We start from the raw sequence: 51,531 nt of genomic DNA on the forward strand, positions 1-51,531 counted from the left end.
GACATCTACGCAGCGTGGGATGCAAAACAAGCAGGCGCAAGCAAAGAAGCCGCTTGGAATGAGAAATTCGCCGCTTACGCGAAAGCTTACCCAGCCGAAGCTGCTGAATACAAACGCCGCGTAGCGGGCGAGCTGCCAGCGAATTGGGAAGCCGCAACCAGCGAGATTATCGCTAACCTGCAAGCTAACCCTGCCAACATCGCATCGCGTAAAGCATCACAAAATGCGCTGGAAGCGTTCGGCAAACTGCTGCCAGAATTTATGGGTGGTTCTGCTGACTTGGCGCCTTCTAACCTCACCATGTGGTCTGGCTCTAAGTCACTGACAGCAGAAGATGCGTCAGGCAACTACATCCACTACGGTGTGCGTGAGTTTGGTATGACGGCCATCATCAACGGTATCGCGCTGCACGGCGGTTTTGTCCCTTACGGTGCAACCTTCCTGATGTTTATGGAATACGCGCGTAACGCGATGCGTATGGCAGCACTGATGAAAGTGCAAAATATCCAAGTGTACACGCATGACTCTATCGGTCTGGGTGAAGATGGCCCAACTCACCAACCAGTTGAGCAAATCGCTTCTCTGCGTATGACACCAAACATGAGCACATGGCGCCCATGTGACCAAGTGGAATCGGCAGTGGCTTGGAAACTGGCCATCGAGCGTAAAGATGCGCCATCTGCGCTGATTTTCTCGCGTCAAAACCTTGCGCAGCAACCACGCAGCGCAGAGCAAGTCGCGAACATCGCTAAAGGCGGTTACATCCTGAAAGATTGTGCAGGCCAACCTGAGCTAATTCTGATTGCAACAGGCTCTGAAGTGGAACTGGCGGTTGCCGCTTACGAGCAACTGAGCGCCGAAGGTAAAGCGGTTCGCGTGGTCTCTATGCCATCGACCGACGCATTTGATAAGCAAGATGCAGCCTACCGTGAAGCCGTTCTGCCATCTGCAGTCACCAAGCGTATCGCGATTGAAGCGGGCATTGCCGACTTCTGGTACAAGTATGTTGGCTTTGGTGGTCGCATCATCGGTATGACTAGCTTCGGCGAATCTGCGCCAGCCGGTGAGCTGTTCAAACTGTTTGGTTTCACCACTGAAAATGTGGTGAAGCAAGCCAAAGAACTGCTGGCGTAATTAAAAGCGATTTATTTCTTTGTTACGCAAAGAAAAATCGATGATAAAAAATCCCGCTGCGGCGGGATTTTTTATTGCCACTCATCGGGCCTTGCTTGGCGGAGCGCATCAATAAATAGGCGCAGCCGAAGTGGGTGACGACCGAGCGGATAGAAGCAGTTGATTTCTGTTGGCTGTGATTGCCATCCGTTGACGCAAGGAATGAGGCTGCCCGGATGCGCCGTTTCAAAACCATTGGCAAACCAAGTGGGAAGCAAACCAATACCACGACCTTTAGCAATCGCATCGGCTTGCATGGCAAGATTATCGCTTTGTAAACGACTCTCTAGTGCTGGCAGTGAATAACTGCCGAACTCTGGATGGTGCAGTTCAAGCTCCGCGCGCCGACAAGCAATAAAATCAATCCATGGGTGATGAATCAGCTCACGAGGATGGGTCGGTTTATCTCGATGGGCCAAATATTTGGGAGAGGCGTAAGTGGCATAGCGCCAATAGCCTAAGCGTTCTTTGCGATAACCCATGGGGGCGGCGTGTTCAATCCAAATGATCAAATCGGGCTCAAACACCTCATCACTGTGTTGAAACTGGCTGAGTAGACGGATCTTCAATGTCGAATGCTGCTGCATAAACTCATCCAATACTTGGCTGAGCCAGCCGCGGATCAAATTGGGGTGTACCACCAGCGTGAGTTCGCCAGTCACTTGATTGTTCAATTCTTGCAACGCTTCCTGACTTTTATTGGCCAGTTCAAGTAGTTGCTCCGAGTAAACCGCAAACACTTCTCCTGCTTTGGTGAGCGTTAAGCGGTTGCCTTGACGCATCAACAAGCTTTGTCCCAAGTCCTCTTCAAGTTGCGCCAAACGGCGACTCAGGGTGGATTTAGGCTGTTCAAGCGCTTTGGCAGCGGCAGTCAGGCTCTTATGTTGGCAAAGCGCATGGAAAGCTTTTACGGCGCTGAGATCTTGCATAGGTATTTGACCCTTAAAGAATAATTACCACAGACGTTCCATATTTGGACCGAACTATTCCATGTGTCGATCTATCTCCAGTACAGAATATATGAATAATCCGCTTCTGAAATTAAGAATAATTATCATTTAAAGGAGTGGTAAATGTCCAGATTCAATCCATCCCCCGTCAGTTTATCTGTGACACTAGGCTTAATGTTTTCGGCTAGCGCTTTTGCTCAAGACGCGACGAAAACGGATGAAACCATGGTGGTCACTGCGGCGGGATACGCGCAAGTGATTCAAAATGCACCAGCCAGTATCAGTGTGATTTCAAGAGAAGATCTGGAATCTCGCTATTACCGTGATGTGACCGATGCGCTAAAAAGCGTACCGGGTGTGACAGTCACCGGAGGGGGCGATACTACCGATATCAGCATTCGTGGTATGGGATCAAACTATACTCTTATCTTGGTGGATGGTAAGCGCCAAACCTCACGCCAGACCCGTCCAAACAGCGATGGCCCGGGCATTGAGCAAGGTTGGTTACCGCCACTGCAAGCGATTGAACGTATCGAGGTGATCCGTGGCCCGATGTCTACGCTGTACGGCTCGGATGCGATTGGCGGCGTGATCAACATCATCACTCGTAAAGATCAGCAGCAGTGGTCAGGCAATGTGCAGCTATCGACCGTGGTACAAGAAAATCGCGCCTCAGGCGATGAACAAAGCGCTAATTTCTTCGTAACAGGACCTTTAAGTGATGCTCTATCGCTGCAAGTCTACGGACAAACCACGCAACGCGATGAAGACGAAATTGAGCATGGTTACGGCGATAAATCACTGCGCAGCTTAACCTCAAAGCTCAACTACCAGCTTAATCCAGATCATCAACTGCAACTGGAAGCCGGTGTATCAGCCCAAGATCGCGAAAATAACGTGGGCAAGTCGGCGCAATCCAGCGGATGTCGCGGTACATGCAGCAATACCGATAACCAGTACCGTCGCAACCATGTTGCCGTCTCTCACCAAGGGGATTGGCAGGGTGTTGGGCAGTCTGATACTTATCTGCAATATGAAGAGAACACCAATAAATCTCGTGAGATGAGCATTGATAATACGGTGTTCAAATCCACGTTAGTGGCTCCTATTGGTGAGCATATGTTGAGCTTTGGTGTGGAAGGTAAACACGAAAGTTTAGAGGATAAAACCTCCAACAAAATTTCGTCTCGCACGCATATCTCGAACACTCAATGGGCGGGATTCATTGAAGATGAATGGGCGCTCGCAGAGCAATTCCGCCTGACCTTTGGTGGCCGTCTGGATCATGATAAAAACTACGGCAGCCACTTCAGCCCACGTGTGTATGGCGTATGGAATCTCGATCCTCTATGGACAGTAAAAGGTGGTGTTTCTACTGGCTTCCGTGCACCGCAATTACGTGAAGTGACGCCGGATTGGGGGCAAGTTAGTGGCGGCGGTAATATTTACGGCAACCCGGATTTACAGCCTGAAACTTCGATTAACAAAGAACTGAGTTTGATGTACAGCACTGGCTCAGGTCTGGCGGCATCGTTAACCGCTTTCCATAATGATTTTAAAGATAAAATCACCCGCGTCGCTTGCCCTGCAAATATTTGTACTGCCGGCCCCAACCAATGGGGTGCAACTCCTACTTATCGTGTGAATATTGATGAAGCGGAAACCTATGGTGCAGAAGCTACGTTAAGTCTGCCGATTACCGAAAGCGTTGAGTTATCGTCTAGCTACACGTACACCCATTCGGAGCAAAAATCAGGGAATTTTGCTGGCCGTCCGCTACTGCAGTTACCTAAACATCTGTTCAATGCCAACTTGAGCTGGCAAACCACAGATCGCCTCAATAGCTGGGCTAACCTCAACTATCGTGGTAAGGAGATGCAGCCGGAGGGTGGGGCATCGAACGATGATTTCATCGCGCCAAGCTACACCTTTATCGATACTGGCGTGACTTACGCACTCACCGATACCGCAACGATTAAAGCTGCGGTGTACAACCTGTTTGATCAAGAGGTGAATTACGCGGAGTATGGCTATGTAGAAGATGGCCGCCGCTACTGGTTGGGTTTAGACATCGCCTTCTAATTGCTAGAGGTTCAGAGGATTGGCGGCAGCGCCAATCCTCTGTTTGTTTTGCGATCGGCGGTGGAATCATTTATTGCACAGGATCGCCGTGCCAAAGCCTAGAGTATCGGTTACTATTGCCAACCAATCTGAGAGCGATAGGCGAGATACGATGCTGAGGGTAGCAATTAACGGCTTTGGGCGCATTGGGCGTAATGTGTTACGCGCTGTGTATGAAAGTGGTAAACGTGACCGCATTCAAGTGGTTGCGGTGAACGAGCTTGCCAAGCCAGATGCGATGGCACACCTCCTGCAGTACGATACGAGCCACGGTCGCTTTGGCAAAAAAATCAGCCATGATCAGCAGCATATCTATGTTCACCATCAAAATGGTGAGTATGACTCAATCCGCATTCTGCATCTTTCGGAAATTCCTCTCTTACCTTGGCGTGATTTAGGCGTGGATTTAGTCCTCGACTGCACAGGTGTGTATGGTTGCCAAGAGGATGGTCAGCAACATATTGATGCGGGCGCGAAGTTAGTTTTATTTTCCCATCCTGGTGCTAGCGATCTCGACAACACCATCATCTATGGCGTGAATCATGAGACGCTCACTGCTGAGCATAAAATCGTCTCTAACGGTTCTTGTACCACCAACTGCATTGTGCCCATCATCAAGGTATTGGATGACGCATTCGGCATTGATTCTGGCACCATCACCACCATCCATTCCTCGATGAACGATCAACAAGTGATTGATGCGTATCATAATGACTTACGACGCACACGAGCGGCCAGTCAATCTATCATTCCGGTTGATACTAAGTTGCATAAAGGTATTGAAAGAATATTTCCGAAATTTTCTAACAAATTTGAAGCGATTTCGGTGCGTGTACCAACAGTAAATGTGACCGCGATGGATTTAAGTGTCACAATTAAATCAAATGTGAAAGTTAATGACGTAAATCAAACCATTGTGAACGCATCTCAGTGTACATTACGTGGCATTGTTGACTATACTGAAGCGCCTTTGGTTTCCATCGATTTTAACCACGATCCGCACAGCGCGATTGTGGATGGGACGCAAACGAGAGTCAGTAACGGGCAGTTAGTAAAAATGCTCGTTTGGTGTGATAACGAATGGGGCTTTGCCAACCGGATGTTAGATACCGCATTGGCAATGCAGGCCACGCAGTAGCGGCTAAGCATGCACTTCAAATCAGGTTTGAACATTGAAACCCGAAGGACGCATCCCCATATCGGTGAACAGCTAAGATTTTACCGACTCGGCAGGGTCGCCGAGTTGCAGAATTTTCATTTCTTTAAATAGTTTGAGAGGACAAATCATGTCTGTAATCAAGATGATTGACCTGGATCTTGCAGGTAAACGCGTATTTATCCGTGCTGACCTGAACGTACCAGTAAAAGACGGCAAAGTGACTTCTGATGCACGTATCCTTGCATCACTACCTACCATTAAGCACTGCTTGGAAGCGGGCGCGAAAGTAATGGTCACTTCTCACCTAGGTCGTCCAACGGAAGGTGAGTACGCTGAAGAGTTCTCTCTACTGCCTGTGGTTAACTACCTGAACGATGCTCTCGATTGCGAAGTTCGCCTAGTGAAAGATTACCTAGACGGCGTTGAACTGAACGCAGGTGAACTGGTTGTTCTGGAAAACGTTCGCTTCAACAAAGGCGAAAAGAAAAACGAAGAAGCGCTGTCTAAGAAATACGCGGCACTGTGTGACGTATTCGTGATGGATGCGTTTGGTACTGCGCACCGTGCTCAAGCTTCTACTCACGGTGTTGGTATGTTTGCTCCTATCGCGTGTGCAGGCCCTCTACTGGCTGACGAACTTGAAGCGCTAGGCAAAGCGATGGACAAACCAGCTCGCCCAATGGTAGCTATCGTTGGTGGTTCAAAAGTATCAACTAAGCTGACTGTACTTGAGTCACTGTCAAAAATTGCTGACCAACTGGTGGTTGGCGGTGGTATCGCGAACACTTTCATCGCTGCAGCGGGTCACAACGTAGGTAAGTCTCTGTATGAAGCTGACCTTGTTGAAACAGCGAAAAAACTGATGGAAGAGTGCGCGATTCCTGTGGCGACTGACGTAGCTTGTGCCAAAGCTTTCGATGAGAACGCAGAAGCCGAAATCAAACACGTTTCTGAAGTTCAAGATGACGACATGATTTTCGACTTGGGTCCAAACTCGACGGCTGAACTGGCTGAGATCCTGAAAAACGCGAAAACTATCCTGTGGAACGGCCCAGTAGGCGTATTCGAATTCAAGAACTTTGAAGCGGGTACTCGTGGTATCGCAGAAGCGATCGCACAATCAGAAGGCTTCTCTGTTGCAGGTGGCGGTGACACGCTAGCGGCGATCGACAAGTTTGGCATCAAAGCCGATGTTTCTTACATCTCTACTGGTGGCGGCGCGTTCCTTGAGTTCGTTGAAGGCAAAAAACTGCCTGCAGTAGAAATGCTGGAAGCACGCGCTAAAGCGTAATAATCGAATGAGAGCGGGGGGAAGACTCCCGCTTTCTTGTTTGCTGCACGGCGAGCATTTGTTTGGTAGAATGCCGCGATTGGTGAGCAAACGTTTGCAAGAATTGAAACTTACCGTTTTTATTTTTTAAAACGACAGAAAATAGGATTCCATCCATGTCTAAGATCTTTGATTTTGTAAAACCTGGTGTTATCTCTGGTGATGACGTACAGAAAGTTTTTGAAGTAGCAAAACAAAATGGCTTTGCACTTCCAGCAGTAAACTGTGTAGGTACTGACTCTGTAAACGGCGTTCTAGAAGCAGCAGCAAAAGTGAAAGCGCCTGTTATCGTGCAGTTCTCTAACGGCGGCGCAGCATTCTTTGCTGGTAAAGGTCTGAAACTTGAAGGTCAACAAGCACAAATTCTGGGCGCGATCGCGGGTGCGAAATACGTTCACACTGTAGCGGAAGCTTACGGCGTTCCAGTGATTCTGCACACTGACCACGCAGCGAAAAACCTACTACCTTGGATCGACGGTCTGCTAGACGCGGGTGAAAAACACTTCGCAGAAACCGGCAAACCACTGTTCTCTTCACACATGATTGACCTGTCTGAAGAGTCTCTGGAAGAGAACATCGAGATCTCTGCAAAATACCTAGAGCGCATGGCGAAAATGAACATGACTCTGGAGATCGAACTGGGTTGTACTGGCGGTGAAGAAGATGGCGTTGATAACTCAGATATGGATTCTTCTGAGCTGTACACTTCTCCAGAAGACGTGGCATACGCTTACGAGAAACTGAACGCAATCAGCCACCGTTTCACTATCGCGGCTTCTTTCGGTAACGTACACGGCGTTTACAAGCCAGGTAACGTGGTTCTGACTCCAACTATCCTACGTGATTCTCAAAAATACGTTTCTGAGAAGTTTGGTCTGCCAGAAAACTCTCTGAACTTCGTATTCCACGGCGGTTCAGGTTCTTCTCTGGAAGAAATCCGTGAGTCAATCTCTTACGGCGTGATCAAAATGAACATCGATACTGATACTCAGTGGGCAACATGGGATGGTATTCGTCAATACGAAGCGAAAAACCATGACTACCTGCAAGGTCAAATCGGTAACCCAACCGGTGAAGATGCACCGAACAAGAAGTACTACGATCCACGCGTATGGCTACGTGCTGGTCAAGCAGCCATGGTTGCTCGCCTAGAGAAAGCGTTCTCTGATCTGAACGCGATCGACGTACTGTAATTCGTATTTCGAATTCGATTGAATGAAGAAACCCGCCAAGTGCGGGTTTCTTTTTTATGCAGTCTCAGTGGGATGGGTAGCAGAGAGATCGAATATTGTTTAACCTGTAACGGGAGCGTAGCAATTATTACGTAACCTTCTGTTTTGTCATTATTTACCAAACTTTGACTTTGCGAAGCGTTAAGTATGCGCTATTTTGCCAAAATTCTGACTTTTGGTGGTTTATTTGAGTGGGATGTTTATCATTTCTCATTATTTCCGCTAATTTTTTGATTACTTGTAAGAGGAATACACTATGGCTGGTGAATCGATTGGTGTTGAAGTGCCTATCGTCGAAAGTTTTAACCAAGTGAATACTTGGTTAACCAATAATTCGGATCTTTTGATTCAGTACGGCGTGAATGTGATTTCCGCTATTCTGATCCTATTTATCGGTAACCTTGTGGTTAAAGGGGTTGCAGGTAGTGTGGCGAATGTATTGAAAAAGAAAGAGATGGATAAGGCTGTCGTAGACTTTATCCACGGTCTTGTTCGTTACACGCTGTTTATTATTGTGTTGATTGCGGCGTTGAGTCGTATTGGTGTGCAAACTGCGTCGGTTGTCGCTGTGATTGGTGCTGCGGGTCTGGCCGTTGGTTTGGCTCTACAGGGTTCGCTGTCTAATTTTGCAGCCGGTGTACTGATTGTGGCATTCCGCCCATTCAAATCCGGTGATTATGTAGAAATTGGTGGCGTCGCCGGCTCGGTTGATTCTATCCAAATTTTCCAAACTGTCCTGAAAAGCCCAGATAATAAAATGGTTGTGGTACCAAACTCGGCGGTCATTGGCGGCGCTATTACTAACTATTCACGTCACGAAACGCGTCGTGTCGACATGGTGATTGGGGTTTCTTACAAGTCTGATCTGCAGAAAACCAAACGTGTTCTGCGTGAGACGCTGGAAAAAGATCCTCGTATCCTCAAAGATCCAGATATGACAATTGGTGTGCTGACTTTGGCGGATTCATCAATCAACTTTGTGGTACGTCCATGGTGTAAAACTGCGGACTACTGGGCGGTGTACTTTGATTCAATGCAAGCGATCAAAGAAGCGCTGGATGCCAATGGTATCGAAATTCCATTCCCACAAATGGATGTGCATCTGAACAAAATCAATTAATGGTTTTGCTATATACAAAATACCAAAGCGGAGTGTTTACTCCGCTTTTTTGTCGGTAATAGCTTAATTTAACCAGTGATTGAGATATAAGTTCTTAGTCAACGCGAAGGCAATAATGAACATCATCGCGGCGACTGCCATATCAATCACTTGTCTGACTCTAGGTTTAGAGAGTGTGGTGCTCAATTTTGCTGCTCCGAGTGAAAGAGTAAAAAACCACACGAATGAGGCGAGAATGGTACCAATCGCAAATGAGATACGCTCATCACCTTGGAATTGGCCTCCGATTGACCCTAAGATCACCACGGTATCCAAATAGAGATGCGGGTTAAACACAGTGACCGCAAAGGCACCAAAAATGACCGCTTTACGTCCTGCAGCCATCGGATTTGCCGTGGATTCAGATGCTTGGGGCGGTTTGAGCGCAGCACGCAAAGAAAGAAACCCATAACCACACAGAAAAAGAATTCCAGCCAAAGTGACACCAATTAACAAGCTGGTATTTTGCGAGATGAGAGCACCACCGCCAAAAATCCCCAGCGTGATAAAAATCATATCCAGCACCCCACAAGTGGCTGCGGTGGTTAAGTGGTGATGACGTTTAATCCCTTGATTTAATACATAAGCATTTTGAGCACCAATGGGAATAATCATGGTCGCTCCCAAGCTGAATCCTTGTAGCAGAATCCACCAGTTCATTTTTTACCTCATACCGCATGATTGGAGTGTGATTTCGTTCCGATTTGAAGTTGCAACGTCAGATCGAAGGGATAGGCTGAGCAAGATAATAATTTGAGGTGGATAAGTATAATTAATGATTTTAATATCATATTAACAAGGCTAATGAATAGATAAGGAAAGCAATGCGTGGTCTGGATTATCGGTGGATTGAAGCTCTAGATAGTGTGGTGAGTAAAGGCAGTTTTGAACGAGCGGCTGAGCAGCTCTTTATCTCCCAATCTGCTGTATCACAACGGATTAAACAGTTAGAAAAATACTTAGCTCAGCCAGTGTTGATCCGTGAGCAGCCACCAAGGCCAACCTTGGTTGGCAAAAAGTTGCTTGGGCTCTATCGCCGAGTCTGTTTAATCGAACAAGAGTTGGTTCCGGAGTTGACGAACCAAGAGCATGTTCGCCCGGTTTCTATGTCGATTGCGACCAATGCAGATAGTCTAGCCACTTGGTTGTTACCGGCGCTGGATAAGGTAATGAAAAGCCGCCAAGTGGAATTGAATCTGGTGATTTATGGTGAGTCACGTACCCTCGATAAGCTCAAAAATGGTGAAGTGGTCGGTGCAATCAGTTTGGAGCCACAACCGATCACTGGGTGTAGCGCTGAGTATTTAGGCCAGATGGAGTATCTGTGCGTCGCAAGCCCAGAGTTCTATCAAAAATACTTTGCTAAGGGGGTCACCCCGCGTTCATTAATCAAAGCGCCTGCGGTGTCTTACGATCAATATGACGAATTGCACAATAAATTCTTATGGGATTACTTTGCTGTACTACGTGATAAAGTCATCAACCACACGGTTGGCAGCTCAGAAGCTTTTGTCCGTTTAGCGCTTTCTGGCGCGGCTTACTGTTTGATCCCACGTTTGCAGATCATTTCGGAATTGGAAAGCGGTGCTCTCATCAATATGACGCCTGATTTTATGCTGTCATATCCGATTTTTTGGCATCATTGGCAGCTTGAAACGGGCGTCTTACTTGAAATTAGCGACGCGATCACCGCTTATGCGAAAAGCGTACTACCTCAATAATTGACCGAGTCAAAGTTGTGTAATTTTTATGCGTAGAGACTGAATCTATGCACTGCTTCGCTTATGATGTGGGCAGTCGATGACATTAAGGATCGAAACGATGAAATTATTTGCACCGGTGGTTTTACTGCTCTCTGTTCTTTCAAGCCCTACCTTTGCACAGGAATGGGATTTTCCACATATTTCGACTTCAGGTTATGGTGAAGTGACTGCTGTACCTGATATGGCGGAGTTTTCCGTGAAGGTTGTTGAATCGACAATGAATGCGGAACAAGCGAAAGCGGCAGTGGATAAGGCGGTAACGGAATTCACCTCAAAATTGGTGAAATCCGGTGTCGCACAGCAGAATATCTCGAGCTCAAATCTGTACATCAACCCGCAATATCACTATCCAGCAAACGGTAAGCCAGAGTTAGTGGGCTATCAAGCTTCTCGCTCGATTACCGTCAGGGTCGAAGAGGTGAGTAAGCTGAATCAGTATCTGGATATCGCGTTAGAGTCTGGTATCAATCAAGTCAATAGCATTCAATTGAAGGTGCGTGATCAAGAGAAATACCAGCAGCAAGCGCGTATGGCGGCGATTGAAGATGCCAAGCTCAAAGCTCAGTCTCTAGCTAAGGGATTTGAGCGCCGCTTAGAAGGCGTTTGGCGGATAGACTACAACACGCCAAGTGTTGAGCCGATCATGATGCGAGCGGCGAATCTAAGCGAAAAAATGGATGTGGCAGATACCTATCAAGAGTCTTCCTTGGTGATTCGTGATCGAGTGGATGTGGTATATAAGTTGGCACCATAGCCAATGTTAAGTCAGCATAATGATGAAGAGTGGGGGCGACGAAAGTCGCCCCTATTTGCTGATTTTTATTCATATTTTATACAAAGCCGCTTTTTCGAGATGAGCGAACTTTTTCTATCTTATTGTATTTATTTTAAAAATTGCCGTTTGTCATTTTTTCATTACAGCTAGACTAAAGTCTAATATTGCTGATTTATTGAGCTAGACTGAGTAATAAGTAAACTACTGACCTTTTCATCAATAATGCTCATTGATTGAAAGAAAGTGACAGTTACTTTCTGTGGTGCTTAGGCATAGGGAATCAAACACACTGAGCAACTGAGAGGCAGTGTATGTTGAATCATCTTCTGGTCAGACTAACGATTGGCTGTTTGTTGGTATTAGGCATTAAGCTCAGCGCACTTTATTTTCTACCTATGGTGCTTTTGCTCAATACTCATCACAAAGAGTTTTTCGGGTGGTAATAAAAAACGGAGCCCATTGGGCTCCGTTTTTATATCGTATTCAGCGAGGCAAGGCCGTCGCATTCATCCGATTACAGTACGTGTACTGATGCAGTGTTCGTTGTGCCAGAAGCAACCAGTGCGCCTGAAACCATCACTACGATGTCGCCTTTCTTGCCAAGGCCAGATTGCAGCGCAATCTCTTTACCTAGGTGGTAGAAAGCGTCAGTGTTGTCAATCGCGTCAACCACAACTGGCGTTACACCTTTAGAAAGCACTAACTGAGCTGCTGTTTTCTTGTTGGTGGTGACTGCAATAATGTTAGCCGTTGGGAAGTACTTACGAACTGAACGAGCAGATTTACCCGCTTCAGTTGCTACGATGATCAGTGGCGCTGCCAGTTTCTCTGCGGTGTCTACTGCACCTTTACATACGGCTTCAGTGATACGTAGACGTGGGCTGTCTAGGCGTGAACCCAGTTCTGCTTTCAGTACAGGGTCAGTACGCTCAGCAATTTGCGCCATGATCTTCACCGCTTCAACTGGGTACTTACCTTTTGCTGTTTCGCCAGAAAGCATTACAGCATCAGTACCATCCATGATCGCGTTCGCAACGTCGCCCGCTTCTGCGCGAGTTGGACGTGGGTTCTTGATCATTGAATCCAGCATTTGCGTCGCCGTGATAACCACTTTACGTGCACGGTTACATTTCTCGATCATCATCTTTTGAGCGAAGATAACTTCTTCTGCTGGGATTTCTACACCTAGGTCGCCACGTGCAACCATGATGCCGTCAGACAGCTCAAGGATCTCATCGAAGTTGTCCAAGCCTTCTTGGTTTTCGATTTTAGAGATGATTTGAATGTTTTGACCGCCGTGAGAAGCTAATACTTCACGGATTTCTTTCACGTCAGAACCTTTACGGATGAAAGAGGCAGCAACGAAATCAACGCCTTGCTCACAACCAAATTTCAGGTCGTTTTTGTCTTTTTCAGACAGCGCTGGCAGATTGACAGAAACGCCTGGCAGGTTAACACCTTTGTTTTCACCCAGAGCGCCGTTGTTCAGAACTTTACACTTCACTTCAGTGTCAGTGGTCGCCAGTACTTCCATCTCTATAAGACCGTCGTCAACCAGAATACGGTTGCCCACGTTCAGGTCTTTTGCAAAACCAGAGTAAGTGACTGCTACGCGCTCTTTGTTACCAACAACTTTCGTGTCAGTTGTGAAAGTGAACTCTTGGCCAGCGACCAGATCCACATCGTCACCGTTTTCCAGCTTGATAGTACGGATCTCTGGACCTTTAGTATCCAGTAGGATCGCCAGTTGTTTACCGGTCACTTCCATCACTTTACGGAAGTTAGTGATACGAGTGCCGTGTTCAACGTAGTCACCGTGAGAGAAGTTGAGACGCATAACATTCATGCCAGCGTTTACAAGCTCAGTCAGTTTCTCTACAGACTCAGTTTTTGGGCCAATCGTACATACGATTTTGGTCTTTTTCATGGAAGAGTTTCTCCGATAAACAAAATGATTTTGAAGTTGGTGGTGGTTTTGAAGTGTTCTCGGCGGTAGCAACTTTATTTCGTCAATTGCCAAGTCTAGCTCACGAGTTCACAGCACTCCAAAACTGAAAGTCTTTCAACAGATTTAGTCATTTTATGACTGACTGTTTGATCAAAAATTTCAGAAAAATCGCCAGTTAGCGGCAGTATGGCGCGGACTATGGGCGTTATTTTTACTCAATTCTGTAATTTTTTTTCTTTTCGAGGCCGAATTCTACCACTGAATGACAGTAATATCACTGTCTAAGAATTGTCTTAGGACAAGGTTTTAGCGTGAAATATTAATTTTTTGGATCGAAATAAATGGACTTATTTGTTTCGTTTTAACTATACTTCGTTTCGATTCGTAACTTTAATTGTGTTTTATAATGTCGAAACGAAATACACAACTGAGAAGGCACACAATAGTTAAGCTGGTTAATGAACAAGGTGAGGTGAGTGTTGAGGCTCTCTCTTCTCAGTTTGAAACATCAGAAGTGACTATTCGCAAAGACTTAGCTTCTCTTGAAAAAAATGGCCAATTGCTGCGTCGCTATGGTGGTGCTATCGCATTACCGAAAGAAGTGATGCACGATGAATTGAATGAAAAAGTTTCAGTTCGAAAGATTTCTCTGGCTAAAGCTGCAGCGAAACTAATCCGTGATCATAATCGGATTGTGATTGATAGTGGCAGCACCACGGCGGCGTTAATTCAGCAACTGAATGACAAGCGAGGGCTGGTCGTGATGACCAACTCATTGCATGTCGCGAATGCACTCAATGAATTAGAAAATGAACCCACACTGCTGATGACTGGCGGTACTTGGGATACCCATTCTGAATCCTTCCAAGGCAAAGTCGCAGAATCGGTACTGCGCTCTTACGATTTTGACCAGCTGTTTATCGGTGCTGATGGCATCGATCTTGACCGGGGGACGACCACGTTCAATGAGCTGGTTGGGCTTAGCAAAGTGATGGCTGAAGTCTCGCGTGAAGTGATCGTGATGATTGAGTCAGACAAAGTGGGCCGCAAAATTCCGAACTTAGAGCTGAGCTGGGACAACATTGATGTCTTAGTCACAGATCATGAATTGAGTGACGAATTTGCCAAACAAATTGAATCTCACCAAGTGCGCGTGATCCGTGCAACCGTGAAATAAAAATCCCTTAGCGCGACTTATTAAGTCAGGGCGCGACAGTATAAAAAATATGGAGTTTAACTATGTGTGGAATTGTTGGTGCGGTTGCACAACGCGATGTTGCTGAAATTTTAGTACAAGGCCTACGCCGTCTTGAATACCGCGGCTATGACTCTGCGGGCGTAGCTGTTGTGGATAGCGATAAGCAGCTCACGCGTTTACGCCGTTTGGGTAAAGTACAAGAGTTGGCGGATGCGGTTGAAGCGGCGCAAGTCGCGGGCGGTACAGGTATCGCGCATACCCGTTGGGCAACGCATGGTGAGCCTTCTGAGATCAATGCTCACCCCCATATTTCTGGTGACATTACGGTGGTACACAACGGCATTATCGAAAACCATGAAATGCTGCGTACTATGCTGCAAGATCGTGGTTATGTGTTTACTTCACAAACGGATACTGAAGTCATTGCTCATTTAGTGGAGTGGGAATTGCGCAGTGCTTCCTCTTTATTAGAAGCGGTACAAACCACCGTTAAACAGCTTACAGGAGCTTACGGCACTGTGGTGATGGATCGTAACGACCCTTCGCGCTTAGTGGTCGCTCGCTCAGGTAGCCCAATTGTGATTGGTTTTGGTATCGGTGAAAACTTCCTTGCGTCAGACCAACTCGCGCTACTTAACGTCACACGCCGCTTTATGTATCTGGAAGAGGGGGATGTAGCGGAAATGACTCGTCGTGATGTGCGCGTATTTGATGCTCTGGGGCAACCCGTACAACGTGAAATCAGCGAATCCAATCTAGAACATGATGCTGCGGACAAAGGTCACTACCGCCACTACATGCAAAAAGAGATTTTCGAGCAGCCAAAGGCGCTGATCAATACCATGGAAGGGCGTATTACCCATGACTGCGTGGTGGTGGAAAGCATTGGTGTGCACGCGGCAGAGATTCTGGCAAAAGTGGAACATGTACAGATCGTCGCCTGCGGTACTTCTTATAATGCAGGGATGACGGCACGTTACTGGTTTGAATCGTTAGCGGGTGTGAGCTGTGATGTCGAAATCGCGTCTGAATTCCGCTATCGCAAATTTGTCACGCGCCCCAATAGCCTACTGATCACTCTATCTCAGTCTGGTGAAACGGCAGATACCTTAGCCGCGCTACGTTTAGCGAAAGAGAAAGGCTATATGGCGGCGATGACGATTTGTAACGTTGCGGGTTCTTCTCTCGTGCGTGAATCGGATTTCGCCTTTATGACTCGCGCAGGTACTGAGATTGGTGTGGCTTCAACCAAAGCCTTTACCACTCAGCTAGTCACATTGTTGATGCTGGTGACTGCACTTGGTAAGCAGCAACAGCGCATTGGTCGCGAGTTAGAAGCTGAGATCGTACATGCATTGCATCAACTGCCGAAGCAGATTGAAACCGCATTGTCGTTTGAAAAACAGATCGAAACGCTCGCGGAAGATTTTGCTGATAAGCATCATACCCTCTTCTTGGGGCGCGGTGAGTACTACCCGATTGCGGTAGAAGCGTCTCTTAAACTGAAAGAGATCTCTTACATCCACGCAGAAGCCTATGCAGCGGGCGAGCTAAAGCATGGCCCATTGGCGTTAATTGATGCGGATATGCCAGTGGTTGTGGTTGCACCAAGCAATGAACTGTTAGAAAAGCTTAAATCCAATATTGAAGAAGTGCGTGCGCGCGGTGGTTTATTGTACGTATTTTCCGATGAAGTGGCGGGCTTTGAAGCGGATGAGACGATGAAAATCATTGCGATGCCGCATGTTAGCGAGATTGTGGCTCCGATTTATTACACCATCCCAATGCAACTGCTCTCTTACCATGTGGCTTTAATCAAAGGTACCGATGTTGACCAGCCTCGTAACCTTGCTAAAGCGGTAACTGTCGAGTAAATGTTCAATAAATCAAAGGGCTACCAGATGGTAGCCCTTTGTTTATCCAGCGCATTGCCATTAAGGATTGGTATTTAAGTACGCTTGTGTCGAGATCCGAGTCCAATCACGCACTTTGGTTAAGTAAGCCTGCTGAGAGTCGATGATCTCTTTAGCGAGCGGATCGCTTGCTGCCTGCTCTTGCAGAAGTTCATTGTTGGCTTGGCGTAGTGCGGCAAGTACTGCGGGTGGAAAATCACGAACTTTGATGTCTGGGTACTCACTTTTCATCGCTGCCCAGCTCGTCGCATTCGCATCGATCGCTTGGTTGTACATATCGAAAGCGGCGACGCGGAAAGCGGTTTCTAAGATCACTTGGATGTCTTTTGGTAGCGTATCCCACTTCTTCTTATTGACTAAAAATTGCGTTTCGGAGCCCGGTTCATGCCATGCGGTGTAGTAATAAGGGGCAATTTTATGAAAGCCCATGCGCAGATCAAAGGCTGGGCCAACCCATTCCAGTGCGTCGATGGTGCCGCGTTCTAGCGAGGTATAAAGCTCCCCCGGTGCAATGTTCGTGGGTTTCGCGCCAAGTTTTGCCAACACTTCACCCGCAAATCCCGGAATACGCATTTTCAGCCCTTGCAGATCGTCAACGCTGTTGATCTCTTTTTTAAACCATCCGCCCATTTGAATATCTGAGTTACCGCCCGGAAACGACAAGAGGTTATGCGGCGCGTACACCTTCTCCATCAACGGCATCCCGCCGCCATAATAGAACCAAGCGTATTGCTCAGTTGCGATCATGCCAAACGGCATCGAAGAGAAAAAGAGGGTATTCGGAACCTTGCCTTTCCAATAATAAGAGCTGGAGTGACCGAGATCGTATTGACCGGATTTCACCATATCAAACACGCCCAGCGGTGCTTTGTGTTTGTTGGCCGAGTCGATACGGATTTGAATGCGGCCATTGGACATTTCAGCGGCCAATTTCGCCATGTTTTTTGGTGCATCGCCGAGGATAGGAGTATTCGCCCCCCACGTTTCGGCCAGCGTCAGTTTATAAACGGGTGGTTCGTTGGCCTGCGCGGTTCCTAAAACTGTGCTCAGGACAAGGGCCAGCATGATGCGGCTTTTATTTAAATAGGTTGTGATTGGCATAACTTCCTCATTGTTATCGTTATTGAAGCTGTAGAGTCTAAGTTGCTGAAAAAAGAGTCAATCATCAAGGGTGGCAGAAGGGGAGGAGTGTTTTAGTCTGAAATACTAACTTTGCGTGTAAATGAAGCATGATACCAATGACTAGTCAGTATCAAACTGGCGATATTGAGAGGAAATTTTGACTCGATAGCATTTTATTTTGATTCCAGAAATGTTTGATGGGTCACGCCAAGATGAAGCACCTTGGCGTGATGGGTTAGATATCGCTGAAATATTGGTGGGTGGCAAGATAGCGCAGAGCTTCAGATTGCCCCATGTAACGCGCTAAGGTTTTCGTGGGCACATTGCGAAGATCAACTACGATCAAGCCATCTAGTGCGTTATTGAACGCAGGATCCACATTAAAGCTCACCAGCTTTCCGTTTAATCCTAGATACTGGCGTAGTAGCACCGGAATTCCCTTTCCTTCATCGATCCGAGCAATCACTCGTGACAGGAGTTGCAAGTCGGCAAGTGACGTCAAAAGGCTGGCATTCCATTGTGCTTGCCCTGTAGGTAGAGGGTTGGTGGCCATCACTAACTCGGCTTGTTCACTATCGTAATAATGCAGAGTCATGGTATCGGCGAGTAAACGTCTGGCTTGTTCACTGTAATCGTTGCTGATACTCACAGGGCCAAAAAGGTGGGTATATTGTGGGTGGCGTTCGACATAAGTACCAATGCCTTTCCAAAGCAAAAGCAGGGCCGCCATGCTTTTTTGATATTGGCTGTCAATCACCGAACGCCCCATTTCAATCGCATTGCCCATGTTATTGAGGAAGCGTTGATCATAATGAAATAGGGTACTGGAGTAGAGGCCGCTGATCCCCTTGTGCTCAATAAGCTTATCAACGAGCCCTAAACGGTATGCGCCCACCAGCTGATTTTTCTCTCTATCCCAAATGAATAGGTGAAGGTAATCGCGATCAAATCGATCAATATCCAGCGCACAGCCCGTTCCTTCGCCCACCTCACGGAAATTCAACTCGCGAATGCGGCCAATTTCATGCATCAACGAAGGAATGTTATCCGCTGTGGTGCAATACACATCAAATTGGTTATGGCGCAGCATATGGTCGGCGTAAGGCAACTGCGCGATATCTTCGAGCAGATCGGCTAATGGAAGGCGCTCTGCAACGGGAGGCAAGGATCGATCACTGGCGGTCTTGTTGCGCACGGGAGAAGATTGCAAAAGATAGGTATTGAGGCGCAGATAATTGACCAACTGTTGATCACAAAGATGCTGTACTTCGCTGTGTGAAATCCCCTCACCAATCGCGATACCAATTTGAGTATGCTGCTTATTGAGCAGCTCGCGCCCCAACATCAAGGTGCGCAGCATAGGGTGAATTTTTCCTGCAAGGTAAAAAGGGGTTGAGTTATGGCCATCAATATAAACTGGGACCGTATGCGCTTGATGTTTTTTAACGAGGCGGCTGACCGATTGGCTCCACTCTTTGTCCTCCAAACGACCTTGCTTGCTGTCAACCAATTGGGAGACTTCCCCAGCAGGAAACATCAGTAGCAACCCACCTTGCTCAAGGTGTTTATGCGCTTGACGAAGGGCATGCAGATTCGCTTTTGCGGCATCGGCACCTTCAAACACATCGACGCCGATAAATAGTGAGGTAAGCTCGGGCACCAGCTTTAAATACTGATTAGCGAGAATTTTTACATCTGAGCGAACGCAAAGCAGCAGCTCAGCCAAAATCACCCCTTCAACGCAGCCTAAAGGATGGTTAGCGACCACGATAGTTGCCCCTTGAGCTGGAACATGTGTGAGCTTGCCGCGTACTACTTGATAATCGATACCAAGAACATCCAAGGTAAAGCGCAAAAACGCTTGAGTATCACCGCTTGCTGGACGTTGAGCATAGAATTGATTGAGACGTTTCAGTCCTGTTGCCCATTCCGCTAAGTGTTCACCTAAACCAAATGGGGTTTTTCGTGGCAGAACAAATGGAGAAGTAGAAAGCATAGCAACCTCTTATGTGATGGTTTACCAAGAGGCTAGAGGCTACATATTGCAAAATCGCGACAGTCTGATGAGCTTTTTGTTGCGCGGAATATCCTTGAACAGTCACCGCAAGGTATTTGGTGATAGGCAGTGAAAATAAGCTGAAATTTATGTGACAATTTCAGAAATAAGTCCATTTGCTCACAATTTGTACAAAAAGTGTGATGCACGAGGAATTTTAATGCTAGTTTGTTTAGGCGGGTAAAACGCAACTAATCAAAACAACATTACACCTTTGATTTGCTGATCTGGAATAGACGGGAGCTTATGCTCCCGTTGCCATTTCTAGAGCATAAAATGGTGGGTTAGAGTGCCGTCTTAAACCGTTCAGAAACGTTAAGGATAAGCTTACTTGACCCATTGTCTGACCCAAATTCGTCAGGTACAAAAAAGGTTAGTAAGCACTAGGCCTACTAACCTTCTGGAATCTGGTGGCCCCTCCCAGGTTCGAACTGGGGACCAAGCGATTATGAGTCGCCTGCTCTAACCACTGAGCTAAGGGGCCAAATTAGGTGTCAGATTATATTGGAAGGGGGTAGATGTGTCTAGCCAAAGCGGGTTCAATAGTGCTTACAATTTATTCACTTAGCTTGTATAAAAAAGAAAAGGTGAGCTCAGCTCACCTTTTTCAGTTCATAACCAACTTGAATTATTCATCCAAGAAGCTGCGCAGAACTTCTGAGCGGCTTGGATGACGCAGTTTACGCAGTGCTTTTGCTTCAATCTGACGAATACGTTCACGAGTTACATCAAACTGCTTGCCCACTTCTTCCAGAGTATGGTCGGTATTCATATCGATACCGAAACGCATACGTAGCACTTTCGCTTCACGAGGTGTTAGGCCTGCTAATACATCGCGAGTGGCAGCTTTAAGGCTGGTTGCGGTCGCAGAATCCAGTGGCAGCTCGAGGGTGGTATCCTCGATAAAATCACCCAGATGCGAATCTTCATCATCACCAATCGGTGTTTCCATGGAGATGGGTTCTTTGGCAATTTTCAGCACTTTGCGGATTTTGTCTTCTGGCATTTGCATGCGTTCTGCCAATTCTTCAGGCAGTGGCTCACGACCCATCTCTTGCAGCATTTGGCGCGAAATTCGATTCAGTTTATTGATCGTCTCGATCATGTGTACTGGAATACGAATCGTACGTGCTTGGTCAGCAATAGAACGAGTGATTGCCTGACGGATCCACCAAGTCGCATAAGTTGAGAATTTATAACCACGACGGTATTCAAACTTATCGACGGCTTTCATCAAACCGATGTTACCTTCTTGGATCAGATCCAAGAATTGCAGACCACGGTTGGTGTATTTCTTAGCAATCGAAATTACCAGACGTAAGTTTGCTTCAACCATCTCTTTCTTCGCACGGCGAGCTTTCGCCTCACCGATTGACATACGATGGCTGATGTCTTTGATGCGTTCAACAGACAGTGATGTCTCTTGCTCGATCATTTGTAGTTTCTGAATTGAACGGCGGATCTCTTCTTCTTGCTCACGGACTTTCGCTACGTAAGGCTTGTCAGAAGCAAGGACTTTATCCAGCCACTCTTCATTCGATTCATTGCCTGTAAATAGGGCGATGAACGATTTCTTCGGCATCTTCGCGACTTCAACTACCGCTTTCATTACCAAACGTTCTTGGGTGCGAACACGATCCATTGAAGTGCGCAGAGTTTCAACCAAGTGGTCGAATTGCTTTGGTGTTAGGCGGAATTCACGGAAGATATCCAGCACTAAGTCTGACGCTTCAGAAGCTTGATGACTGTCACGACCAAATTCATTAACCGCTAATTGCAGGTTTTGGAACTTACCGCGCAGTTCATTGAATTTCTCACGAGCCAGTTCAGGGTCGATACCGACTTCTTCTTCGCTGTCGCTGCTTTCACCGTCGCCATCTTCGTCTTCATCTTCGACGACAGCATCATCTTCATCCGCGAGATCCGCTTCAGAAAGCTCAGAACCGATGTGAGTCGCGGTTGGCGCTTCGGTTTCCATGTCGTTAGGGTCAACGAAACCTGAAATCAGGTCAGTGAGACGTAGCTCTTCGGCCTGAACACGATCAAACTGCTCAAGAATATAAGGGATGGTTCCAGGATACTCAGCAATCGCACTTTGAACTTGGTTAATACCATCTTCAATGCGCTTGGCAATATCGATTTCACCTTCACGTGTCAAAAGCTCAACCGTACCCATTTCACGCATATACATACGTACTGGATCGGTGGTGCGGCCAATCTCACTCTCTACGCTAGAAAGTGCCGCGGCGGCTGCTTCAGCAGCATCTTCGTCAGTGATGGTAGTATCATCGCTGAGGGCAAGATCATCGGCATCAGGTGCGGTTTCCACCACCTTAATGCCCATGTCATTAATCATCTGAATAATATCTTCCACCTGCTCTGAATCAACGATTTCAGCAGGCAAGTGGTCATTTACTTCGGCGTAGGTCAGATAGCCCTGTTCCTTGCCGCGAAGGACAAGTTGTTTAAGCTGTGACTGCGGATTTTGATCCATAGACGGTATCCAACTTCGTATCTGGTGAAGGAATAAGTATGCGCAATGCAAACCACGTATACTAACAAATTTATTCTTTGCTGACTATCTCAACAGAGTTACGCTTTCAAGCCTTTTAAGATCAAGTCTTGTAGCTCTCTTTTCTCTTCGGTTGATAAACCGACACTTCGCTCTTTGGCCTGCAAATTTTCAATTTGTTTTTCTACGCACTGGGCAAGAATTTTGTCCAATGAGTCTAAAAATAGTTCTTCTTGATTGTCTTCGACAAGGGGAATTTCCCAACTTGCCAGACGAGACAGAAGTGTCTCATTTTTTGAGTCTCGCCAATGTTCGAGTAATTGACCCGTAGTGATATGGGGATATTGACGACATTTCTCAAGTACTTCACTGAAGGTATCGAGACCAGGGATCATCAAATGACGCACGCTCGCTAGGTCTGGTACCAATTCAGCATAGCTCGGATTTTGTATCAAGAGCGCGATAACATCACGCATTGGGGTCCGTTTTATTGCTTTATGTGGTGCGGGTCGATTTTCTGTCTTACGTGCTTTTTTACGGCGCAGTTGGTGATCAAAGCCTGTCCGTTCATCGAGTAATTTCTCTAGGATCTCTTGTAAAAAAGGATCCGGAATTTTGTCGATAAGTGGTGTTGCAACGGCGCGCAGTGCCGATTTACCTTCATGGCTACCCAAGTTAATTTGGTGCAGTTCAATCAAGTTCTCAAATAAGTACTGCGACAGTGGTGTAGCATTGGCAACCTGTTGTTCAAAATCGGCTTTGCCGTATTTACGCACGTAGCTATCGGGATCTTCACCGTCCGGCAGAAACAGAAACTTTAAGATATTGCCGCTTTTGAGGTAGCTGAGTGCATTTTCTAATGCGCGCCATGCGGCATCACGTCCAGCTCGGTCACCATCATAACAACAGATGACATGGTTAGTTTGGCGAAACAACAGTTGTAAGTGATCGCCTGTGGTTGAGGTGCCCAGAGAGGCTACAGAGTAATCGACACCATATTGAGCGAGTGCCACGACATCCATATAGCCTTCCACCACTAGGATTTGTGGTGGTTCACGGTATGCCTGCAGGACTTCATAAAGGCCATACAGCTCTTTGCCTTTATGGAAAATCGGGGTTTCAGGCGAGTTCAGGTATTTCGGTGTACCTTGCTCTGTAATACGGCCACCAAAACCAATGACTCGACCTCGACGATCGCGAATTGGGAACATGACTCGTCCGCGAAAGCGGTCATAACGGCGGCCGTTATCGTTTTCAATCAGCATACCTGCGGTGACAAGCATATCTTCACTGCTGCGCTGCTGACCAAAATTGCGCCGTACAAGATCCCATTCATCCGCTATGTATCCAATGCCAAATTTCTGGACGATTTCTCCAGATAAACCACGATTTTTTAAGTATTCAATCGCATGCTTGTTGGCAGGAACTTTAAGCTGCTGACGATAAAACTGGGCGATGCTGCCCATCAAGTCATACAGGCTGCGCTTATCTTCACTTTTGACGGCTGGCGTATTTTTCGCAAAGGGGCTGGAAGGCGTTCTTTCTTCACGCTGAACTTCAAGACCTATGGTCGACGCCAGCTCTTCAATGGCCTCAGGAAACTCCATGCGTTCATATTCCATGACAAAATCGATGGCATTGCCATGAGCACCACAGCCGAAGCAGTGATAGAACTGTTTTTCCTGACTGACACTGAATGAAGGGGTTTTTTCGTTATGGAAAGGGCAGCAGGCGCTGTAGTTTTTGCCTTTCTTCTTCAGTTTTACGCGTGCGTCAATAACGTCGACAATATCGAGTCGAGCAAGGAGGTCATCAATAAAACTGCGGGGGATGTGTCCTGCCATAAATCTTTGCATGCACCGAAAGATAGGGTCAAATACAAACAAGCCGTGCTTTCCAAAGGATTGCACGGCTTGCTGTAATTGGGTTGGGATTAAGCCAGTTTAGCGCGGACCAAACCGCTCACTTTACCCATGTCTGCACGCCCTTGAATATGCGGTTTAAGTACAGCCATCACCTTACCCATGTCTTGCATGCCTGCGGCGGCTGATTCAGTGATTGCGCTGTCAATCAGGGCTTTCACTTCATCATCGCTCAGAGGTTGAGGCATAAACTCCTCAAGTACGGTGATCTCTGCTTTTTCCGCATCAGCCAAGTCTTGACGACCTGCTGCTTCGTATTGGCTTACAGAGTCGCGACGCTGTTTCACCATCTTGGTCAGCACTGCAACAATGTCGTCATCGCTCAGAGTGATCTGCTCATCGACTTCACGTTGTTTAATAGCGGCCAACACTAAACGGATAGCGCCAAGGCGTGGTTTATCCTTGGCTTTCATCGCTAGTTTTTGCTCTTCTTTGAGATTCTCAATCAGAGCCATAACAAATTCCTTAGTTTAGGAAGCTGTTATTAGTACAGACGAACGCGACGTGCGTTTTCGCGAGCTAGCTTCTTAGCGTGACGCTTTTGAGCAGCTGCTTTAGCGCGTTTGCGAACGGTAGTTGGCTTTTCGTAGTGCTCACGACGGCGCACTTCAGAAAGGATACCTGCTTTTTCGCAAGAGCGTTTGAAACGACGCAGAGCTACGTCGAACGGTTCGTTTTCACGTACTTTAACTACTGGCATATGCCTTTCACCTCGGGGGTTAATTCGTTAATGCTGATATTTTGATGACCAGAGCAGCAAGAACCCTTGTGCGCCAAGTCGATAACCAGCCAGATCAAAATGGTGCGGAATTTTAATCCGATCGTCCTTCCTTTGTAAAGCACTTTGTCGCTTACATTCTGGACAAGGTTTGTTTGTCGCGCCAAGGCGAGGTAACATGACGTCATATTTGATTTTAGATGGCAGCGTGCTGAGAAAACTATGCGCATTATTGGTATTGAAACCTCTTGTGACGAAACGGGTATCGCGATTTACGATGACGAAAAAGGACTGCTGTCTCATAAGCTTTACAGTCAGGTAAAACTGCATGCCGATTATGGTGGTGTGGTGCCTGAGCTGGCTTCGCGTGATCATGTAAAAAAAACCATCCCACTCATCAAAGCGGCGATGGCAGAGGCAAACGTGACGCCGCAAGATTTAGACGGTGTGGCTTTTACCGCAGGCCCCGGTTTGGTTGGGGCGCTCTTGGTTGGCGCTACGATTGGGCGCAGTTTAGCGTACGCTTGGGATGTGCCAGCGGTGCCGGTTCATCACATGGAAGGGCATCTTCTTGCTCCGATGCTGGAAGAGAATCCGCCGCCGTTTCCGTTTGTCGCTTTGCTGGTATCGGGTGGTCACACCATGCTGGTGGAAGTGAAAAACATTGGTGAATACCGCATTTTAGGTGAGTCTATCGATGATGCGGCTGGCGAAGCCTTTGATAAAACGGCCAAATTGATGGGATTGGATTATCCAGGTGGCCCGTTATTGGCCAAGCTGGCGGAAAAAGGGACTCCGGGACGCTTTAAATTTCCCCGTCCTATGACGGACAGACCGGGGCTCGATATGAGCTTTTCCGGTTTAAAAACTTTTACTGCCAATACCATTGCTGCAAATGGCGACGATGAACAGACCCGTGCGGATATTGCTTACGCCTTCCAAGAGGCCGTGTGTGACACTTTAGTCATTAAATGTAAACGCGCATTGGAGGAGACAGGACTTAAGCGTGTGGTGATTGCGGGTGGTGTGAGTGCCAACAAGCAGTTGCGTGCTGATTTGGAAAAACTCGCGAAAAAAATCGGTGGCGAAGTGTATTACCCACGTACTGAATTTTGTACCGATAACGGAGCGATGATCGCTTATGCGGGCATGCAACGTTTGAAAAATGGTGATGTGTGTGAACTTGGCTTGCAAGCTCGCCCGCGTTGGCCGATTGATCAGTTAACGTCAATTCAGAAATAAGTACGACGAAATGGTATTGAAACGGTCGCGCTAGTGGCCGTTTTTTCTAAACAAAAGAATGAATTAGATAATGCTGAATTTCTGCTCAGAGTTGTCTGCTTGGCATCTCATGTTACAGTCAGCGTCTACTTTATTGATGGATAAATAACTAAAATGAATTCGATGCTGATTGATGGCCAAAAAATGGCTTACCTTGATGTCGGGGAAGGCGAAGTGTTGCTCTTTGGGCACAGCTATTTGTGGGATCACCAAATGTGGGCTCCACAAGTGGCTGCGTTAAGTCAACGCTATCGTTGTATTGTGCCGGATTTTTGGGCGCATGGCGCTTCAGAGGCCGCCCCTACTGCGATGAGCAATCTCAAAGATTACGCTCAGCATATGTTGGCGCTGATGGATCATCTGCAGATTGAGTATTTCTCTGTGATTGGCTTGTCGGTGGGAGGAATGTGGGGCGCAGAGCTGGCCTTACTTGCGCCAAAGCGAGTTCAATCTCTGGTTATGATGGATACTTTCGTGGGTCTTGAACCGGAAGTGACCCACAAAAAATACTTTACCATGTTAGATACCATTGCTCAGCTGCAAGCGGTGCCCGCTCCGATTGTGGAGGCGGTTGTTCCTATGTTTTTTGCATCTAACACGTTGAAAAACGAGTTGCCTGTTGTGGCGCAATTTCGCTCGGCTCTGCAAGGTTTGAGCGGCGAGCGTGCTGTTGAAGTGGCGCGTTTAGGGCGCATGATTTTCGGGCGTCGTGATTTGATGGATGAGATCGAACACTTAACTCTGCCTGTACTCATCATGGTCGGCAGTGAAGATACTCCTCGCCCAGCGTTAGAGTCTTACCTGATGCAAGATACGATTCGAGGCAGTCAACTTGAAGTGATTGAAGGGGCGGGACATATCAGTAGTTTGGAGCAGGCAGAATCGGTGACACACCACCTGCAAACGTTCTTAGCAACCGTATATTGATTTTTCTGCCATTGATGAAATGGCGATCACCTATTGAGCCGCGCACGGTTACACGACGCGGCTCTCTTCATCATCGCTCGGCTTCTTATTCTTTTCACCGACCTTGGGCTCGGTACCCGCAAACAGGCGCTTCACGTTTTGATGATGGCGCAGCACAATCAAACAGCACAACATGGCAACTGGAAGCGTGTACTGTGGCTTAATCAGCCAAGTGTAGAGGGGCGCGAGCAACACAGTGACTAAGGCTGCAAGCGACGAGTAGCGAAACAGTACGACAACGACAAGCCATGTGGCCATCACCATAGCGGTTAAATCGAGCCCAATCGGTGCGATTGCACCTAACGCGGTTGCCACGCCTTTTCCACCTTTGAAATGGAAAAAAATCGGGTACATGTGACCAAGGCAGGCGGCGATTGCCACCAATCCCAACATAAAAGGTTCAATATTGAGGAAGTAGCCGCCCCAAACTGGGATGGTGCCTTTGAGCATGTCACACAATAAAACGGCCACTGCGGCTTTTTTGCCGCCGATGCGCAGTACATTGGTGGCTCCGGGGTTTTGTGAGCCCACGTTACGCGGATCGGGGAGACGCAGAACACGACAAATCAACACCGCACTGGAAATTGACCCCAGTAGATAGGCAAAAATGATCATGCTGAGCGCCAATGGAGTCATAACAGCCTCAAACTGCGTGTTTCGAAAAGTTATCTCGAATAAGTATTTGTATTCCCTGTTGAATAAGAAAAAATCTTTTAGGATTTAGCATCTTGAACAGGTTTGGGTATATCATATCGCGATTGAGCGGATAGTACGATTTTTTCATCGGTTTGGGTATCCGACCTGTGAACAGGAAGCGATTGAGCATGGATAAAGTGTTTATTGAACAGTTGGAAGTGATCACGACGATTGGGGTCTACGACTGGGAACAGCAGATCAAGCAGAAATTGGTGCTCGATCTGGAAATGGCGCACGACAACCGTGCAGCGGGAAAAAGTGATGATGTAGCGGATGCTCTGGACTATGCCCAAGTCAGCCAAGCTGTGCTGGAGCATATCGAACAAGGGCGTTTTTTACTGGTAGAGCGTGTGGCTGAAGAAGTGGCTGAACTGATCATGACTCGCTTTGCTGTGCCTTGGCTCCGCATCCGCTTGACCAAGCCGGGCGCAGTGCCGCAAGCCAAAGGAGTCGGCGTGATCATCGAGCGAGCGCGTGGATGATCACCGCTTATATTGGTGTGGGCTCAAATCAGGATCGCCATCAGTCGATTGAAGCTGGCCTTCGTGCATTAGCCGAGCTGGCGAGCCAGTGGCGTCTGTCCACGATTTATGAGTGTCCATCCGTTGGGTTTGCCAGCCATCCTTTCTTCAATCTGATGGTTGAGATGGAGACAGAGCTCGCGCTGCCTGAATTGATGAAGCAGTTAAAAGCGATCGAGCTGCGTTGTGGCCGTTTGCCGAATGCACAAAAGTATCAGGATCGAACACTGGATCTTGATATTGTGCTGTATGGCGATTGTGTATCGGAGAATGATCCAGTGCTGCCTCGACCGGATATCTATCGCTATCCGTTTGTGATTCAACCTTTATATGAGCTCTGTCCGCAGCGAGTGATTGCTGGTGATGGTCGAACTGTTGAGCAGATTTGGCAACAAGCGCAGGATTTAGCATCACTCACCCCAGTACCGATCTGGTTTTCTATTAACGAGAAGAAACAATCATGAGTTATTTTGAGTCGTTCATTCTGGCTTTAATTCAAGGCTTTACCGAGTTTTTACCGATTTCTAGCTCCGCACACCTGATCTTGCCTTCGGCTATTTTAGGTTGGGAAGATCAAGGCTTGGCCTTTGATGTGGCGGTACACGTGGGAACGCTCGCCGCGGTCGTGCTCTATTTTCGAAAAGAAGTGGTTTCGTTATTAAGTGCTTTTTTTGCTTCGATTTTTAAAGGTGATCGCAGCAAAGAAGCCAAATTGGCGTGGTTGATCGTGCTGGCTACGATTCCGGCTTGTCTGTTCGGTTTTGTGATGAAAGATATTGTTGAGCTCTATTTGCGCAGCGCTTGGGTTATCGCGACAACGACTATCGTGTTTGGCCTTTTACTCTGGTATGTCGATAAACATGCAGAGCTCAAAGCCGACGAATATCAAGCGGATTGGAAAAAAGCGCTGTTTATTGGTTTGGCGCAGGCCGTGGCTATTATTCCTGGCACTTCACGCTCTGGTGCAACCATCACTGCTGCGCTCTATCTTGGCTTTACCCGTGAAGCGGCGGCGCGTTTTTCATTCTTAATGTCGATTCCAATTATCGTATTGGCGGGCAGTTATCTCGGATTGAAACTGGTGACCAGTGGTGAACCCGTACACAGCGGTTTCTTACTGACAGGCATCATCACTTCATTTATCAGTGCTTACATCTGTATTCACTTCTTCCTGAAGCTCATCTCTCGTATGGGCATGACCCCGTTTGTGATTTATCGCTTAGTGCTTGGTGTAGGCTTATTTGCGTTTTTATTAACTCAATAATCACCTGCCAGCAAGCGCCTTTTCTAGGCTTTATGGTATAAATAGGCAGCATTCGAGCAAGTGACCAACGCCACGATTTTGTGGCGTTGGTTTTGAAAGAAAGATGGATTGGTTATGCGAGTATTTGCTTTGACCCTAAGCCTGCTATTGGTCTGGCTGCTTTATACCCTGATGTGGGGCAAAAACGGTGTGATGGATTTTCGCGCTGTACAAGCGGAAATTGAAGTGCAGCAGCAGGTGAATGCCAACCTTCACCTACGCAACCAAGAGATGTTTGCTGAAATTGATGACCTGCGCCAAGGGCTAGATGCGATTGAAGAGCGTGCCCGTAACGAATTGGGTATGGTCAAAGATGGAGAAACCTTCTATCGCATCATCGGTGAGGAGTCGCGCCAATGAACAACATGACAGCGATTGTCCCCGCCGCGGGTGTGGGTCGCCGCATGCAAGCGGATCGCCCTAAGCAGTATTTAACCTTGCTCGATAAAACGGTGCTCGAACACACCGTTGAACATCTTTTAGAACATCCTCTCATCGAACACGTGGTAGTGGCGGTGAGTGCTGATGACCCCTATTTTGCGAATTTGCCTCTGGCGCATCATCCGCGTGTGATTCGTGTCGATGGCGGCAAAGAGCGGGCGGATTCGGTATTGTCGGCACTGGAGTATGTCTGCCAGCATCGCCTCAGTGAATGGGTATTGGTGCATGATGCGGCGCGTCCGTGTGTGACTCACGCCGATATCACTCAGCTCATCACCACGGCTTTAGCTCATCCGATTGGTGCGATTTTGGCCTCGCCCGTGCGGGATACCATGAAACGTGGCGATCACTTACAGCAGATTGTGCATACGGTCGATCGCACTGCGCTCTGGCATGCGCTGACACCGCAAATGTTTCGTGCCCAATCACTGCGTGAGAGGTTATTCGCCGCTTTACAGCAGCAAGTCACGATTACCGATGAAGCCTCAGCCTTTGAATGGTGTGGTGAAAAGCCTGCTTTAGTGGCAGGACGTGCCGATAATCTCAAAATTACTCAACCTGAAGATCTCGCGTTGGCCGAGTTCTATTTAAGTCGTAATAAGGAAAAATCATGATCAGAATTGGCCACGGCTTTGATGTACACCGTTTTGGCGGCGAAGGTCCCATCATTATTGGTGGAGTGAAGATCCCTTATGAACAAGGATTGATCGCCCATTCTGACGGTGATGTGGCACTGCACGCATTAAGTGATGCCTTGCTCGGCGCGATTGCTGCCGGAGACATTGGCCGCCACTTCCCGGATACCGATGATAAATGGAAAGGGGCAGACAGCCGCGAGCTCCTCAAAGATGTGTATCGCCGTGTCAAGGCGCAAGGTTATGTGCTTGGTAATGCGGACGTCACTATCATTGCCCAAGCGCCGAAAATGGCCCCTTATATTCAGGCGATGTGCGCGGCGATTGCCGAAGATCTGGAAACCGATCTGGGCAACATCAATGTCAAAGCGACCACGACAGAAAAACTCGGCTTTACCGGACGTAAAGAAGGTATTGCCTGTGAAGCGGTTGTACTTTTGCGCAAAGCTTAACTCAGCCTATAAAAAATTTTGGAATTAAGATGACTGATATTCTCTCTCCTCTGGCTTATTTGTGCGGTAAACCGACTGCGAAGGCCAAACTCAAAGCGCTGCCAGAACACTTCCAAGTCAATGAAGTGTTGGGCTACTCCTTAACGGGACACGGCGAGCACTTGATGGTGCGTATTCGTAAGACAGGGGAGAACACCAGCTTTGTGGCCAATGAATTAGCCAAAGCCTGTGGCGTACCTTCACGCGCGGTGAGCTGGGCGGGTTTAAAAGACAGGCATGCCGTTACCGAGCAGTGGTTGAGTGTGCATCTGCCGAATGGCGAAACGCCGGATTTCTCTGCGTTTCTAGCACAATACCCTAGCATTGAAATTCTTGAGGTGACTCGCCACGACAAAAAGCTTCGTCCGGGTGATTTGCAAGGCAATGAATTTGTCGTCACCCTATCGGAAGTAAGCGATGTTGCAGCGGTATTAAGCCGTTTAGAAACGGTTGCTGAATTGGGCGTTCCCAATTACTTCGGTAGCCAGCGTTTTGGACGTCATGGCAATAACCTCAGTGAGGCGCGCCGTTGGGGGCGTGACAATGTCCGTTCGCGCAATCAGAATCAGCGCAGCTTATATCTGTCTGCGGCTCGTTCGTGGATTTTCAACCAGATTGTCTCAAAGCGAATTGAGCAGGGCTGTTTTGCCCGCTTTATTGAAGGTGATATCGCTTTAGCTGAGCAGCAAATGTTTAATGTTGATGGTGATTTAGCCCTTTGGGATCAGCGTTTGCAAGCTGGAGAAGTAGCGATTTCAGCGGCTTTGGCGGGCGATAATGCCTTGCCGACTTCTGGTCAAGCCTTGCCACTGGAACAAGCTGAATTGGATGCAGAGCCCGATTTAATGGCGCTGATCCGGGGGAATCGTATGCGCCATGATCGCCGTGCGATCGCCTTAAAAGCGCAAAACTTAAGCTGGCAAGTGCAAGAAGATCAAATCACTCTGCGTTTCTCATTGGATGCGGGTAGCTTTGCCACTTCCTTAGTGCGTGAATTGATCGAAGAGATCCCAGTGGTGCGTCATTACGATCAAGGCCATGAACAAGAGAGCCGCGATTCAGAGAGCGAAGATTAAGATGAAGATTCTACTCAGTAACGATGATGGCGTTTACGCACAAGGCATTCATGCTTTGGCGGATGCATTGCGTGATTTAGCGGAGATTGTGATTGTCGCGCCGGATCGTAACCGCAGTGGTGCCTCGAATTCACTGACCTTAGAGCATCCATTACGAGTGTCGCAAATTGCCGAGAATACCTATTCCGTGCAAGGTACCCCGACTGATTGCGTGCACTTTGCGCTTAATGAACTGATGAAAGACGCGCTACCGGATCTGGTACTGAGCGGAATCAATCACGGAGCTAACTTGGGTGATGATGTGCTCTATTCCGGTACGGTGGCGGCGGCAATGGAAGGGCATTTTCTTGGCGTGCAGTCGATCGCCTTTTCTCTGGCGGGAACTACTCATTTTGCTAGTGCTGCTCACTTTGTGCGTCAATTGGTCGAGCAACATCTGGCTAACCCGATTCCGACCAATCGCTTACTTAACGTGAATATTCCGGATCGACCTTTAGAACTCATTCAAGGTATTGAAGTCACACGCTTAGGTGCGCGGCATCACGCCGAAAGCATGATAAAGCAGAAAGATCCGCGTGGGCATGATATTTATTGGCTTGGTCCTCCGGGTAAAGAGCAAGATGCCGGTCCGGGAACGGATTTTCATGCGATTGAACGTGGCTGGGTGTCACTCACGCCGCTACAAGTTGACCTAACGGCACATGAGTCACTGCGTAGCATGGATCATTGGTTAAAGGAAAAGGTGAATGGCTAACCCAAAAGCCGACAGACTGATTCAATTTTTAACTGAGCAGGGGATTACCTCACCACAAGTGTTGGCGGCAATCCATGCACTGCCACGCGAGTTTTTCGTCGCACCGGCCATGATGCATCAAGCTTATGACAATAATGCCCTGCCCATAGGTCAAGGCCAGACCATCTCGCAACCCTATATCGTGGCGAAGATGACAGAGCTACTGGCGTTAACCCCAGAAACCAAAGTGCTAGAAATTGGTACGGGCTCTGGTTATCAAACCGCAGTGCTCGCCAAACTGGTTAATCATGTGTTTACTGTTGAGCGGATCAAAACCCTGCAATGGGATGCGAAAAGACGCTTGAAACAGTTGGATATCTATAACGTGTCGACGAAACATGGCGATGGCTGGCAAGGTTGGCCCGCTCGTGGACCTTTTGATGCGATCCTTGTGACGGCTGCTGCGGCAAAAGTGCCGCAAAGTCTATTGGATCAGCTTGCTGAGGGTGGTCGTATGGTGATCCCTGTGGGCGAAGACGAGCAATATCTGTACAAAATTGTGCGTCAAGGTGGGCAGTTTATCTCTGAGCGGGTTGAAGCTGTGCGTTTTGTGCCACTGGTCGCGGGAGATCTTGCCTGATGACGCTTTACTCTTTCCGACTGGGCTTATTATTGTTTTGCAGCTTATTATTCGGCTGTACTGCACCTACGCCAGCACCAGTCTCTGGATTGGGTAAAGATTACAACAAAGTTGAGCGTGGTAGTTACCGCGGAAGTTACTATGAAGTTAAAAAAGGCGACACGCTCTATTTTATTGCCTACCTCACAGATAAAGATGTAAATGATCTGATCAGTTACAACGATCTCGCTCCACCTTACACCATTCATCCTGGGCAAAAAATTAAGCTCTGGTTACCTAATTATACTCCTCCTGCTTATGGTGGAACGGGCGGTGCAGCTACCGTGGCTGTGGCTTCAAGCACAAGTGCAAGTGTTGCCAAAGCGGCGACGACGGCAACAGTTGCTCAAACCGTGAGCAAAAGCTCTAATACCAAAAATGTACAAAATGGGTCAACGAATAGTCAAAATTTGACTAAAAAAGATCCAGTTAAGACGGTTGATCAAACAAAAACAAAGGAGTATGTTGAACCTGTCGGTAAACAAAATGTTAATGTTAATGTAGCAAAAGCTAAACCTTCGGATGAGAAGATAGCGAAGTGGCTATGGCCGACAAAAGGTAGAGTCATAAAGAACTTTTCTGCGGGCGATCAAGGCAACAAAGGGATAGACATTGCTGGCCAACGTGGTCAGGCTGTCGTTGCTACTGCAGATGGAACCGTAGTGTATTCGGGCAACGCATTACGTGGTTATGGCAACCTAATCATCATAAAACATAATGAGCACTATTTAAGTGCCTATGCCCACAATGATCAGCTGCTAGCAAAGGAAGGACAAACTGTGCAAGCAGGCCAGAAGATCGCCACCATGGGAAGTTCTGGTACCAACAGCGTACGCTTGCACTTTGAGATCCGTTATCAAGGGAAGTCAGTGAATCCTAAACGCTACTTACCTTAACTCATATTGCTAAGGTCATACTGCAAAGGTTGTAAATCGCAATGACTCGCAAAGTTGCCAGGGGGAGGCCGCTATGAGTGTCAGCAATACCGTAACCAAAGTAGAAGAGTTCGATTTTGAAGATGAAGCACTGGAAGTGCTAGAAACTGATGCCGAGCTCACCAGTGATGAAGAATTAGTTGCTGTTGAAGGGGCAAGTGAAGACGTTCGTGAAGAGTTTGATGCTTCTGCGAAAAGTCTTGATGCGACCCAGATGTATCTCAGCGAAATTGGTTTTTCACCGCTCCTTACTGCCGAAGAAGAAGTGCTTTATGCTCGTCGTGCCTTACGTGGTGATGAAGCCGCACGTAAACGCATGATTGAAAGTAACTTGCGTCTGGTGGTAAAAATTTCACGCCGTTACAGCAACCGAGGATTAGCACTGCTCGATCTGATTGAAGAAGGTAATCTTGGTCTGATCCGTGCGGTTGAGAAATTCGATCCAGAACGCGGTTTCCGCTTCTCTACCTACGCAACATGGTGGATCCGTCAAACCATTGAACGTGCGCTGATGAACCAAACACGCACCATTCGTCTACCGATTCATGTCGTCAAAGAGCTGAACATTTATTTGCGTACTGCTCGCGAATTATCACAGCGCCTTGACCACGAACCTACACCAGAAGAAATTGCTCTTGAGTTAGACCGACCTGTCGATGATGTCACTAAGATGCTGCGTCTTAACGAACGGATCAGCTCAGTGGATACGCCAATTGGTGGGGATGGAGATAAGGCACTGCTGGATATTTTGCCAGACTCTCACAATGCCGATCCTGAGTTTTCAACTCAAGATGATGACATTCGTGAATCGCTGCTCAACTGGTTGGATGAACTTAATCCAAAGCAAAAAGAAGTGCTTGCGCGTCGCTTTGGGCTTCTTGGCTATGAACCATCGACCTTGGAAGAAGTGGGTCGTGAGATCAATCTCACTCGTGAGCGTGTTCGCCAAATCCAAGTGGAAGGTCTACGTCGTCTGCGTGAGATTTTGGTGAAACAAGGTTTGAATATGGAAGCGCTGTTTAGCGTCGAATACGACAACTAATTTTTCCAGACTCATCCAAAACTAAGGCACCCGGTGGGGTGCCTTGTTGTTTCTGGAATCTGTAGATTCCATGCTTGAGATATGGGCAATAACTAGAGCAGCTTTTTCAATTGATAGAGCATATCTAGAGCTTGGCGAGGAGTGAGCTGGTCAGGATCTACGCCTGCCAAGGCTTGCTCAACAGCACTCGGCTCAGGAATTAAGCTCAGCTGGTTGGCAATATCGACGCGGCTTGGCTTACGAGTCTCGGCAGGTTGTGAGCTTAATAGCTCAAGTTGTTGTAATTTGGCGCGCGCATTTTTAATCACGGGCTTGGGTACGCCAGCCAGTCCTGCTACGGCTAAACCATACGATTTACTCGCGGCACCCTCTTGCACTGCGTGCATAAAGGCGATGCCATCACCATGTTCAACCGCATCTAAATGAACATTCGCTAGATGAGGTAACACATTCGGCAGTTCGGTTAACTCAAAATAGTGAGTAGCAAACAGCGTCATGGCACCAATCTCTTTGGCAAGCCACTCGGCACTCGCCCAAGCGAGCGAGAGTCCGTCATAAGTACTGGTACCGCGGCCAATCTCATCCATCAACACCAAACTGTTACGGGTCGCATTGTGCAAAATATTGGCGGTTTCCGTCATCTCCACCATAAAGGTTGAGCGGCCGGACGCAAGATCATCGGACGCGCCGATACGGGTAAAAATACGATCTAGTGGGCCGATTGACGCACTTTCAGCCGGCACATAACTACCGATATGCGCCATCAGTGCAATCAAGGCGGTTTGACGCATGTAAGTCGATTTACCGCCCATATTCGGACCAGTAATGATCAGCATGCGTCGCTGTGGATTAAGTTCGATCGGGTTGGCGATAAACGGCTCATTCATTACTCGCTCTACCACAGGGTGGCGACCACCTTGGATGTGAATGCCCGCTTCTTGAACCAGCGTTGGGCGACAATATTCCAAGTTTTCTGCGCGCTCTGCGAGGTTTTGCAGCACATCCAATTGAGCAACGGAAGCCGCCAGTTGTTGCAGCTGCTCAAGATGCGGCATCAGCAAATCGAACAACTCTTCCCACAGCTGTTTTTCTAACGCTAAAGCACGAGACTTAGAATTGAGCACTTTATCTTCATGCTGTTTAAGTTCTTCGATGATGTAACGCTCAGCATTTTTTAAGGTTTGACGGCGTACATAGTGGGGAGGCACTAAATGGCTCTGACCCCGGCTCACTTGAATGTAGAAACCGTGCACATTGTTATAACCCACTTTCAGGGTATCAATGCCGTGACGATCGCGCTCTTCGGCTTCCAAGCGTTCCAGAAATTCGGTTGCGCCATTGGCTAAATCGCGCCATTCATCGAGTTCGGCACTGTAACCATCGGCGATCACGCCACCATCGCGGATCACCACGGGTGGGTTTTCTTTGATCGCACGTTCGAGTAAATCGCACAATTCATCCATTGGCTCGGCATGGGTGCGTAGCTCGGTAAGGTGAGGCTGCTTAAGCTCGCTCATGACCGAGTGCAATTCAGGTAACTGCTGCATGGCATGGCGTAGGCGAGCTAAATCGCGCGGCCGCGCTGAACGCAGCGCTAGACGGGCGAGGATCCGTTCAATATCGCCAATCTGTTTGAGCACGGGATGCAGTTCCCCATACAAAGCGGTTTCTTTGAGCTCAGTGATCGCATCTAAACGCTGATTGAGAGTGGCGTTATCGCGCATCGGTTGGTGGATCCAACGTTTGAGCATGCGGCTGCCCATGGGGGTAGCACAATGGTCGAGTACTTCTGCAAGCGTGTTATCTGTTCCACCCGCCAAGTTATGAGTGAGTTCAAGGTTGCGCCGCGTCGCGGCATCCAAAATCACCGATTGATCTTGGCGATCCCAAGTCAGTGAACGAATGTGTGGCAAAGCGGTACGCTGAGTATCTTTGACGTATTGGATCAAGCAGCCTGCTGCGCACAAGCCAAGTTTTGCTTGCTCAACCCCAAAGCCAACCAGATCGCGCGTGCCAAATTGCTGGTTGAGCTGCTGTTTCGCGGTATCGAGTTCAAATTCCCAAATCGGGCGACGGCGGTTGCCTTGGCGGCTTGCCATTAGATGCACTGGCGAAAAATCTTCAGGAAACAAGAGTTCACGAGGCGAAGTGCGTTGCAGCTCGGCGGCCATCTCTTCTTCGGTTTGCGGCTCACTGAGCTGAAAACGACCGGAGGTGATATCCATGGTTGCATAACCAAAGCGGCCGTTATGGTGATAAATCGCCGCGATCAGGTTATCGACTCGCTCTGAGAGCAGGGCTTCATCGGTCACCGTTCCCGGTGTCACAATCCGCACTACTTTGCGCTCAACGGGGCCTTTGCTGGTGGCTGGATCGCCAATCTGTTCGCAGATCGCGACCGATTCCCCCATCTGGACGAGTTTCGCCAAATAACCTTCCACGGCATGGAAAGGCACACCCGCCATAGGAATGGGTTCACCCGCCGATGCGCCGCGTTTGGTTAAGGAAATATCTAGCAGTTCAGAGGCGCGTTTGGCATCGTCATAAAACAGTTCGTAAAAATCACCCATGCGATAGAACAGCAGAATGTCTGGGTTTTCCGCCTTGAGTCTTAAATACTGTTGCATCATCGGGGTGTGGTGCGAAAGAGACTCGCTCGGTGAGGCGTTCGATTTCATCATAATCTTATGTCGCTGCTTATCATCATCTGTGCAGGCCTTGCGGCATTTCATCACAAGGCGGGCATGGGTCACTTAAAAACGGTTACAGAGAATAGCAAACCTGACTAGGGCGGGGCAATTGAGCTCTTGCTTTGCATGGTGATGACCTTAAGGCTCATCAGGCCATCGCCGCAAGAGGTTTACCGAAAAGCGCGTAGGGAGCGTGATATGGATACCAAGTCAAACCGGTTTCGACACTCAGCCTAAGCCGAGTGTCGGAAAGCTCGGTTAGGAAAATAATCCTGAGGATAAATAACGGTCGCCACGATCGCACACAATCGCTACCACTACGGATCCCGGATTTTGTTGGGCAATCTGCAAAGCGGCAAACACGGCTCCGCCAGAGCTGACGCCGGCGCAAATTCCTTCTTCACGCGCAAGGGCGCGAGCGGTCTGTTCGGCGTCAGTTTGAGTTACGTCCAGCACCTGATCGACTCGTGCAGCATCAAAAATGCCGGGGAGGTAGGCTTGCGGCCAACGGCGAATACCCGGAATCGCGCTGCCTTCCGAGGGTTGTAAGCCGATGATCTGAATCTGCGGATTTTGTTGCTTCAGATAACGAGAGACGCCCATTATGGTGCCTGTGGTGCCCATGCTTGAAACAAAATGAGTGATTTTGCCTTGGCTTTGCTGCCAGATTTCCGGCCCGGTTGAGCGATAATGCGCGTCAGGGTTATCCAAGTTATTGAATTGATCCAATACCTTACCTTTGCCTTCTTGCTGCATCTGTAAGGCTAAATCGCGTGCGCCTTCCATCCCTTGTTCTTTGCTAACCAAAATCAGCTCAGCGCCATAGGCGCGCATCGAATCTTTGCGCTCTTGAGTGGCGTTATCGGGCATGATCAGAATCATCTTGTAGCCTTTGATGGCGGCAGCCATAGCCAACGCTATGCCAGTATTACCACTGGTGGCTTCAATAATGGTATCGCCGGGCTGCAAACTGCCGCGCGCTTCGGCTTGCACAATCATATTAAGCGCTGGTCTATCTTTCACGGAACCCGCTGGATTATTGCCTTCGAGCTTCACCAATACTGTAGAGCGGCCTGCATTGAGGCGCTGTAAACGCACCAAGGGCGTTTGACCTACATAATCTTCAAGAGTGGGGAAATCAGACACAGAGCGATCCTTCTATTCTAATAGTGACAACCGATATACCCTTCCTACTTGAAGCTGCAGCGGTGTTGGCTACGTTTGTTCACCCCAATCACATAGTCTATCTATGCTCATGGGGACTCACTCACTTGCCGCCTACCTGCAACTCCAAGTTGTTTGGGTATAAAGCTTCTGTTGATTGACGGCGCAAGCGTAAGACGACTCTTTGCCAGCGGCGTTATTTTCATGTCAGCAGTATAAGAACGACTTTATCTTCGGCATACAATTTATTGCTAGAAATTATTCCAAAACGTTCTATTAATGTTCTTTTTTATAAACGATTTTCCTCATAATCTAGCAGCATAAAGGAAGCCATCTTGGCACTTGTGATTCTGGAGTAGAACAACATGAACCGAATTAAATCGACATTAACAGCGTTACTGCTAGCAGGCTCGTTCCAAGCCTCTGCGGCCGATCAAACCATTCTCAACTCATCTTATGATATTGCTCGTGAGCTGTTTGTGGCTTACAACCCTGTGTTTGCTGAGCATTGGCAACAAAAAACAGGGAAGACGGTCGAAATTAAACAGTCGCACGCTGGATCATCGGCTCAAGCGCGTTCTATTCTGCAAGGCCTAGCGGCAGATGTGGTGACGTTTAACCAAGTGACCGATGTGCAAATTCTGCACGACAAAGGCAAGCTGATCTCAGCAAACTGGCAAACCCTGCTACCAAACGCAAGCTCGCCTTATTACTCCACCACCGCATTTTTGGTGCGCAAAGGCAACCCAAAGAACATCCAAGATTGGAGTGATTTGGTACGTGATGATGTGAAAAGTGTGTTCCCGAACCCGAAAACCTCAGGTAATGCGCGTTACACCTACTTGGCAGCGCTAGGCTTTGCACAAAAACAATTTGGTCAGGATAACCAAGTGCAGCAAGATGAGTTTTTGAAGAAGTTTCTGGCTAACGTCGCGGTATTTGATACTGGCGGTCGTGGTGCAACCACATCATTCGTTGAGCGTGGGATTGGCGATGTGCTGATCACCTTTGAATCGGAAGTGAATAACATTCGTCAGCAATACGGTGCGGATGATTACCAAGTGGTGGTGCCGAAAACCTCGATTTTGGCTGAATTCCCTGTCGCGGTAGTGGAGAAAGTGGCAAAACGTAATGGGACTTATGATGTGGCGACCGAATACGTTTCATACCTGTACAGTGAGCCAGCACAGCGTTTGCTTGCAGAATTTAACTACCGTGTGCACGATGCCAAAGTACAAGCTGAGTTTGCTGAGCGTTTTCCCGCCGTTGAATTGCTGACTGTGGAAGGGATCGCCGGTGGCTGGGAGCAAGCGATGAAAACCCAGTTCGCCAATGGGGCTAAATTGGATCAACTGCTGCGCCGCTAATCTTGTCTGACATTTCTCTAGGTTGCCCAATGGATGGGCAACCTTAATTCCACCCTGATGTATCGAAAGAGGTTTTATGGGTCAAACGCTTGCACACTCTCGCCCGCGCCAGCAACGGGTTTTACCCGGTTTTGCGTTGAGCCTCGGTGTCTCTTTGCTGTTTGTCAGCTTGATCCTGCTGCTGCCTGCCACTGGGCTTATCATGCAGACCAGCAACATGACCTTTAGCGAGTATTGGCAAGTGATTGCCGACCCTCGTGTGGTGGCAAGTTATAAAGTAACGGTTGGCTCGGCCTTGATTGCTTCACTGTTTAATGGCTTGTTTGGTTTGCTGCTTGCTTGGGTGTTGGTGCGTTACACTTTTCCCGGCAAACGCATTCTTGATGCGCTGGTCGATCTTCCTTTTGCGCTGCCCACCGCGGTGGCAGGGATTACCTTGGCAACGCTGTATTCGGCCAATGGCTGGATTGGTAGCGTACTTGCTGAGTTAGGCATCAAGGTCGCTTATACGCCACTTGGTATTATTGTGGCGATGGCTTTTACCAGTATTCCCTTTGTGGTGCGCACGGTTCAGCCTGTGTTAGAAGAAATTTCCCGTGAAGAAGAAGAAGCGGGCATGACGTTAGGTGCATCCGACGCTGCTGTGTTTTGGAAAGTGATTCTCCCTTCACTCAAACCCGCTTTATTGGTCGGAACCGCGTTGTCTTTTACGCGCAGTTTAGGGGAGTTCGGAGCGGTGATCTTTATTGCCGGCAACATGCCTTACATCAGCGAAATTACCTCGTTAATGATCTTCGTGCGTCTGCAAGAGTTTGATTTCCCAGCGGCGAGTGCGATTGCCTCGGTTGTGCTGCTGACTTCACTTTTGTTACTGCTGATGATTAACCTCTGGCAAGGCGCTTATCTGCGTCGCATTCACGGACGATAAGGAATCAGTGTATGGCACATTCTCAGCCTTTACGTGTTGGTGAAAAGCCGTGGGTGAAATGGAGTTTGATCGCATTGGCTCTGCTATTGGTGGCCGTACTGCTGCTGATCCCACTGCTGAGCATTTTCCAACAAGCGTTTGCCAACGGCATTGGCGCTTATTTTAGTTACTTTAATGACCCCGATACGCGCCACGCGATTGGGTTAACGCTGGTGGTGGCGCTACTGACAGTGCCAATCAATCTGGTGTTTGGTGTGCTGCTCTCTTGGCTAGTGACCCGCTTTGAATTTGTTGGTCGCAAGTTTTTGATCACCTTGATTGATATTCCGTTCGCTGTTTCTCCGGTGGTGGCGGGGTTACTTTACCTGCTGCTCTATGGCACCAGTGGCTGGTTGGGTGAATGGTTGTATGAGCGCGATCTGCAAATCATGTTTGCTTGGCCGGGCATTGTACTGGTGACTGTGTTTGTGACCTGTCCGTTTGTGGCGCGTGAGCTAATTCCACTTATGCAGCAGCAAGGACGTTCGGATGAAGAAGCCGCAGTGATTTTGGGCGCATCATGGTGGCAACTGTTTCGCCGAGTCACTCTGCCTAACATTAAGTGGGCGCTGATTTATGGCGTGATCCTCACCAATGCTCGCGCGGTGGGGGAGTTTGGCGCGGTAGCGGTGGTTTCAGGCAACATTCGTGGTGAAACCAATACCTTGCCTTTGCATGTACAGCTTCTGTACGAGGATTATCAATCGCAAGCGGCCTTTGCTAGCGCTTCGCTACTGGCGTTTATCGCCCTATTAACACTATTACTGAAAGCTTTGGTCGAGTGGCGTCAAGAGCGCCTTCAGGCGGTCGAGCATAATGAGCAGGGAACCTTATGAGCATTCGTCTAGATAATATCTCTAAACATTTTGGCCAGTTTCAGGCGCTTGCCCCGCTTTCTCTCAAGATTGAAGATGGTGAAATGATTGGTTTGTTAGGGCCATCTGGTTCAGGAAAAACCACTTTGCTGCGTATTATTGCGGGGTTGGAAGGGGCGGATTCCGGTACGATTCATTTTCGAAATCGTGACGTAACGAATGTGCATGTGCGCGATCGTCGAGTCGGCTTTGTGTTCCAAAACTATGCGCTGTTTCGTCATATGACGGTGGCCGATAACGTAGCGTTTGGCTTGCAGGTGATGGAGCGTGCTCAGCGTCCAAATCCGGCGGAAATTCAAAAGCGCGTGAAGCAACTGCTTGAAATCGTACAACTTGGCCATTTGGCACATCGTTATCCAGAGCAGCTTTCTGGTGGTCAAAAACAGCGTATTGCGCTGGCTCGCGCACTGGCAACCCAACCTGAAGTGCTACTGTTGGATGAGCCGTTTGGCGCTTTGGATGCCAAAGTGCGTAAAGAGCTGCGCCGTTGGCTGCGTAGCCTGCATGACGAGTTAGGTTTTACCAGCGTGTTTGTGACCCACGATCAGGATGAAGCGTTGGAGCTTTCCGATCGCGTAGTGGTGATGAGTAATGGCCGCATTGAGCAGATCGATTCGCCGGTTGAGCTTTACGCTCAGCCCAATAGCCGCTTTGTGTTTGATTTCTTTGGGAACGTTAATCAGTTTGTGGGTGAGTGGCAAAATGGCCAGTGGGTCAATGGCTCAGCCTTTATTCAGCCACCTGAGAGTGACGCGACACGTCAAAGTGGTTTGCTCTATGTGCGCAGCCATGAGTTGGCTCTGTCGGATAAAGAGAACAGCCAAGCCTCATTGCCGTTTGAAGTGGTCTCCATTAACCCTGTTGGGGCAGAAGTGCGCGTTGAGTTAGCACCTGTCGGTTGGCAAAGCCAAGAGTTGTGGGAAGCCAAACTTTCACATCGTTCTTTAAGCGAAAAACGCTTGAGTCGCGGCGATCAAGTCTTCGCCACACCGCAAGTGGGCTATTTCTTTGCCAGTGAAGGGCAAAGTAGCCCGAGCGTCCTACGCTGGCCATTCTTGGCTCCGGGTAGCTTGATGTTTGAAATCTGATGCTTGAAATGCGAGGGTTGAAATTAGACCGAGAAAGAGTGCCCAAGGGCACTCTTTCTATTTGGGACGATTGCAATTAGCGCCTAATTCGGTAGTTTAGCCTGCAGTTTTACCGAGCAAAATGAAACACCAGTGACACAATGAAACAGAAGCGAGAGGCAAGCGTATGAAAACACTACATTCCTTGAGTGAGCAGTTAGGAGGGCTACTGGCTAACCAGCAGCAGATCCTCGCTAGCGCAGAATCTTGCACCGGCGGTGGCGTGGCTTATTGGGTGACTGAAGTGGCTGGAAGTTCGGCATGGTTTGATCGCAGCTTCGTGACTTACAGTAATGAAGCTAAACAAGAAATGCTCGGTGTTCGGCAAGCAACATTACAACAATTTGGTGCAGTTTCTGAACAGACCGTTGAAGAGATGGCGCTTGGTGCGCTCTTTCATTCAAGGGCTACGCTAGCAGCTGCGATTAGTGGCATTGCTGGTCCCGGTGGCGGTAGTGCAGAAAAGCCAGTTGGCACCGTCTGCTTTGGCTTTGCCAGTGTTCAAGGTTGGCTCAAAGTGGAAACGTGCCACTTTACGGGTGAGCGCGAACAAGTGCGTCAGCAAGCCATAGCGCATGTGTTGCAAAGCTTGATTGAGCATCTCGCAGCCGATCAGGTTCAAAACGTTAACTGAGCCAAACTTTTTTCTACACAGGGGTGGACACTGTACAAATCAACAGTATAATGAGCCCCAACATGACAAATCAGCGTCGACCCGATTTCGACACAATTACCTATCACCTGAGAGTGACTATCCGGAGAGAGTAATGGACGAGAATAAACAGAAGGCACTTGCGGCCGCCCTCGGTCAAATTGAAAAGCAATTTGGTAAAGGCTCCATCATGCGCTTAGGCGACAACCGCGCGATGGATGTAGAAACCATTTCGACCGGTTCTCTGTCTCTGGATATCGCGTTGGGTGCTGGTGGCCTACCAATGGGACGTATCGTTGAGATCTTCGGCCCTGAATCTTCGGGTAAAACGACACTGACTCTGGAACTGATTGCTGCTGCGCAACGTGAAGGTAAAACCTGTGCGTTTATCGATGCCGAGCACGCGTTGGATCCGGTTTATGCCAAGAAATTGGGCGTGAATATCGATGAGCTGCTGGTTTCTCAGCCTGATACCGGCGAGCAAGCACTGGAAATTTGTGATGCACTGGCTCGCTCTGGTGCGGTAGATGTGATTGTTGTTGACTCAGTCGCGGCTTTGACACCAAAAGCGGAAATCGAAGGCGAAATGGGCGATAGCCACATGGGTCTTCAAGCGCGTATGTTGTCGCAAGCGATGCGTAAACTGACGGGTAACCTCAAGCAATCCAACTGTATGTGTATCTTCATCAACCAAATTCGTATGAAGATTGGTGTGATGTTTGGTAACCCAGAAACCACCACTGGCGGTAACGCACTGAAATTCTACGCTTCTGTTCGTTTGGATATTCGCCGTACTGGCGCAATCAAAGAAGGCGAAGAAGTGGTTGGTAACGAAACCCGTATCAAGGTTGTGAAGAACAAGATTGCGGCACCGTTTAAAGAAGCCAACACTCAGATCATGTACGGCCAAGGTTTCAACCGTGAAGGTGAATTGATCGATCTTGGTGTGAAACACAAGATGGTTGAAAAGTCAGGTGCTTGGTACAGCTACAACGGCGATAAAATCGGCCAAGGTAAAGCGAATGCCTGCAAGTATCTGAAAGAAAATCCAGAGATTGCTAAGACGCTAGACAAAAAACTACGTGAAATGCTGCTTAACCCAGAAAATATGCAACTGACTGGTGAAACGGCTTCTGCCGCTGATGATGTAGAATTTGGTGCAGTGCCAGAAGAGTTTTAATCGGCAGGCTGAATGCAAAGAGGTTCAACCTCTCAATCTCGATGTGAATGAAGCCCTGCAATGCAGGGCTTCTTTTTGGCTGCTAATTGAGTGAGTGACTCAAAACTCACCGTTAGCCTAATAGGGAGTTCCATGAGTTTCGACTTAGCCACTTGCCGACAAAGTGCCTTGCAACTTCTGAGTCGCCGCGATCATAGCGAATATGAGCTACACCAAAAATTAGCCCTCAAAGGTCATCCTACAGAAGTGATTGATGAGGTTGTGAAGTACGTTTTAGAGCTAGGGTATTTGAGTGATGCCCGTTACGCAGCGAGTCAGGCTCGACAAATCGTTCATAAAGGTTACGGTGAGCAGCGTTTGCGCCAGCAACTCAAAGAAAAGCGGGTCGCGGAAGAGGTGATTGAGCAAGCCCTCGCCGAGCAAACGATAGATTGGTTTGAACTAGCGAAAGAGGTCGCACACAAGAAATTCAAAAGCGGCATCAGCCACGAGCGCTCGCAATACGCCAAACAAGTTCGGTACTTACAGTACCGTGGTTTCAACTTTGAGCAAATACGTTATGCACTTCAAGCCAGTGAGAGTGATGAGTAATCGCTTTCACCCTCTATATTCCTCTTATTAATCCTGCTCTGGATTTTATGCATCTTGGCGGAGCTGCTGCTCGACACACATTCAGTTTGCTGAAGAGAAGAAACTAGGCGAACTGTTATCCTTGCTTTACAATAGCGCAAAATTCTAACTTGAGTATTTCAGGAAGAGCTGCATGTTTATGAGCACGGATGAGGTGCGCCGCGCGTTCCTCTCATTCTTTGAAAGCAAAGGTCACCAAATTGTAGAAAGTTCTTCTCTGGTGCCTGCTAACGATCCGACCCTGCTGTTTACCAACGCAGGGATGAACCAATTTAAAGACTGTTTCTTGGGCTTGGAAAAGCGCGCCTACACTCGCGCCACGACCGCTCAACGTTGTGTCCGCGCGGGCGGTAAGCACAACGACCTAGAAAACGTCGGTTTCACCGCACGTCACCACACTTTCTTCGAAATGCTGGGTAACTTCAGTTTCGGTGACTATTTCAAAGAAGATGCGATCCAGTATGCATGGGAGTTTCTGACTGACGTTCTGCAACTGCCGAAAGAGCGCTTGCTTGTGACGGTTTATGAAACCGATGATGAAGCCTTTGATATTTGGAATAAAAAAGTCGGCATTCCTGCTGATCGCATTATTCGTATCGGCGATAAAAAAGGCGGCAAGAAGTTCGATTCGGATAACTTCTGGCAGATGGGTGACACTGGTCCTTGCGGTCCATGTACTGAAATCTTCTACGACCACGGTGACCACATTTGGGGTGGACCTCCAGGCTCACCTGAGGAAGATGGCGATCGTTTTATCGAAATCTGGAACAACGTTTTCATGCAGTTCAACCGTCATGCGGATGGCACGATGGAGCCGCTACCTAAGCCGTCTGTGGACACGGGCATGGGTATTGAGCGTATTTCCGCGATCATGCAAGGCGTGCACTCCAACTACGAAATCGACGTATTCCAAACGCTGATCAAAGCAGCCGCAGACGCAATTGGTTACCAAGATCTGACTAATCAGTCTCTGCGCGTTGTCGCGGATCACATCCGTTCATGTGCCTTTTTGATTGTGGATGGCGTGATGCCGTCTAACGAAGGTCGTGGTTATGTACTGCGTCGTATCATTCGTCGTGCCGTTCGTCATGGCAATAAGCTCGGTGCGCAAGGTGCATTCTTCCACAAGTTGGTGGGACCATTGGCGGAAGTGATGGGTACTGCAGGCGTTGAGCTGAAAAAGCAGCAAGCTCTGGTTGAAAAAGTGCTACGTATCGAAGAAGAAAACTTTGGACGTACGCTGGATCGCGGCATGAGCATTCTGAATGACGCGCTGGATCAACTATCAGGCCAAGTGCTGGATGGTGAAACCGTCTTCAAACTCTACGACACCTACGGCTTCCCTGCGGATTTAACCAATGATGTGGCGCGTGAGCGTGGCTTTAGCATTGATGAAGCGGGTTTTGAACAAGCGATGGAAGAGCAGCGTCAACGCGCTCGTGAGGCCGGCCAATTTGGTACGGACTATAATTCGCTGATCAAATCCGCCACCAATACCGAATTCTGCGGTTACACGGCGAGTCGTGGCCAAAGTGTGGTACGCGAAATGTTCGTGGAGGGCGCGGAAGTTTCTACGCTGTCAGCCGGTGATAAAGCCATCATCGTACTAGACAACACGCCATTCTACGCAGAATCAGGTGGTCAATGCGGCGATACTGGCGTTTTGAAAACCGACGCAGGTATTTTCCATGTTGAAGATACTCAAAAATTAGGTAACGCGATTGCGCATCACGGTGTGCTCGCCCAAGGCGTATTGGCGACAGGCGATCAGGTGGATGCCATCGTCGATGAAAAGCGCCGTGCGGCAATTTCGCTGAACCACTCGGCGACTCACTTGTTGCATGCTGCACTACGTAAAGTGCTGGGTGAACACGTGGCGCAGAAAGGCTCTCTAGTGCGTGCTGAAACACTGCGTTTTGACTTCTCACATCTGGAAGCGATGACCGCTGCAGAGATTAAAGAAGTAGAACGTTTAGTGAACCAAGAAGTTCGTCGTAACCACAGTATCGAAACCAACATCATGAATATTGATGAAGCGAAAGCGAAAGGTGCGATGGCGCTGTTTGGTGAGAAATATGATGACCAAGTGCGCGTGCTGTCGATGGGCGACTTCTCAACTGAGCTGTGTGGTGGTATCCACGCGAGCAACACGGGTGATATTGGTCTGTTTAAGATCATCTCTGAAGGTGGTATTGCTGCGGGTATTCGCCGTATTGAAGCGGTGACTGGTGAAGGCGCATTAGATTACCTCGACGCACAGCAAGCACAGCATGATGCCAAAGTGTCTGAAATGGCGGCAAAAGCCAAACTGCTGGAGAAAGAGATCCAACAGTTGAAAGATAAGCTGGCGGCGAAAGAGAGCGCGGGTCTTATCAACCAAGTTAAGCAGATCGCGGGTGTTAACGTACTGGTTGCGCAGCTCAACGGTGCAGACAACAAAGCGCTACGTGGCATGGTAGATGATCTCAAAAACCAATTAAGCAGCGGCATCATCATGCTGGGTAATGTGGCTGAAGGCAAAGTTGGCCTAATTGCGGGCGTAACCAACGATTTGACTAATAAAGTCAAAGCGGGTGAGCTGGTCAACATGGTCGCACTACAAGTCGGTGGTAAGGGTGGTGGCCGCCCTGACATGGCTCAAGCTGGAGGGACAGATGCTCACGCTCTGCCATCGGCCTTAGAGTCTGTCGACGCTTGGATTGCCGAGCGTCTATAACAGTGATAAATAGATTACGCTCAATCAATATTTGTTGATTGAGCGTAATTTTATCTGGTCTACCAAGTGGTTTAATTGGCGCAAATATAGACTAAGCCAATTAGCCGCTTGGTTTTATTTTGGTGACGATCAAACCTTGTTCGACATGTATGTTAAGCAAGTTTGATCCCGATGAGACTTTGGTCTTGGGAAGGTGAATACTGGTGAAAAAGCCCCTTATCGTGCAAAAGTTCGGCGGAACTTCGGTGGGTTCAATAGAAAGAATGCAAACCGTAGCCGAACACATCATTAAGGCGAAGAATGATGGCAATCAAGTTGTCGTAGTGGTCTCTGCCATGGCAGGGGAAACCAATCGACTGGTGGGTTTAGCTCAACAAGTAGATAGCGTACCAAACGCTAGAGAACTTGATGTTTTGCTCTCTGCTGGTGAGCAGGTGTCAATGGCCTTAGTGGCAATGACACTGCACAAAATGGGCTATGCCGCCCGCTCACTAACCGGAGCTCAAGCGAATATTGTGACGGACAATCAACACAATGACGCGACGATTAAACATATTGATACTCGAACGATTACCGAGTTGCTAGAACAAGATTTTATTGTGATAGTCGCGGGTTTTCAGGGCATTAATGAAAATGGGGATATCACTACGTTAGGCCGTGGTGGCTCAGACACCAGTGCTGTGGCATTGGCTGGGGCACTGAATGCCGACGAATGCCAAATATTCACTGATGTCGATGGGATATACACTTGTGATCCACGCATTGTACCAAGTGCTCGTAAGCTGGATGTGATTGATTTTCCTTCCATGGAAGAGATGGCGCGCAAAGGTGCAAAAGTGTTGCACCTACCGTGCGTGCAGTATGCTTGGAAGCATGCAGTGCCACTCAGAGTGCTCTCTACCTTTGAAGTGAACCAAGGCAGTTTAATTAAAGGCAGTGCCGCAACTCACGCAGTATGTGGTATTGCTCTTCAGCGCGATATGGCGCTGATAAGAGTGGAGAGTGAATCTTTCCCAAGCATCATCAAGCAGTGCCAAATGCTCGGCATTGAAGTCTGCACAACCATTGAAGAGCCTACCAATAGTGCATTTGTGATTAAACGCGATGCTTATGCCAAGCTACAATTAGTCGGCGCAGATAAAATTCGTGGTTCAGAGCCCGTGAGCCTCATCACCAAGGTCGGTATACAAGCCGGGGCATTAGTTGCCCATGCACGTCAGACCTTAGCGCAACATGGCATCGATGTGCGTTATGTCTCGGCCTCGGAACAATCATCTATGCTAATGTTAGACCCTGCAAATGTGGATCGTGCGGCAAATATTTTGCACGAGACCTATGTGACGTCGGAAATCCCTCAAGAGTTTGGTCTAAAACAAACCTTTTTAGGTTAAACGGGCACCATTGAGAGTTTACGATGTCATAACTTTTGATGGATAATAGTGTGGTTGCAAGAAAATACAGAGATTACTCAAGGAGCTAAGAATGCTTATTTTGACTCGCCGTGTTGGCGAAACCCTGATGATCGGTGACGAAGTGACCGTGACAGTATTAGGTGTAAAAGGTAACCAAGTCCGTATCGGTGTAAACGCACCGAAAGAAGTGTCTGTGCACCGTGAAGAAATCTACATGCGCATTCAAGCTGAAAAAGGTAATGGTGGCGTTGCGTCTGGCAACTACTAATTATCGAAGAAAGGTCGGCCGTTAACGCCGACCTTTTTGTTTATCCCCGTGTTTTTATTTAGAAAGTGCAAATTCTCAGCGCTTTGGTTAATTTGCCAACGGTTGAGTTGTTTTGCCGAGTTTTCACCAAGAAAGTGTTTGACATATTTTTGGTAAATCGTAATATGTGCCTCCGCAAGACGGTGAGGTGGCCGAGAGGCTGAAGGCGCTCCCCTGCTAAGGGAGTATACGGTTTATAGCCGTATCGAGGGTTCGAATCCCTCCTTCACCGCCATTTCTTGCAATGCTTATTTCGATAAGCCACAGCGCGTCCGTAGCTCAGCTGGATAGAGTACCTGGCTACGAACCAGGCGGTCAGAGGTTCGAATCCTCTCGGACGCGCCATATTCTTCTGGAATATAAAAGTGGTGAGGTGGCCGAGAGGCTGAAGGCGCTCCCCTGCTAAGGGAGTATACGGTTTATAGCCGTATCGAGGGTTCGAATCCCTCCCTCACCGCCATTTATTGGCCTATGGTCAATTTTTTTGTTCTAGAAGAAAATATTTGTGATATAGTTCACAACCTGCGCGCTCGTAGCTCAGCTGGATAGAGTACCTGGCTACGAACCAGGCGGTCAGAGGTTCGAATCCTCTCG

Annotated in this window: 45 protein-coding genes and 4 tRNA genes; 36 read left to right on the forward strand and 13 right to left on the reverse strand. The window is 48.2% G+C overall.

All coding sequences use genetic code 11. The features are described from left to right. On the forward strand, positions 1 to 1,134 hold a 1,134-nt coding region (locus T411_RS0115690), incomplete at its 5' end, for a transketolase-like TK C-terminal-containing protein (protein ID WP_027694913.1). A gap of 71 nt (positions 1,135 to 1,205) precedes the next feature. Here T411_RS0115690 and T411_RS0115695 read toward each other — a convergent pair. Next, positions 1,206 to 2,102, reverse strand: coding sequence for a LysR family transcriptional regulator (locus T411_RS0115695; RefSeq protein ID WP_001153532.1), 897 nt, complete (start codon positions 2,100 to 2,102; stop codon positions 1,206 to 1,208). A 144-nt stretch (positions 2,103 to 2,246) separates the two neighbouring features. Between T411_RS0115695 and T411_RS0115700 the strand changes: the two genes are divergently transcribed. From T411_RS0115700 to mscS, 5 genes are all read left to right on the forward strand, one after another. Next, the gene (locus T411_RS0115700; RefSeq protein WP_000086051.1) at positions 2,247 to 4,205 is read left to right on the forward strand and encodes a ligand-gated channel protein; all 1,959 of its coding nucleotides are present in this window, start codon (positions 2,247 to 2,249) and stop codon (positions 4,203 to 4,205) included. A 151-nt stretch (positions 4,206 to 4,356) separates the two neighbouring features. Further along, positions 4,357 to 5,382: an erythrose-4-phosphate dehydrogenase gene (gene epd / locus T411_RS0115705; protein ID WP_000946626.1), complete on the forward strand. Its 1,026-nt coding sequence runs from the start codon at positions 4,357 to 4,359 to the stop codon at positions 5,380 to 5,382. Between the two features lie 148 nt (positions 5,383 to 5,530). Beyond that, positions 5,531 to 6,694 carry a phosphoglycerate kinase gene (locus tag T411_RS0115710; RefSeq protein ID WP_000111267.1) on the forward strand — a complete coding sequence of 388 codons (1,164 nt, stop codon included), beginning with the start codon at positions 5,531 to 5,533 and terminating at the stop codon, positions 6,692 to 6,694. Positions 6,695 to 6,849: 155 nt separating this feature from the next. Then, positions 6,850 to 7,926: a class II fructose-bisphosphate aldolase gene (gene fbaA / locus T411_RS0115720; protein ID WP_000034368.1), complete on the forward strand. Its 1,077-nt coding sequence runs from the start codon at positions 6,850 to 6,852 to the stop codon at positions 7,924 to 7,926. Positions 7,927 to 8,221: 295 nt separating this feature from the next. Further along, on the forward strand, positions 8,222 to 9,085 hold the full coding sequence (gene mscS / locus T411_RS0115725) for a small-conductance mechanosensitive channel MscS (protein ID WP_000896746.1): 864 nt from the start codon (positions 8,222 to 8,224) through the stop codon (positions 9,083 to 9,085). A gap of 63 nt (positions 9,086 to 9,148) precedes the next feature. Here the strand turns inward: mscS and T411_RS0115730 are convergent, their stop codons facing one another. Continuing rightward, a complete protein-coding gene (locus T411_RS0115730; RefSeq protein ID WP_001104702.1) occupies positions 9,149 to 9,784 on the reverse strand; it encodes a LysE/ArgO family amino acid transporter in 636 nt (211 codons plus the stop codon). Between the two features lie 164 nt (positions 9,785 to 9,948). Between T411_RS0115730 and T411_RS0115735 the strand changes: the two genes are divergently transcribed. Continuing rightward, the gene (locus tag T411_RS0115735) at positions 9,949 to 10,845 is read left to right on the forward strand and encodes a LysR family transcriptional regulator ArgP (RefSeq protein ID WP_001214481.1); all 897 of its coding nucleotides are present in this window, start codon (positions 9,949 to 9,951) and stop codon (positions 10,843 to 10,845) included. Positions 10,846 to 10,945: 100 nt separating this feature from the next. Then, complete coding sequence (locus T411_RS0115740; RefSeq protein WP_000764703.1) at positions 10,946 to 11,641, forward strand: oxidative stress defense protein; 696 nt, start codon at positions 10,946 to 10,948, stop codon at positions 11,639 to 11,641. Positions 11,642 to 12,176: 535 nt separating this feature from the next. Here T411_RS0115740 and pykF read toward each other — a convergent pair. Continuing rightward, positions 12,177 to 13,589, reverse strand: a complete 1,413-nt coding sequence (pykF, locus tag T411_RS0115745) for a pyruvate kinase PykF (RefSeq protein WP_000751457.1) — start codon at positions 13,587 to 13,589, stop codon at positions 12,177 to 12,179. 427 nt (positions 13,590 to 14,016) lie between these two features. On the opposite strand from pykF, the gene T411_RS0115750 reads away from it, so the two are divergent. Further along, complete coding sequence (locus T411_RS0115750; RefSeq protein WP_001906605.1) at positions 14,017 to 14,787, forward strand: DeoR/GlpR family DNA-binding transcription regulator; 771 nt, start codon at positions 14,017 to 14,019, stop codon at positions 14,785 to 14,787. A gap of 62 nt (positions 14,788 to 14,849) precedes the next feature. After that, positions 14,850 to 16,682 (forward strand): glutamine--fructose-6-phosphate transaminase (isomerizing), encoded by a 1,833-nt coding sequence (gene glmS, locus T411_RS0115755; protein ID WP_000334126.1) that lies wholly within the window; start codon positions 14,850 to 14,852, stop codon positions 16,680 to 16,682. Between the two features lie 60 nt (positions 16,683 to 16,742). Here glmS and T411_RS0115760 read toward each other — a convergent pair whose 3' ends face one another. The 7 genes from T411_RS0115760 to rpsU all read right to left on the reverse strand — a co-directional run bounded on the left by T411_RS0115760 (position 16,743) and on the right by rpsU (position 25,033). Further along, positions 16,743 to 17,822 (reverse strand): TRAP transporter substrate-binding protein, encoded by a 1,080-nt coding sequence (locus T411_RS0115760; protein WP_001123234.1) that lies wholly within the window; start codon positions 17,820 to 17,822, stop codon positions 16,743 to 16,745. Positions 17,823 to 18,078: 256 nt separating this feature from the next. Beyond that, entirely contained in the window at positions 18,079 to 19,839 is a 1,761-nt protein-coding gene (locus T411_RS0115765) for a bifunctional lysophospholipid acyltransferase family protein/GNAT family N-acetyltransferase (protein ID WP_000953509.1), read from the reverse strand. Positions 19,840 to 20,307: 468 nt separating this feature from the next. Next, a tRNA-Ile gene (locus T411_RS0115770) sits at positions 20,308 to 20,383 on the reverse strand. Positions 20,384 to 20,527: 144 nt separating this feature from the next. After that, positions 20,528 to 22,393: an RNA polymerase sigma factor RpoD gene (gene rpoD / locus T411_RS0115775; protein ID WP_000372621.1), complete on the reverse strand. Its 1,866-nt coding sequence runs from the start codon at positions 22,391 to 22,393 to the stop codon at positions 20,528 to 20,530. Positions 22,394 to 22,491: 98 nt separating this feature from the next. Next, complete coding sequence (dnaG, locus tag T411_RS0115780) at positions 22,492 to 24,255, reverse strand: DNA primase (RefSeq protein ID WP_000907210.1); 1,764 nt, start codon at positions 24,253 to 24,255, stop codon at positions 22,492 to 22,494. Positions 24,256 to 24,344: 89 nt separating this feature from the next. Further along, positions 24,345 to 24,788 (reverse strand): GatB/YqeY domain-containing protein, encoded by a 444-nt coding sequence (locus T411_RS0115785; RefSeq protein WP_001173892.1) that lies wholly within the window; start codon positions 24,786 to 24,788, stop codon positions 24,345 to 24,347. A 29-nt stretch (positions 24,789 to 24,817) separates the two neighbouring features. Next, positions 24,818 to 25,033, reverse strand: a complete 216-nt coding sequence (rpsU, locus tag T411_RS0115790) for a 30S ribosomal protein S21 (protein ID WP_001145625.1) — start codon at positions 25,031 to 25,033, stop codon at positions 24,818 to 24,820. Positions 25,034 to 25,273: 240 nt separating this feature from the next. On the opposite strand from rpsU, the gene tsaD reads away from it, so the two are divergent. Then, complete coding sequence (tsaD, locus tag T411_RS0115795; RefSeq protein ID WP_001220122.1) at positions 25,274 to 26,293, forward strand: tRNA (adenosine(37)-N6)-threonylcarbamoyltransferase complex transferase subunit TsaD; 1,020 nt, start codon at positions 25,274 to 25,276, stop codon at positions 26,291 to 26,293. 153 nt (positions 26,294 to 26,446) lie between these two features. Next, a complete protein-coding gene (locus T411_RS0115800) occupies positions 26,447 to 27,259 on the forward strand; it encodes an alpha/beta fold hydrolase (RefSeq protein WP_001087495.1) in 813 nt (270 codons plus the stop codon). A gap of 48 nt (positions 27,260 to 27,307) precedes the next feature. On the opposite strand, the gene plsY is transcribed toward T411_RS0115800, so the two are convergent. After that, positions 27,308 to 27,934, reverse strand: coding sequence for a glycerol-3-phosphate 1-O-acyltransferase PlsY (gene plsY, locus T411_RS0115805; RefSeq protein WP_000188027.1), 627 nt, complete (start codon positions 27,932 to 27,934; stop codon positions 27,308 to 27,310). A 188-nt stretch (positions 27,935 to 28,122) separates the two neighbouring features. Here plsY and folB point away from each other — a divergent pair, with 188 nt between their 5' ends. The 11 genes from folB to rpoS all read left to right on the forward strand — a co-directional run bounded on the left by folB (position 28,123) and on the right by rpoS (position 35,850). Next, the gene (gene folB / locus T411_RS0115810) at positions 28,123 to 28,476 is read left to right on the forward strand and encodes a bifunctional dihydroneopterin aldolase/7,8-dihydroneopterin epimerase (protein ID WP_000361954.1); all 354 of its coding nucleotides are present in this window, start codon (positions 28,123 to 28,125) and stop codon (positions 28,474 to 28,476) included. After that, positions 28,473 to 28,979: a 2-amino-4-hydroxy-6-hydroxymethyldihydropteridine diphosphokinase gene (folK, locus tag T411_RS0115815; RefSeq protein WP_000627006.1), complete on the forward strand. Its 507-nt coding sequence runs from the start codon at positions 28,473 to 28,475 to the stop codon at positions 28,977 to 28,979. Before folB ends, folK begins: the two co-directional genes overlap by 4 nt. Beyond that, positions 28,976 to 29,779 (forward strand): undecaprenyl-diphosphate phosphatase, encoded by an 804-nt coding sequence (locus tag T411_RS0115820; RefSeq protein WP_000119813.1) that lies wholly within the window; start codon positions 28,976 to 28,978, stop codon positions 29,777 to 29,779. The genes folK and T411_RS0115820 overlap by 4 nt, the downstream gene beginning before the upstream one ends. A gap of 114 nt (positions 29,780 to 29,893) precedes the next feature. Further along, the gene (ftsB, locus tag T411_RS0115825; RefSeq protein ID WP_001263189.1) at positions 29,894 to 30,178 is read left to right on the forward strand and encodes a cell division protein FtsB; all 285 of its coding nucleotides are present in this window, start codon (positions 29,894 to 29,896) and stop codon (positions 30,176 to 30,178) included. After that, positions 30,175 to 30,873, forward strand: coding sequence for a 2-C-methyl-D-erythritol 4-phosphate cytidylyltransferase (ispD, locus tag T411_RS0115830; protein ID WP_001061948.1), 699 nt, complete (start codon positions 30,175 to 30,177; stop codon positions 30,871 to 30,873). Before ftsB ends, ispD begins: the two co-directional genes overlap by 4 nt. Further along, a complete protein-coding gene (ispF, locus tag T411_RS0115835; RefSeq protein WP_000619209.1) occupies positions 30,870 to 31,346 on the forward strand; it encodes a 2-C-methyl-D-erythritol 2,4-cyclodiphosphate synthase in 477 nt (158 codons plus the stop codon). The genes ispD and ispF overlap by 4 nt, the downstream gene beginning before the upstream one ends. Before the next feature lie 29 nt (positions 31,347 to 31,375). Then, the gene (truD, locus tag T411_RS0115840; protein ID WP_000129752.1) at positions 31,376 to 32,461 is read left to right on the forward strand and encodes a tRNA pseudouridine(13) synthase TruD; all 1,086 of its coding nucleotides are present in this window, start codon (positions 31,376 to 31,378) and stop codon (positions 32,459 to 32,461) included. Between the two features lies 1 nt (position 32,462). Next, positions 32,463 to 33,215: a 5'/3'-nucleotidase SurE gene (gene surE, locus T411_RS0115845; RefSeq protein ID WP_000698379.1), complete on the forward strand. Its 753-nt coding sequence runs from the start codon at positions 32,463 to 32,465 to the stop codon at positions 33,213 to 33,215. Beyond that, the gene (locus T411_RS0115850) at positions 33,208 to 33,834 is read left to right on the forward strand and encodes a protein-L-isoaspartate(D-aspartate) O-methyltransferase (protein ID WP_000002982.1); all 627 of its coding nucleotides are present in this window, start codon (positions 33,208 to 33,210) and stop codon (positions 33,832 to 33,834) included. Before surE ends, T411_RS0115850 begins: the two co-directional genes overlap by 8 nt. After that, positions 33,834 to 34,769, forward strand: a complete 936-nt coding sequence (nlpD, locus tag T411_RS0115855) for a murein hydrolase activator NlpD (protein WP_000177568.1) — start codon at positions 33,834 to 33,836, stop codon at positions 34,767 to 34,769. Before T411_RS0115850 ends, nlpD begins: the two co-directional genes overlap by 1 nt. A gap of 73 nt (positions 34,770 to 34,842) precedes the next feature. Then, complete coding sequence (rpoS, locus tag T411_RS0115860; protein WP_000116738.1) at positions 34,843 to 35,850, forward strand: RNA polymerase sigma factor RpoS; 1,008 nt, start codon at positions 34,843 to 34,845, stop codon at positions 35,848 to 35,850. Between the two features lie 92 nt (positions 35,851 to 35,942). On the opposite strand, the gene mutS is transcribed toward rpoS, so the two are convergent. Both mutS and cysM read right to left on the reverse strand, forming a co-directional pair. After that, positions 35,943 to 38,531 carry a DNA mismatch repair protein MutS gene (gene mutS, locus T411_RS0115865; RefSeq protein ID WP_001894770.1) on the reverse strand — a complete coding sequence of 863 codons (2,589 nt, stop codon included), beginning with the start codon at positions 38,529 to 38,531 and terminating at the stop codon, positions 35,943 to 35,945. A gap of 267 nt (positions 38,532 to 38,798) precedes the next feature. Then, entirely contained in the window at positions 38,799 to 39,686 is an 888-nt protein-coding gene (gene cysM, locus T411_RS0115870; protein WP_001279365.1) for a cysteine synthase CysM, read from the reverse strand. A gap of 383 nt (positions 39,687 to 40,069) precedes the next feature. Between cysM and cysP the strand changes: the two genes are divergently transcribed. From cysP to T411_RS0115935, 13 genes are all read left to right on the forward strand, one after another. Further along, positions 40,070 to 41,071, forward strand: a complete 1,002-nt coding sequence (gene cysP, locus T411_RS0115875; protein WP_001079839.1) for a thiosulfate ABC transporter substrate-binding protein CysP — start codon at positions 40,070 to 40,072, stop codon at positions 41,069 to 41,071. A gap of 76 nt (positions 41,072 to 41,147) precedes the next feature. Continuing rightward, positions 41,148 to 41,999: a sulfate/thiosulfate ABC transporter permease CysT gene (gene cysT / locus T411_RS0115880; protein ID WP_000531809.1), complete on the forward strand. Its 852-nt coding sequence runs from the start codon at positions 41,148 to 41,150 to the stop codon at positions 41,997 to 41,999. Positions 42,000 to 42,010: 11 nt separating this feature from the next. Next, positions 42,011 to 42,874, forward strand: coding sequence for a sulfate ABC transporter permease subunit CysW (cysW, locus tag T411_RS0115885; RefSeq protein ID WP_000951359.1), 864 nt, complete (start codon positions 42,011 to 42,013; stop codon positions 42,872 to 42,874). Further along, positions 42,871 to 44,001 carry a sulfate/molybdate ABC transporter ATP-binding protein gene (locus T411_RS0115890; protein ID WP_000027778.1) on the forward strand — a complete coding sequence of 377 codons (1,131 nt, stop codon included), beginning with the start codon at positions 42,871 to 42,873 and terminating at the stop codon, positions 43,999 to 44,001. Before cysW ends, T411_RS0115890 begins: the two co-directional genes overlap by 4 nt. 166 nt (positions 44,002 to 44,167) lie before the next feature. After that, positions 44,168 to 44,674 (forward strand): nicotinamide-nucleotide amidase, encoded by a 507-nt coding sequence (gene pncC / locus T411_RS0115895; protein ID WP_000853809.1) that lies wholly within the window; start codon positions 44,168 to 44,170, stop codon positions 44,672 to 44,674. Between the two features lie 133 nt (positions 44,675 to 44,807). Beyond that, positions 44,808 to 45,872: a recombinase RecA gene (recA, locus tag T411_RS0115900; protein WP_000344156.1), complete on the forward strand. Its 1,065-nt coding sequence runs from the start codon at positions 44,808 to 44,810 to the stop codon at positions 45,870 to 45,872. A gap of 132 nt (positions 45,873 to 46,004) precedes the next feature. Continuing rightward, on the forward strand, positions 46,005 to 46,463 hold the full coding sequence (gene recX / locus T411_RS0115905) for a recombination regulator RecX (RefSeq protein WP_000006850.1): 459 nt from the start codon (positions 46,005 to 46,007) through the stop codon (positions 46,461 to 46,463). A 172-nt stretch (positions 46,464 to 46,635) separates the two neighbouring features. Then, positions 46,636 to 49,218, forward strand: coding sequence for an alanine--tRNA ligase (alaS, locus tag T411_RS0115910; RefSeq protein ID WP_000481018.1), 2,583 nt, complete (start codon positions 46,636 to 46,638; stop codon positions 49,216 to 49,218). A gap of 203 nt (positions 49,219 to 49,421) precedes the next feature. Next, a complete protein-coding gene (locus tag T411_RS0115915) occupies positions 49,422 to 50,609 on the forward strand; it encodes an aspartate kinase (RefSeq protein ID WP_001912545.1) in 1,188 nt (395 codons plus the stop codon). Positions 50,610 to 50,700: 91 nt separating this feature from the next. Continuing rightward, positions 50,701 to 50,898, forward strand: coding sequence for a carbon storage regulator CsrA (gene csrA / locus T411_RS0115920; RefSeq protein ID WP_000906485.1), 198 nt, complete (start codon positions 50,701 to 50,703; stop codon positions 50,896 to 50,898). A 181-nt stretch (positions 50,899 to 51,079) separates the two neighbouring features. Beyond that, positions 51,080 to 51,172, forward strand: a tRNA-Ser gene (locus tag T411_RS0115925). 33 nt (positions 51,173 to 51,205) lie between these two features. After that, positions 51,206 to 51,282: transfer RNA gene (locus T411_RS0115930), tRNA-Arg, on the forward strand. A gap of 22 nt (positions 51,283 to 51,304) precedes the next feature. Then, positions 51,305 to 51,397, forward strand: a tRNA-Ser gene (locus T411_RS0115935). The last annotated feature ends 134 nt before the right edge of the window (positions 51,398 to 51,531 follow it).

The organism is Vibrio cholerae ATCC 14035 (assembly GCF_000621645.1).
Taxonomy (GTDB): domain Bacteria; phylum Pseudomonadota; class Gammaproteobacteria; order Enterobacterales; family Vibrionaceae; genus Vibrio; species Vibrio cholerae.

Coding starts and splice junctions, on each gene's coding strand:
- T411_RS0115890 (WP_000027778.1), top strand. CDS start 42,871: ATGAGCATTCGTCTAGATAATATCTCTAAACATTTTGGCCAGTTTCAG.
- csrA (WP_000906485.1), top strand. CDS start 50,701: ATGCTTATTTTGACTCGCCGTGTTGGCGAAACCCTGATGATCGGTGAC.
- T411_RS0115700 (WP_000086051.1), top strand. CDS start 2,247: ATGTCCAGATTCAATCCATCCCCCGTCAGTTTATCTGTGACACTAGGC.
- rpoD (WP_000372621.1), bottom strand. CDS start 22,393: ATGGATCAAAATCCGCAGTCACAGCTTAAACAACTTGTCCTTCGCGGC.
- mscS (WP_000896746.1), top strand. CDS start 8,222: ATGGCTGGTGAATCGATTGGTGTTGAAGTGCCTATCGTCGAAAGTTTT.
- plsY (WP_000188027.1), bottom strand. CDS start 27,934: ATGACTCCATTGGCGCTCAGCATGATCATTTTTGCCTATCTACTGGGG.
- T411_RS0115820 (WP_000119813.1), top strand. CDS start 28,976: ATGAGTTATTTTGAGTCGTTCATTCTGGCTTTAATTCAAGGCTTTACC.
- dnaG (WP_000907210.1), bottom strand. CDS start 24,255: ATGGCAGGACACATCCCCCGCAGTTTTATTGATGACCTCCTTGCTCGA.
- ftsB (WP_001263189.1), top strand. CDS start 29,894: ATGCGAGTATTTGCTTTGACCCTAAGCCTGCTATTGGTCTGGCTGCTT.
- T411_RS0115710 (WP_000111267.1), top strand. CDS start 5,531: ATGTCTGTAATCAAGATGATTGACCTGGATCTTGCAGGTAAACGCGTA.
- T411_RS0115760 (WP_001123234.1), bottom strand. CDS start 17,822: ATGCCAATCACAACCTATTTAAATAAAAGCCGCATCATGCTGGCCCTT.
- T411_RS0115765 (WP_000953509.1), bottom strand. CDS start 19,839: ATGCTTTCTACTTCTCCATTTGTTCTGCCACGAAAAACCCCATTTGGT.
- T411_RS0115735 (WP_001214481.1), top strand. CDS start 9,949: ATGCGTGGTCTGGATTATCGGTGGATTGAAGCTCTAGATAGTGTGGTG.
- epd (WP_000946626.1), top strand. CDS start 4,357: ATGCTGAGGGTAGCAATTAACGGCTTTGGGCGCATTGGGCGTAATGTG.
- pykF (WP_000751457.1), bottom strand. CDS start 13,589: ATGAAAAAGACCAAAATCGTATGTACGATTGGCCCAAAAACTGAGTCT.
- nlpD (WP_000177568.1), top strand. CDS start 33,834: ATGACGCTTTACTCTTTCCGACTGGGCTTATTATTGTTTTGCAGCTTA.
- rpsU (WP_001145625.1), bottom strand. CDS start 25,033: ATGCCAGTAGTTAAAGTACGTGAAAACGAACCGTTCGACGTAGCTCTG.
- pncC (WP_000853809.1), top strand. CDS start 44,168: ATGAAAACACTACATTCCTTGAGTGAGCAGTTAGGAGGGCTACTGGCT.
- mutS (WP_001894770.1), bottom strand. CDS start 38,531: ATGATGAAATCGAACGCCTCACCGAGCGAGTCTCTTTCGCACCACACC.
- tsaD (WP_001220122.1), top strand. CDS start 25,274: ATGCGCATTATTGGTATTGAAACCTCTTGTGACGAAACGGGTATCGCG.
- T411_RS0115850 (WP_000002982.1), top strand. CDS start 33,208: ATGGCTAACCCAAAAGCCGACAGACTGATTCAATTTTTAACTGAGCAG.
- T411_RS0115800 (WP_001087495.1), top strand. CDS start 26,447: ATGAATTCGATGCTGATTGATGGCCAAAAAATGGCTTACCTTGATGTC.
- rpoS (WP_000116738.1), top strand. CDS start 34,843: ATGAGTGTCAGCAATACCGTAACCAAAGTAGAAGAGTTCGATTTTGAA.
- cysP (WP_001079839.1), top strand. CDS start 40,070: ATGAACCGAATTAAATCGACATTAACAGCGTTACTGCTAGCAGGCTCG.
- alaS (WP_000481018.1), top strand. CDS start 46,636: ATGTTTATGAGCACGGATGAGGTGCGCCGCGCGTTCCTCTCATTCTTT.
- T411_RS0115750 (WP_001906605.1), top strand. CDS start 14,017: ATGTCGAAACGAAATACACAACTGAGAAGGCACACAATAGTTAAGCTG.
- cysT (WP_000531809.1), top strand. CDS start 41,148: ATGGGTCAAACGCTTGCACACTCTCGCCCGCGCCAGCAACGGGTTTTA.
- T411_RS0115730 (WP_001104702.1), bottom strand. CDS start 9,784: ATGAACTGGTGGATTCTGCTACAAGGATTCAGCTTGGGAGCGACCATG.
- T411_RS0115695 (WP_001153532.1), bottom strand. CDS start 2,102: ATGCAAGATCTCAGCGCCGTAAAAGCTTTCCATGCGCTTTGCCAACAT.
- recX (WP_000006850.1), top strand. CDS start 46,005: ATGAGTTTCGACTTAGCCACTTGCCGACAAAGTGCCTTGCAACTTCTG.
- cysW (WP_000951359.1), top strand. CDS start 42,011: ATGGCACATTCTCAGCCTTTACGTGTTGGTGAAAAGCCGTGGGTGAAA.
- folB (WP_000361954.1), top strand. CDS start 28,123: ATGGATAAAGTGTTTATTGAACAGTTGGAAGTGATCACGACGATTGGG.
- ispD (WP_001061948.1), top strand. CDS start 30,175: ATGAACAACATGACAGCGATTGTCCCCGCCGCGGGTGTGGGTCGCCGC.
- T411_RS0115740 (WP_000764703.1), top strand. CDS start 10,946: ATGAAATTATTTGCACCGGTGGTTTTACTGCTCTCTGTTCTTTCAAGC.
- fbaA (WP_000034368.1), top strand. CDS start 6,850: ATGTCTAAGATCTTTGATTTTGTAAAACCTGGTGTTATCTCTGGTGAT.
- truD (WP_000129752.1), top strand. CDS start 31,376: ATGACTGATATTCTCTCTCCTCTGGCTTATTTGTGCGGTAAACCGACT.
- glmS (WP_000334126.1), top strand. CDS start 14,850: ATGTGTGGAATTGTTGGTGCGGTTGCACAACGCGATGTTGCTGAAATT.
- T411_RS0115785 (WP_001173892.1), bottom strand. CDS start 24,788: ATGGCTCTGATTGAGAATCTCAAAGAAGAGCAAAAACTAGCGATGAAA.
- ispF (WP_000619209.1), top strand. CDS start 30,870: ATGATCAGAATTGGCCACGGCTTTGATGTACACCGTTTTGGCGGCGAA.
- recA (WP_000344156.1), top strand. CDS start 44,808: ATGGACGAGAATAAACAGAAGGCACTTGCGGCCGCCCTCGGTCAAATT.
- surE (WP_000698379.1), top strand. CDS start 32,463: ATGAAGATTCTACTCAGTAACGATGATGGCGTTTACGCACAAGGCATT.
- folK (WP_000627006.1), top strand. CDS start 28,473: ATGATCACCGCTTATATTGGTGTGGGCTCAAATCAGGATCGCCATCAG.